Source organism: Lysobacter sp. (genome assembly GCF_035655815.1).
Taxonomy (GTDB): domain Bacteria; phylum Pseudomonadota; class Gammaproteobacteria; order Xanthomonadales; family Xanthomonadaceae; genus Lysobacter_J.
In genome coordinates this window covers 1-42018 of record NZ_DASRTS010000016.1, presented here as the reverse complement: position 1 = coordinate 42018, position 42018 = coordinate 1, and the positions used below count along the sequence as shown (strand labels likewise).

At 67.3% G+C, this 42018-nt stretch carries 37 protein-coding genes and 1 pseudogene; 14 read left to right on the top strand and 24 right to left on the bottom strand.

The genetic code is table 11. From position 1 onward, the window contains the following. On the bottom strand, positions 1 to 312 hold a 312-nt coding region (locus tag VFE83_RS04225), incomplete at its 3' end, for an ATP phosphoribosyltransferase regulatory subunit (protein WP_324903632.1). Positions 313 to 455: 143 nt separating this feature from the next. After that, positions 456 to 1727, bottom strand: a complete 1272-nt coding sequence (gene ispG / locus VFE83_RS04220) for a flavodoxin-dependent (E)-4-hydroxy-3-methylbut-2-enyl-diphosphate synthase (RefSeq protein ID WP_324903631.1) — start codon at positions 1725 to 1727, stop codon at positions 456 to 458. A 166-nt stretch (positions 1728 to 1893) separates the two neighbouring features. Here ispG and xseA point away from each other — a divergent pair, with 166 nt between their 5' ends. Beyond that, entirely contained in the window at positions 1894 to 3243 is a 1350-nt protein-coding gene (gene xseA, locus VFE83_RS04215) for an exodeoxyribonuclease VII large subunit (RefSeq protein WP_324903630.1), read from the top strand. Positions 3244 to 3363: 120 nt separating this feature from the next. Beyond that, entirely contained in the window at positions 3364 to 4833 is a 1470-nt protein-coding gene (locus VFE83_RS04210) for an aldehyde dehydrogenase family protein (protein WP_324903629.1), read from the top strand. Between the two features lie 67 nt (positions 4834 to 4900). Here the strand turns inward: VFE83_RS04210 and VFE83_RS04205 are convergent, their stop codons facing one another. Further along, positions 4901 to 5539 (bottom strand): hypothetical protein, encoded by a 639-nt coding sequence (locus VFE83_RS04205; RefSeq protein ID WP_324903628.1) that lies wholly within the window; start codon positions 5537 to 5539, stop codon positions 4901 to 4903. A 265-nt stretch (positions 5540 to 5804) separates the two neighbouring features. On the opposite strand from VFE83_RS04205, the gene VFE83_RS04200 reads away from it, so the two are divergent. Beyond that, complete coding sequence (locus VFE83_RS04200; RefSeq protein WP_324903627.1) at positions 5805 to 7523, top strand: VWA domain-containing protein; 1719 nt, start codon at positions 5805 to 5807, stop codon at positions 7521 to 7523. Between the two features lie 54 nt (positions 7524 to 7577). On the opposite strand, the gene VFE83_RS04195 is transcribed toward VFE83_RS04200, so the two are convergent. The 4 genes from VFE83_RS04195 to VFE83_RS04180 all read right to left on the bottom strand — a co-directional run bounded on the left by VFE83_RS04195 (position 7578) and on the right by VFE83_RS04180 (position 17262). Next, complete coding sequence (locus tag VFE83_RS04195) at positions 7578 to 9149, bottom strand: tetratricopeptide repeat-containing sulfotransferase family protein (protein WP_324903626.1); 1572 nt, start codon at positions 9147 to 9149, stop codon at positions 7578 to 7580. After that, positions 9146 to 10705: a tetratricopeptide repeat-containing sulfotransferase family protein gene (locus VFE83_RS04190; RefSeq protein ID WP_324903625.1), complete on the bottom strand. Its 1560-nt coding sequence runs from the start codon at positions 10703 to 10705 to the stop codon at positions 9146 to 9148. Before VFE83_RS04190 ends, VFE83_RS04195 begins: the two co-directional genes overlap by 4 nt. A gap of 147 nt (positions 10706 to 10852) precedes the next feature. Then, complete coding sequence (locus VFE83_RS04185) at positions 10853 to 13945, bottom strand: TonB-dependent receptor (protein ID WP_324903624.1); 3093 nt, start codon at positions 13943 to 13945, stop codon at positions 10853 to 10855. 431 nt (positions 13946 to 14376) lie between these two features. After that, complete coding sequence (locus tag VFE83_RS04180; RefSeq protein WP_324903623.1) at positions 14377 to 17262, bottom strand: sensor domain-containing phosphodiesterase; 2886 nt, start codon at positions 17260 to 17262, stop codon at positions 14377 to 14379. Positions 17263 to 17466: 204 nt separating this feature from the next. On the opposite strand from VFE83_RS04180, the gene VFE83_RS04175 reads away from it, so the two are divergent. The 10 genes from VFE83_RS04175 to VFE83_RS04130 all read left to right on the top strand — a co-directional run bounded on the left by VFE83_RS04175 (position 17467) and on the right by VFE83_RS04130 (position 24805). Beyond that, positions 17467 to 18021: an RNA polymerase sigma factor gene (locus VFE83_RS04175; protein WP_324903622.1), complete on the top strand. Its 555-nt coding sequence runs from the start codon at positions 17467 to 17469 to the stop codon at positions 18019 to 18021. After that, positions 18018 to 19013, top strand: a complete 996-nt coding sequence (locus VFE83_RS04170) for a hypothetical protein (RefSeq protein ID WP_324903621.1) — start codon at positions 18018 to 18020, stop codon at positions 19011 to 19013. The genes VFE83_RS04175 and VFE83_RS04170 overlap by 4 nt, the downstream gene beginning before the upstream one ends. After that, complete coding sequence (locus VFE83_RS04165; protein WP_324903620.1) at positions 19010 to 19591, top strand: YigZ family protein; 582 nt, start codon at positions 19010 to 19012, stop codon at positions 19589 to 19591. The genes VFE83_RS04170 and VFE83_RS04165 overlap by 4 nt, the downstream gene beginning before the upstream one ends. Before the next feature lie 68 nt (positions 19592 to 19659). After that, complete coding sequence (locus tag VFE83_RS04160) at positions 19660 to 21432, top strand: ABC transporter transmembrane domain-containing protein (RefSeq protein WP_324903619.1); 1773 nt, start codon at positions 19660 to 19662, stop codon at positions 21430 to 21432. 374 nt (positions 21433 to 21806) lie between these two features. After that, positions 21807 to 22247, top strand: coding sequence for a hypothetical protein (locus VFE83_RS04155; protein ID WP_324903618.1), 441 nt, complete (start codon positions 21807 to 21809; stop codon positions 22245 to 22247). A gap of 61 nt (positions 22248 to 22308) precedes the next feature. After that, a complete protein-coding gene (locus VFE83_RS04150) occupies positions 22309 to 22755 on the top strand; it encodes a DUF4262 domain-containing protein (RefSeq protein ID WP_324903617.1) in 447 nt (148 codons plus the stop codon). A gap of 65 nt (positions 22756 to 22820) precedes the next feature. Beyond that, a complete protein-coding gene (locus VFE83_RS04145; RefSeq protein WP_324903616.1) occupies positions 22821 to 23138 on the top strand; it encodes a hypothetical protein in 318 nt (105 codons plus the stop codon). 583 nt (positions 23139 to 23721) lie between these two features. Next, positions 23722 to 24078 (top strand): hypothetical protein, encoded by a 357-nt coding sequence (locus tag VFE83_RS04140; protein ID WP_324903615.1) that lies wholly within the window; start codon positions 23722 to 23724, stop codon positions 24076 to 24078. Positions 24079 to 24147: 69 nt separating this feature from the next. Beyond that, on the top strand, positions 24148 to 24453 hold the full coding sequence (locus VFE83_RS04135) for a hypothetical protein (protein WP_324903614.1): 306 nt from the start codon (positions 24148 to 24150) through the stop codon (positions 24451 to 24453). Between the two features lie 40 nt (positions 24454 to 24493). Continuing rightward, positions 24494 to 24805 carry a hypothetical protein gene (locus VFE83_RS04130; RefSeq protein WP_324903613.1) on the top strand — a complete coding sequence of 104 codons (312 nt, stop codon included), beginning with the start codon at positions 24494 to 24496 and terminating at the stop codon, positions 24803 to 24805. Positions 24806 to 24809: 4 nt separating this feature from the next. On the opposite strand, the gene VFE83_RS04125 is transcribed toward VFE83_RS04130, so the two are convergent. The 11 genes and pseudogenes from VFE83_RS04125 to VFE83_RS04075 all read right to left on the bottom strand — a co-directional run bounded on the left by VFE83_RS04125 (position 24810) and on the right by VFE83_RS04075 (position 36182). Beyond that, positions 24810 to 26453, bottom strand: coding sequence for an acyl-CoA dehydrogenase family protein (locus tag VFE83_RS04125; RefSeq protein WP_324903612.1), 1644 nt, complete (start codon positions 26451 to 26453; stop codon positions 24810 to 24812). A gap of 51 nt (positions 26454 to 26504) precedes the next feature. Beyond that, positions 26505 to 27759: pseudogene (locus VFE83_RS04120) on the bottom strand (FAD-dependent oxidoreductase). Between the two features lie 91 nt (positions 27760 to 27850). Next, positions 27851 to 28057: a cold-shock protein gene (locus VFE83_RS04115; protein ID WP_158733706.1), complete on the bottom strand. Its 207-nt coding sequence runs from the start codon at positions 28055 to 28057 to the stop codon at positions 27851 to 27853. 102 nt (positions 28058 to 28159) lie between these two features. Then, the gene (locus VFE83_RS04110; protein ID WP_324903611.1) at positions 28160 to 28915 is read right to left on the bottom strand and encodes an S-methyl-5'-thioinosine phosphorylase; all 756 of its coding nucleotides are present in this window, start codon (positions 28913 to 28915) and stop codon (positions 28160 to 28162) included. 7 nt (positions 28916 to 28922) lie between these two features. After that, positions 28923 to 29492, bottom strand: coding sequence for a hypoxanthine-guanine phosphoribosyltransferase (locus VFE83_RS04105; protein ID WP_324903610.1), 570 nt, complete (start codon positions 29490 to 29492; stop codon positions 28923 to 28925). Then, positions 29492 to 30487 carry a beta-N-acetylhexosaminidase gene (nagZ, locus tag VFE83_RS04100; RefSeq protein ID WP_324903609.1) on the bottom strand — a complete coding sequence of 332 codons (996 nt, stop codon included), beginning with the start codon at positions 30485 to 30487 and terminating at the stop codon, positions 29492 to 29494. Before nagZ ends, VFE83_RS04105 begins: the two co-directional genes overlap by 1 nt. Before the next feature lie 85 nt (positions 30488 to 30572). Continuing rightward, complete coding sequence (locus VFE83_RS04095) at positions 30573 to 31256, bottom strand: DsbA family oxidoreductase (protein ID WP_324903633.1); 684 nt, start codon at positions 31254 to 31256, stop codon at positions 30573 to 30575. A 42-nt stretch (positions 31257 to 31298) separates the two neighbouring features. Beyond that, complete coding sequence (locus tag VFE83_RS04090; RefSeq protein WP_324903608.1) at positions 31299 to 31814, bottom strand: CYTH domain-containing protein; 516 nt, start codon at positions 31812 to 31814, stop codon at positions 31299 to 31301. 199 nt (positions 31815 to 32013) lie between these two features. Then, on the bottom strand, positions 32014 to 33357 hold the full coding sequence (gene rlmD, locus VFE83_RS04085) for a 23S rRNA (uracil(1939)-C(5))-methyltransferase RlmD (RefSeq protein ID WP_324903607.1): 1344 nt from the start codon (positions 33355 to 33357) through the stop codon (positions 32014 to 32016). 131 nt (positions 33358 to 33488) lie between these two features. Beyond that, on the bottom strand, positions 33489 to 34112 hold the full coding sequence (locus VFE83_RS04080) for a YdbL family protein (RefSeq protein ID WP_324903606.1): 624 nt from the start codon (positions 34110 to 34112) through the stop codon (positions 33489 to 33491). Positions 34113 to 34145: 33 nt separating this feature from the next. Beyond that, positions 34146 to 36182: a hypothetical protein gene (locus tag VFE83_RS04075; RefSeq protein ID WP_324903605.1), complete on the bottom strand. Its 2037-nt coding sequence runs from the start codon at positions 36180 to 36182 to the stop codon at positions 34146 to 34148. Between the two features lie 27 nt (positions 36183 to 36209). Between VFE83_RS04075 and VFE83_RS04070 the strand changes: the two genes are divergently transcribed. Beyond that, a complete protein-coding gene (locus VFE83_RS04070; RefSeq protein ID WP_324903604.1) occupies positions 36210 to 36971 on the top strand; it encodes a response regulator in 762 nt (253 codons plus the stop codon). Here VFE83_RS04070 and recO read toward each other — a convergent pair. The 6 genes from recO to lepA form a co-directional block, all read right to left on the bottom strand. Beyond that, entirely contained in the window at positions 36950 to 37705 is a 756-nt protein-coding gene (gene recO, locus VFE83_RS04065; RefSeq protein WP_324903603.1) for a DNA repair protein RecO, read from the bottom strand. The two genes, VFE83_RS04070 and recO, sit on opposite strands and share 22 nt — an antisense overlap. Before the next feature lie 105 nt (positions 37706 to 37810). Further along, positions 37811 to 38707, bottom strand: a complete 897-nt coding sequence (era, locus tag VFE83_RS04060; RefSeq protein WP_324903602.1) for a GTPase Era — start codon at positions 38705 to 38707, stop codon at positions 37811 to 37813. 79 nt (positions 38708 to 38786) lie between these two features. Then, complete coding sequence (gene rnc / locus VFE83_RS04055; protein ID WP_324903601.1) at positions 38787 to 39470, bottom strand: ribonuclease III; 684 nt, start codon at positions 39468 to 39470, stop codon at positions 38787 to 38789. Beyond that, a complete protein-coding gene (locus tag VFE83_RS04050) occupies positions 39467 to 39841 on the bottom strand; it encodes a DUF4845 domain-containing protein (protein WP_324903600.1) in 375 nt (124 codons plus the stop codon). Before VFE83_RS04050 ends, rnc begins: the two co-directional genes overlap by 4 nt. Positions 39842 to 39895: 54 nt before the next feature. Continuing rightward, complete coding sequence (gene lepB, locus VFE83_RS04045; protein WP_324903599.1) at positions 39896 to 40681, bottom strand: signal peptidase I; 786 nt, start codon at positions 40679 to 40681, stop codon at positions 39896 to 39898. Between the two features lie 238 nt (positions 40682 to 40919). Further along, the coding region (lepA, locus tag VFE83_RS04040) for a translation elongation factor 4 (protein ID WP_324903598.1) at positions 40920 to 42018 on the bottom strand (1099 nt) is incomplete at its 5' end.

Sequence of the window (42018 nt, the reverse complement as noted above, 5' to 3'; positions counted from 1 at the left end):
GCCGTCGTACACGAGGTTGTGCTCGATCACGGCGCGCACGGCGCCGGCGGTGCCTTCAGGACGCAGGGTCAGCTGGTCGCCGTTCATCGAGTCTTCAAAAGAGTACATCTCCTTCTCGACGATGTCGGTGACGGCGCCGATGGCGCGTGCGAACAGGGAGGTATCCTCGACGATCGGGGTGACGATCTTCTGGTAGCCGTAGCTCTTCAGGATGGTTTCGGCGGTGTTCTCGAACAGCTCCCACATCGGCGCATCGGCCGGGAGGATGTCGTTCATGCCTTTGACGGCGACGATTTTTTCTGGTTTGGACATATTGTTAGCTCTCTTTTCGTAGGGCGGACGGCTTCGCCGTCCGCGCGTTCAACTCACGGATGCGCAGTGGCAGAGCGTGAGGAATTTGAACGCGCGGACGGGAGACCGTGCCCCAGTCCACTGGACTGGAGCACCCCTACGTGTTACACCGTATTCGCCTCGCGGCTGTAGTTCTTCTGCACGTAATTCAGCACGATGGTCTTGAACTCATCCACGATGCGCTCGCCGCGCAGCGTGGCCACCTTCTGCCCGTCCACGAACACCGGCGCCGCCGGCGATTCGCCGGTGCCCGGCAGGCTGATGCCGATGTTGGCGTGCTTCGATTCGCCCGGACCGTTCACGATGCAGCCCATCACGGCCACGTTCATCGCTTCCACGCCCGGATAGGTCTTCTTCCATTCCGGCATCTGCTCGCGCAGGAAGGTCTGGATGTTGTCCGCCAGTTCCTGGAACACGGTCGAGGTCGTGCGGCCGCAGCCCGGGCAGGCGATCACCATCGGGGTGAACTTGCGCAGGCCCATGGTCTGCAGGATCTCCTGGCCGACCACGACCTCCTTGGTGCGGTCGCCGCCCGGTTCCGGGGTCAGCGAAATGCGGATGGTGTCGCCGATGCCTTCCTGCAGCAGCACGCCGAGCGCCGCGCTGGACGCGACGATGCCCTTGCTGCCGATGCCGGCCTCGGTCAGACCCAGGTGCAGCGCGTAATCGCCGCGGCGCGCGAGTTCGCGATACACGGCGATGAGCTCCTGCACGCCACTGACCTTGGCGCTGAGCACGATGCGCTCGGCCGGCAGGCCCAGCTCCACCGCGCGCGCAGCCGAATCCAGCGCTGAGCGGATCAGTGCCTCGCGCAGGACTTCCGCGGCTTCCTTCGGCTCGGCGAGCTTGTGGTTCTCGTCCATCAGCTGCGCGGCCAAAGCCTGGTCGAGCGAACCCCAGTTCGCGCCGATGCGCACGGGCTTGCCGTACCTGATGGCCAGTTCGATCAGCGTGGCGAACTGGCTGTCCTTCTTCTTGCCGAAACCGACGTTGCCCGGGTTGATGCGGTACTTGGCCAGGGCTTCCGCGCACGCCGGCTCGGCCGTGAGCAACTGATGACCGTTGTAGTGGAAGTCGCCGATGATCGGGACGCTCACGCCCATCATCGCCAGCTTGTCCACGATGCGTGGCACCGCTGCGGCGGCCTCGGGCGTGTTGACGGTGACGCGTACCATCTCGGAGCCGGCACGCCACAGTTCGGCGACCTGCTTCGTCGTCGAGGCGATATCCGCCGTGTCGGTGTTGGTCATCGACTGCACGACGACCGGATGGCCGCCACCCACGTCGACGCCGCCGATGCGCACCGCGCGGGTCAGGCGGCGCGGAAGGGGGCCGAACGAGGATTGGGCGCAGGGGGGAACGGCTTCGGAGTTCATGCCGGTATTGTAGCCGGGGCCGGTTTTTCGACACCGCGCCGGGCGTGAACGCCAGCGCGTGAATGCACCGCGGGCGTTCCCGGGTATGCTGCCGCTTCCCCCGCTCCCGTCGCACCGGACCGCGCTCCCGGTCGCGGCCGCGTTCCACCGGATCACCCGCCCCGCAATGCCCCCGAGCAATCCCGACGACGTCCTGACCCCCAGCCAGCTGAACACGTTGGCGCGCGACCTGCTGGAGGGATCGTTTCCCTCCATCTGGATCGAAGGCGAGCTGGGCAACGTGTCGCGTCCGTCGTCGGGCCACCTGTATTTCACGTTGAAGGACGCGCGCGCGCAGATCCGTTGCGCGATGTTCCGGCCCAAGAGCAGCTGGCTGCGCTTCACTCCCCGCGAGGGCCTGCACGTGCTCGGGCGCGGCCGGCTGACGCTCTACGAAGCGCGCGGCGAGTACCAGCTGGTGCTGGACCACATGGAGGAAGCCGGCGAAGGCGCCTTGCGTCGGGCGTTCGACGAGATGAAGGCCCGGCTCGCCGCCGAGGGCCTGTTCGACCAGGCGCGCAAGCGTCCGCTGCCCCGCTTCGCCCGCCGCATCGGCGTGATCACCTCGCCCACCGGCGCCGCCGTGCGCGACGTGCTGAGCGTACTGTCGCGCCGCTTCCCGCTGGTCGACGTCGACGTGCTGCCGGTTCCGGTGCAGGGCGACGGTGCCGCTGCGCAGATCGTATCGATGCTGCAACGCGCGATCTCCGCGCAACGCTACGACGTGATCGTGCTGGCGCGCGGCGGCGGCTCGCTGGAGGACCTGTGGGCCTTCAACGATGAGCGACTGGCGCGCACCATCGCCGACTCGCCCGTGCCCGTGGTGTCCGCGGTTGGGCATGAGACCGACTTCAGCCTCAGCGATTTCGCCGCCGATGTACGCGCGCCGACGCCGTCGGTAGCCGCGGAACTGCTGGTGCCCAATCGCGACGACCTGCTGCACCGGCTGCGCGTGGTGGGCTCGCGCATGCGCAATCTGCAGCAGCAACGCCTGCGACAGGCGATGCAGCGTGCCGACCGCGCGGGCCTGCGGCTCAACGCGCAGCGGCCGCGCGCGCGCATCGACCTGCTTTGCCGCCGCCAGGCCGACGCGCTGCGCCGCCTCGACATGGCGTGGAAGCGGCGGCTCGAACGCGAGCGCGCACGGCTGCGCCATGCCGATGCCGTGCTGCGTGCCGCGCATCCGCATCGCCGCATTGCACGACTGCGCGAGCGCCTGGCCGCGCTGGCTCCGCGTCCGCAAGCCGCCATCGCGCGACGCCTGGGCAAGGACGCACTGCATTTGCGCGGCCTGGCGCGTTCGCTGGAAGCGGTGAGCCCGCTGGCCACCGTTGCGCGCGGCTACTCGATCCTGCTGCATCCGGACGGGCGCGTCGTGCGCAGCGTGCTGGACGCAGCTCCGGGGGACAGGCTGTCGGCTCGCGTGATGGACGGCGAACTGGCGGTGCGGGTCGAGGCCCACGAAAGCGAATCGTGAACTCCGCGGACCGCGCGATGACTCACGTACCCACGAGCGCGCCGCATCGCTTGCGACGCGATATGACCGCTCGCTAACGTCCCTTCCCCTACCCTCGTCGTCATCTCCGGGAGCCGAACCATGCCCAAGGACAAGAAGAAGCGCGCCGACAAGGGACTCAAATCGAGCTACCCGTACTACCTGGCCAACCGCCCGGTCGCGGCCAATACCGACCTGGACGTTTTGGACAAGTACAGCGGCAAGCGCGCCACGCGCGTTGCGCTGGCCGACGGTGCCGCCGTGCGCAAGGCGATCGTCGCCGGCCACCAGGCGCGCGAAGCGATGTCGGCCGTCACGCCCGACGCGCGCCGCGACGTGCTGGAGCATTGCGTGCGCCGCTTCACCGAACGCTTCGAGGAACTCGCGCTGGCGCTGTGCATCGAAGCCGGCAAGCCGATCCGCGACGCACGCGGCGAGGTCACGCGCCTGATCGACACGTTCCGTATCGCCGCGGGCGAAGCCACGCGCATCGGTGGCGACGTCGTCGAGCTGCAGATCTCGCCACGCACGCGCGGCTACCGCGGCATGACACGGCGCGTGCCCGTGGGCCTGTGCAGCTTCATCACGCCATTCAATTTCCCGCTCAACCTGGTCGCACACAAGGTTGCGCCGGCGATCGCGGCAGGTTGCCCGTTCGTGCTGAAGCCGTCGGAAAAGACACCGATCGGCGCGCTGATCATCGGCGAAGTGCTGGCCGAGACCGACCTGCCCAAGGGCGCCTTCTCGGTCCTGCCCTGCTCCAACGACGATGCCGCGCAACTGGTCGAGGACGAGCGCATCGCGCTGCTCAGTTTCACCGGCGGACTCGTCGGCTGGGACCTGAAGGCGCGTGCGGGCCGCAAGAAGGTCACGCTGGAGCTGGGCGGCAACGCGGCTTGCATCGTAGATGCCGACCCCGGCGCGCCGCTGGACGAGGTGGTCGAACGCGTGGTCTTCGGCGCGTATTACCAGAGCGGACAGAGCTGCATCAGCGTGCAGCGCATCTACGCCCACTCGGACATCTACGACCGGTTGCGCAAGAAGCTGCGGGCCGCGGTGGCGAAACTGCACATGGGCGATCCGCGCGACGAAGCCACCTTCATCGGGCCGATGATCGACGAGGCCGCGGCCAAGCGCGTCGAAGCTTGGATCGATGCCGCGCGCAAGGGCGGCGCGAAACGGCTGGCCGGCGGCGAGCGCAACGGCAACATGGTGCCCGCCACGCTGCTGGAGAACGTGCCGCACGACAGCGACCTCTATCGCAAGGAGGCATTCGCGCCGGTGGCGCTGATGGAACCGTTCGACGATTTCGAGCAGGCCATCGACCTGGTCAACGACAGCGACTTCGGTCTGCAGGCCGGCGTGTTCACCGGCAGCCTGGACCATGCGATGCGTGCGTGGGACCGGCTGGAAGTGGGCGGCGTGATCGTCGGCGACGTGCCGAGTTTCCGCGTCGACAACATGCCTTATGGCGGCGTGAAGCAGTCGGGCCTGGGACGCGAGGGCGTGCGCTACGCGATCGAGGACATGACTGAGCAACGCCTGCTGGTCATTCGCGATCGCGCTCGCTGAAGACTGTCCCGAGCGAGTGCGGACAGACGCGCCGGAGGCAGGGCGCGTCCATCCGATGGTGCGGTGGTCAGTTGTCCCGCGGACGCGGCTCGACCTGCGAGACGCGCGCGCCCTCGCCCACGGTGACGCGACCGCCGCCGCTCCATTGCACCAGTGGGGCCATCCACTGCTCGCGTGGCGCATGGAACAGCGTCGCGCTGTAACCGCTGTGCAGCACGAGTTCCTGCCGGTCGCTGACCTTCGAGGATTCGCTCCACAGCGGGCGACACGAGTGCGACGCGCTGTCCGCAGCGTCATGGATGCCCAGCACGCGGCCGCTCATGCGGAAGCGGTACTCCGATTTCAGGATCGGATCGCACTGGCCGAGCAGCACGTAATTGACGCCCGGATCGCCAACACGTGCCGATACCAGCGTCGCCACGGCAGAACCGCTACCGGCGCCGACGACGCTGATCTCTCCGGCGGGAACGCCCTGCGCCATCAACCCGCGAACCTCTTTGGCCACGCGCCTGGCGTACGTCAGGCGGTCCTGTCCTTCGCTGTCGACGGTGGCGACCTGGAAGCCCTGGGCACCCAGGGCCCGGACGATGGCGCCGTGATCCACGCCGGATTCGCTGGAAGGCAGATAGATGAGTCGCGGCGATTCTGCCGCCGCGGCAACGGACACCGCCATCAGCACACTGGCCAGCAGGACGCGGGACGGCATCGGAACACGGGCGTGCGACTTCATGAACCACATGACAGAACCTCCACGATCGTTGGGGGAGAGGCGTGGACTGCCGGAAGCGCGACCATGCTCTGCTCGCCGGGCGACGCCGCCCAGTTCGAAAGGTCACACCCACTTCCGGGATACGCGCTTTTGGGATGAACCCGCGCGCCGCGGCGTTTACGTGACTTTCGACATGGATGCGGCCTCAACCCCGTTCCCTGCATCGGCGCGTTCATCGGGACGACCCACCTGGAGTCCACCCATGAAGCGCACCCGATCCACCCGCATGCCGCTCGCGTCGCTGCTGATGCTCGCCGTCCTGGCCGCCTGCGGTACGCAGACCACGGCCGTGAAGCTCGAATCCATCGAAACCACCGGCGCGAGGCAGCAGGAGCTGGCCGAAGAGCATTCCCTGGCACAGGCGCGGATGCTCGCGCCGCCGCCGCCGCCACCGCCGGCCGAGGCGAGTCAGGCGTTCGATTCCGCCGCCGTGAAGGTCCTCGCGTCGCCCTCGCCCGTGATGTACGCACCCGCGCCGGCGAACACGGAGAAATACGCGCAACGCGTCGACAATCCGGTGCAGCGCGCCGCCGAACAGCCAATCTCCACGTTCTCGATCGACGTGGACACCGGCAGCTACACCAACGTGCGTCGCATGTTGAACGACGGCGTGCGCCCGCCAGCGGATGCTGTACGCGCCGAGGAATTCCTCAACTATTTCGACTATCGCCATCCCGCGCCAGCCTCGCGTGAGGTTCCGTTCCGCGTTACCACCGAGCTGGCATCCGCACCATGGAACCAGCAGCGCCAGTTGCTGATGATCGGCATCCGCGGCTACGACGTGCCCAGGGCGACACTCGCACCGGCGAACCTGGTGTTCCTGATCGACACCTCGGGTTCGATGAACTCGCCCGACAAGCTGCCGCTGGTCAAGGAATCGCTGCGCCAGCTGGTGCCGCAGTTGCGAGCGCAGGATCGCGTGTCGATGGTGGTCTATGCGGGCAGCGCCGGACTGGTGCTTCCGCCCACGCCGGGCGATCGCCACGGCGAGATCCTCGCCGCGCTCGACCGCCTGGAAGCCGGTGGCAGCACGAATGGCGGCGACGGCATCCGCCTGGCGTACGCGATGGCGAAGCAAGCCTTCATGCGTGACGGCGTGAACCGCGTGATCCTCGCCACCGATGGCGACTTCAACGTCGGCACCGTCGACCAGAACGCACTGGAAACCCTGGTGGCCGACCAGCGCAAGACCGGCATCGCGCTCACCACGCTCGGCTTCGGCACGGGCAACTACAACGACCACCTGGCCGAGCGGCTGGCCGACGTGGGCGACGGCAATCATGCGTACATCGACAGCCTGCTCGAAGCACGCAAAGTGCTGGTCCAGCAGATGGGAGGCACGCTGATGACCATCGCCCGCGACGTGAAGATCCAGGTCGAGTTCAACCCGGCGCTGGTCGCCGAATACCGCCTGATCGGCTACGAGAATCGCGTGCTGCAGCGCGAGGACTTCGCCAACGACCGGGTGGACGCGGGCGACATCGGCGCAGGACACCAGGTCACGGCGTTGTACGAGATCACGCCCGCCGGTTCGGCTGCGCAACGCGTCGCGCCGCTGCGTTATGCGACGGTGCCGGCGACACAGGCGGCCGCCCAGGGCGAAATCGCGCACCTGCGCCTGCGCTACAAGCGCCCGGGCGAGGATCGCAGCCAACTGATCGAGACACCTGTGCAGGCCTCGCAGCTCACCGCCAAGCCTAGTGAGTCGTTGCGTTTCGCCAGCGCGGTGGCGGGGTTTGCCGACACGCTGCGCGGTGGCGCACGCATGGACGGCTGGGGATGGGATGCGATTCTGCAGACTGCGCGTGGCGCGCAAGGCCAGGACCCGAATGGCGAGCGCGCCGAGTTTATCCGGCTGATGCAAGCCGCACGCTCGCTGACGCAGGCCGACAGCGACACGCGGATCGGCGTGCAGGAGTGAGTGGCAACGGCCCGGCGCATGCGCGCCGGGCTTCGACTTACGGCATGAGCGACATCAGGGCGCCTGCAGCCGCTCGATCATCGGCTGCAGGCAGGGTTCGTACGGCGCCCACTTGGGACGTTCGCGGACCTGTATGCCGTCGCGAACCTGCACCGCGCTGGCGGTGACGACGGCGCGGTTCGCATTCGGCTTGAGCATGGCCACGCCGAACGCGATTCCGCAGAAATCGGCGATGCGGCGCATCTCGCCTTCCGGATCACGCGTGAGGCGGTCGTAGCGAACCTCATGGATGCGTCCGGGGAACCGATCGCGCCAGTGCCGCATCAGGGCATCGTGCATGCGGTGGTAGTCGGCCAGCTCGATGGGGTCGTAGCTGTACGCGTTGGCTTCGGAGAACAGCTCGCGCAGGTTGGAAAAGCAGGTCTCGACCGGGTCGCGCACCATGTGCAGGATCTTCGCCTGCGGCAGCGCATGCGCGATGAAACCGACGTTGAGGAAATTGGACGGCAACTTGTCGGTGAAGCACCGTTGCGGCCCCAGCCGCCAGGCGACGCTGTCGAGGTAATGGCGCCCTGCGGCGCGCAAATCAGCGGTGCGCGCGCGCTCCACGATGGTGCGGTCGATCACGCCCCGGCAATGGTGATCGGTGACATGACGCATGGCGCTAGTGAAGTCGTACAGCTCACCCAGCCCCTGCAGATCCGGATGTCCGTCCAGCAGTTGTTCCAGCAGCGTGGTTCCGGAACGATGCATGCCGACGATGAACACTGGCGTGGGCCCCGAGCCTTCATGTGGCTGGACGGGCACCGATGCGGGTTCGAATTGTGCAAGTGCCCGGAACAATGCAGCCGTCTGCGTCGTGTCGTAGGCAAGCCGCGAACGCTTCGCCCGGCAGCCGATCATCAGCGCCTGCCAAGCTTCATCGTGGCGCCCCAGGTCGTCGAGTTCCTTGTGCAGCGCGAAGCCCAGCAACGCGATGTCCTCGGGCCTGCGTCCGGGTCGTGCCAGTTCGCGACGGATCGCATCGACGTGATGGTTGTCCGGCGTCTGCCTGCGCACCCAGGCCTGCAACCAGTAGCCCTGCGCGATCTCCGGTGCGCGGCGCAACGCGCGCATGACGTCCTGCTCGGCCTCAGCGAACCGACCCAGATACGTCAGCACCTGCGCCCGCGACAGCAGCGTCGGAGGAAAATCCGGATCGGCATTGCGGGCCTCGTCGAGGAACCTGATGGCCTGGTCCGGCAGGTTCACGTAACTCAGCTGCGCGGCCACCGCGAGCAACAGCGGGATCGGCATGCGCGACATCGGCAGCAGACGCTCGATGCACGCCTGCATCGCCTGCACCTGGTTGAACGTGCGCAGCCGGGGCAACAGCTCCATCAGCAGCTTCGGATCGGTCACGCCGCTACGCGCAGCGGCCAGCGCATGCTCCTGCGCGGCGCGGTAGTGACCGGCCAGCGAATGGACATACGACAACTGGATCTGTGTGTAGGCGTCGCCGGGCACCTGCGTCAGCGCCTGCGTATAAGCGGCGATGGCGCCGTCGAAATCCTGTCGCGACGCATGTTCTTCCGCCGCGGCCAGCATCGGCCATATGGCGCGTGGCGCGGGAAAGGCCGTCGTCATGCCAGCGCCTCCAGCCTCTCACGCAGAGGCTGCAGTTGCGCCTCGTAACGCTTCCACGCGCCGATGCCGCGGCGATGCATGCCCTCGCGCACCTGGCTGCTGCTGGCGGTGGACACCGGCGCCTGGTTACGGGTGATGTCGTGCATGCCCGCCTGAGCAGGCAGCCCGAGAAATTCGAGCAACGATGCTGTAACGGCCTCGGGTCGTTCGATCAGGGACTCGTAGTCGACTACGCGCACGCGACCTGGCGCGATCTGCTGCCAGTACTCCATCCACCGGCGCGCAAGAAGGCAATGGTCGGCGACGTCTTCCATCGAATAGCTGTACGGATACGCGTCACCCTGGAACAACTCCTTTAGGTTGGAAAAGCAGGCGTCCATCGGATCGCGTCGCAGGCAGACGATGCGCGCCTGCGGCAACGCCTGCAGGATCATCGGAATGCTGAAAAGGTTGCGCGGATTCTTGTCGGTCACGCGTCCCACCGGTGGCGCAACAAGACGGATACGCTGCTGATACAGGTGGCCGACGCGGGCGTGGTCGAGCAACTGCATCAGCGCCATTGGATCGCCGTGCAACATCGACTGGAAGAATCGGTCGGATGTCTCGCTGACCGCCGCGGAGAAATCGTTGCGCTCACCCAGCGAATACACCCAGCCGTGATTGCCGAGGATGCGGTCGAGCAATGTGGTTCCGGTGCGCGGCATGCCGACCACGAAGATCGGCCATGGGCCCTCCGGTTCCTGCCTGGGCATGGCCGGCAACGCGAACGGCGCCTGCATCAGCGTCTGGAGGCGTGCGGCTTCGTCCGCCGCATCGTGGCGGACGCGCGTGCGCATCAGTGCCATGCCGTGCGACAGCGATTCCCATGCCTGTGCCGTTTCGCCGGCTGCATCGAACTCGCGGAACAGCGCATACCGAAGATGCGCCAGCGCGAGCGGATCGTTCTGGCGCTCGATGGCCGCTTTCAGACGCGATACTCGCGACAACGCCGGCTGCGCACGCGAATGGGTCGACAACGCCCAATGCGCGTCCGCAAGGTCCGGTGCCATGCCCAAGCAGGCCTCGTACTCGCGCTCCGCGCCGGCCATGTCGCCCAGATAGCGCAGCACGTTGGCATGGGTTAAGGCCAGCAGTGGATGGCGCGCGTGCTGCGCGATCGCATCGAGGAAGCGCAACGCGTCCTCGTAACGTCCTGCCAGCCACAGGTGTTGCGCCAGCGACGGCGACTGGCGGATCACGTCCTGGTCGTTCCAGTCGGCAGACAGGATCACCGAAGCGGCCTCCGCCTCGTCGGCAAACTCCATCAACCGCGCAGTGACGAAACCGATGTGGCGTGTGCTGCCCTTCAGTCGCACGGCGTCGGCGGCGCGCAATGCATGCTGTCGCGATTGCGCGTAACGCCCGGCCAGTTGTTCCAGCCGCGACATGCGCAAACGCGCGGGCACATGGTCCGGTTCGGCGGCGAGGATCGATTCGTAACTCGAACGGGCCTGATCCCACGCGCCGGCGACTTCGTACTGCTGTGCCTGCTGCCAGGATCCAGGGACCGATTGCATGCGCGAACCATCGCTGCGGGAAAGCCCAAGCATATCGTCACGTCCTGCTCCGCGGGAGCGTCGACACCTTGTTTCGCGCATAAAAAACGGCCGCCTTGCGGCGGCCGTGGAGAGAGAAGTCACGCAAAAGTACTACGTTGGCTCTTCTTAGAAGTCGTACTGGATCATGAAGCGGACCGCACGCGGCGCCTGATAGGTGCGAGCAAGCAGGTACGTGTCCAGCGGGTTGCCGGTCACGCCGTCTTCCGCCACTTCGCTCACCGACGTGACCTTCTGGTTGTTGAACACGTTGAACACGTCGACCTTGAACTGCAGACCTTCCGCCCAGTTCGGGAAGTAGGCGATGTTCAGGTCGATCGAGTTGGTCCACGGCAGTCGGCCAGCCGTACCACGCGGGTAGGCCTGCGCCGGGTTCAGGCCGATGTTGGTGCCTTCGGAGTCGGTGATGAAACCACCGCCGGCACTGGTGGTGCCGCAGCGGAAGAACGAGGCACCGTAGCCGTGCAGCCCCTGGTCTTCCACGGGTGCGTCCGTCGGGTACGGCAGCACGCCGAAGCAGTTGATCGGGCGACCAGACTGCACCAGCAGGTTGGCGCCGACGGACCACTCATCGTTGAACGAGTAGTTGCCGAACACCTTCAAGCTGTGGCGGCGGTCGTTGGGCAGATAGCCGTACGAGTCGATCGCCAGTTCCTTGTAGTCGAAGTCCTGCGTGACGTTGGTGTCGGCCTGGCCGATGTCCGACTTCACGCCGCCTTCGGTGTTGCCCTTGTTGTAGGCCAGCGTGTACGACGCCTGGAAGAACCACTTGTCCCAGCTGCCGTCCCAGAACAGTTCCAGCGCCTTGTAGCTGCGCTTGGCTTCGGGAGAGAGCAGATCGGCGGCGATGGTGTACTCGGTGAGCACGCCATTGTTCTCGACGTCCGTCACGAACACCGCGTCCTTGCCCGGGTTGAACATGCGGCAGTACGGGAAGCCGCTGCTCGGCAGCACCGGATCGAGGCCATCGGCCAACGCCTGGTCCACGATCGGGTTGTAGTCGCAGTTGTCGTCGATGGCCGCCTTCAGCTTGCGGTAGATGCCGCGCGCGCCGACATTCTGGTGCTCCGTCAGCTGGTACTGGAAGCCGAGGATGAACTCGTCCTGGTACATCGGATCGAGGTTCTTCGCGGCGATCGTCGCGGCATTCTTCGGCTCGCCGAACTCACCGTTGACGTAAGTCAGCGCGCCGCGCGGCGTGATCCCGGTAGGAGCGCCGGTGACCGGATCGACGCCGGTGAAGTTGAAGTTCTGGCGCGTGAACAGCGAGGCGCTGGCGCCGCGTACCGCAACGCTGGACGTCAGCGGAAGCGCATAGCGACCCGCGTTGCCGTAGAACTTGAAGCTCGAATCGCCAAACACGTCCCACGAGAAACCAAGTCGCGGGGCAAACTGGTTTTCGATCTCGACGTACTTCTCGCCTTCGCCATTGAAGTTCTCGAACGTGTCCCAGCGCGCGCCGAGGTAGGCCAGAAACGTGTCGGTGATGCTCCAGTAGTCCTCGAGGTAATAGGCCGACGACTTGACCTTCACCGTGGAGCCCTGATTCACGATCTGTTCGCGCACGATGTCGAACTCGTCGCCATTGCCGGTGCCGTCGGGGTTCAGTTCACCATCGGGGTTCACGGTCGAATAGCGCCACACGCGGCCGCCTTCGTTCGAATTGCCGGCCACCGACTCGTACTCGTCCCAATCGATACCGCCGCGCAGACGGTGATCGCCCAGCTGCCATTCGACGTCCATGCGGAACATGTCGCGCGTATCGCCGGAGTCCGAACGCGGAATCGCGCCACCGGTGATGTTGCAGGTACTCACATACCGGCCGCCGGTGAGGTTCCGCCGGTAAGCCGGGCGGATGTCGGTGATGATCGGGCAACCCGACGCCGGCTGGTTCAGGTCGCCGCCGTACTCCACGCGCTCGCCGCTGGCCGTGACCAGGTGACGCGAACGCGAGTACTCGCCGTAGCCGTACAACGCAGACAGGGTGAACGTGTCGGTGAGGTAGCCGGTGTACTTGGCGACGTAGTTGTCGCCGCCCGATTCTTCGAACGACGTACCGACCAGGCCGCCGCGGGTCAGGTCCGGACCGTTCAGATAGGTCTGGCGGGTCGTCTCGCGCTTGTCGGAAAACGACGTGAACTCCAACAGGTTGCTGTCGTTGATGTTCCAGTCCAGCTTGACCAGCCAGGTCGGATTGCCCTTTTCCTTCTCGTGGAAATTGTTGTTGGCGAAGTACGTGTTGCCCTGGGTGTTCCAGAAGTCCTGCTCACGCTCGCTGTAGGACAGCAGGCCGTATGCGAACAGCGTGTCCTTGATGAGCGCACCGCTGGCCCAGACCGACGTGTTCCATGCCTCCTCGGTGTCTTCGGAATTGTCCTCGCGCAGCGAACCGACCGGATTGGTAGGGTTGTCCGCCAGTGGGTTCGAGTAGTACGTGTTCTCCACTTCCGAGCGCAGGGACTTGGGCGACCAGAACACGTTGCCGCCCGCGTGGAACTCGTTGGTGCCGCGCTTGGTGATCATGTTGACCACGCCACCCAGCGAACGGCCGAACTCGGCGCCGTAACCGCCGGTCTTGACCTGCTGCTCGGCGATCGCTTCGTACGGCACCTGCGCGAAGTTCAGGCCGCGGAACGAGTTGGTGATGTTGAAGCCGTTGAGGTAGTACTGGTTTTCGGCAACCGAGGAGCCGCCGAACGAAGCCAGGTTGCCGAACGCGTTGTCGCCGCGCACGGTACCCGGGGCGAGCAGCGCGACCGAGGTGGCGTCGCGGGCCACCGGGATCTTCGCGATCTGCGCGGCGGTCAGGATGGTGGTGGACTCCACCGACGAGACGTCGATCGGGTTCACGACCTGGGCGCTGGTCACGACCACGCTCTCCAGCGTGGTGGCGGAGCCGGCGGCCGCAGCGAAAGTCACCGGCGTGCCGGTACCCAGGCTGACGGCCACGCCATCGCGTACGGTGGTGGTGCCGTCGGCACGCTGCAGGGTCACCCGGTAGTTGCCCGGCGAAAGGGCCGGGACGCGGAACACGCCGTCGGATCCCACCGATACCTCGCGACGGAAGCCGGTGGCCGGATTCTCGATGACGACGGTCTCCCCTGCCGTCGCCTGGCCAAACACGGAGCCGCCGGTCTGCTGGGCTTGGACGCCCGACGAAAAGCACAGGCCCAGTGCCACAGCCAAGGCACTGCGCCGCATGTTGCGGTTCAGAGATGAACGCTTCACTTTTCCCCCAAATTCAGCAAATTGAATGGCCCAAACGGGCACATCGACCCTGACTTCCGGCCTACCCGCAGGTCAACAGTTACCCGCCATTCACGTTAATTTTTTGCTGTAAATGTGACTCAAGTCACAAATAATCTGGGATATTCACTTATCGGTCATCTTCCTGAAGCACACACGTGACGCGGGTTTGCGTGACGTAGCGCGTCAGGTCGGGAAGGCTTCAAACAAAGGTGGGCCATGGCGCGACTCGTGTCGGGCACCCCGCATCACAACTTGAGGTCCGCCCTCTCCCGCCCTTCGACACCTTCTCCCACAGGGACGCAGGGACAAGTACCGCCAAACCAGCGTGATGCGGACCTGCGATGCGCGCACCGGGCACGCCCAGACGTTTGGTGAACTGCCGCTCAGCCGGTCACGGCCAGGCGCAGGGGCATCACGTGGGTGCGTTCGGCGGGCCGGCCGAACAAATAGCCCTGGCCGAAGGTGCAGCCCAGTTCACGCAGCGTGGCGCGCTGGGCCTCGGTCTCGACGCCCTCGCCGATGGTCTCGATGCCGAGCGTGCCGGCCAAGGCCTGGATGGCGCGGACCACGGCCACGCTCTCGGGCTGGGTGTCGCCGACGAGGCCCGCGACGAAGCTCTGGTCGATCTTCAGGCACTCGATCGGGAAGCGGTGCAGGTACGACAGCGCCGAGAAGCCGGTGCCGAAGTCGTCCAGCTGCGCGAGTACGCCGTGGCTGCGCAGCGTACGCAGCATGCGCAGCGCGCGCGGCACGTCGTCGAGCAACGCGACTTCGGTGATCTCGATGCGCAGGCGGTGCGGGTCCGCGCCGGCCTGGTCGATCATGCGCAGCAGGCGGTCGGCGAAGTCGCCGGAGCGGAAATGGCGCGGCGAAACGTTGACCGAGATGTAGCCCTCGCCGCCGCGCGCCAGTTCGTCCATCACCTGGCGGTACAGGATCCAGTCCACCTCTTCGATCAGGCCGCTGTCCTCGCCCACGCCGATGAACTCGCTGGGGGTCAGCAGGCCGCGGCGCTCGTGGCGCCAGCGCAGCAGCGCCTCGTGGCCGATCACGCGGTGGTCGTCCAGGCGCACGATCGGCTGGTAGAAGGCCACGAAACCATCGCCGTTGATGGCGCGGCGCAGGTCGGCTTCCAGGTCGAGGATGCGCACGGCCTCCTCGCGCATCGCCTCGTCGAATACCGCCCAGCGATCGCGCCCTGCCGACTTGGCGCGGTACATCGCCGCGTCGGCGTCGCGCAGCAGTTCGGCGCCGTTGCGATAGCGCGGATGCCACAGCGCGATGCCCAGGCTGGCCGACGGGAACACCTCGCGGCCGGCGATCCAGCACGGTTCGCCCAGCGCGCGCAGTACCCGCTGGGCGAGTTCCTCGGCCACCTGCGGGCCTTCGATGTCCTCGATGAGGATCGCGTATTCGTCGCCGCCCAGGCGCGCGACGGTATCGTCGCTGCGCACCGCGTCGACGATGCGGCGCCCCGTCTCGATCAGCAGTTCGTCGCCGGCGGAATGACCCACGCTGTCGTTGACCAGCTTGAAGCGGTCCAGGTCGAGGAACAGCACTGCGAAGGTGCGATTCGGCTCGGCCTGCGCGCGTTCGATCGCCTGCGCCAGGCGCTCCAGCAACTGGCTGCGATTGGGCAGCCCGGTGAGCGCGTCGTGCGTGGCCTGGTGGGTCAGCTGCTGCTCCACGCGCAGGCGCTCGCCGATCTGCGACAGCAGCTCCGCGTTGGCCTGGGCCAGTTCGCGCGTGCGTGAATCCACGCGCTGCTCCAGCTCCGCGTGCGCGGCGACCAGACGGTCCTGCGCCTGCTTGCGCGCCAGGCCGATCGAGATGTGGTGCGCGACGAAGGTCAGCAGCTCCTGGTCGCGCACGCTGAAGTTGATCGCCGGCGAATAGCTCTGCACGGTGATCACGCCGACCACCGACTCGTTGCGGAACAGCGGCACGCCCAGCCAGCAGTGCGCGAGCGAACCGCGGCTGCGCACCAGTCCCTGCGCTTCGAGCGCGGCGATGCGCTTGCGGTCCGCCAGCAGCGGACGGCCGCGCGCGATCACGTACTCGGTCAGGCCCGAGGCGAGCTTGCGGGCCTCGCGCTGGGTGTCGCGCTCGTCGATCGAGTACGGGAACTCCAGCCGCTCGCCGTCTTCGGTCAGCAGCGCGATGTAGAAGTTGCGCGCGTACAGCAGGTCGCTTACGACGTCGTGCACCTGCGTGTAGAAGCGCTCCAGTGTCTCGGAGGTGATCGACAGCTCGGCGATGCGGAACAGCGCACGCTGCAGGCGCTCGGCGCGCTGGCGCTCGATGATCTCGGCCTGCAGGTCGCGGTTGCTCAGCTGCAGCGCCTGGGTGCGCTCCTCGACGCGGCGCTCGAGTTCCTCGCGCGCATGGAAGCGGTCCAGCGCGGTGAGGATGTGCTGGGCCACGAAGGCCAGCAGCGCACGCTCCTCCTCGCCGTACACATCAGGGCGGTCGTAGCTCTGCACGACGATGGCGCCGCAGATGCGGTCGTCGCGGCGCATGGGCACGCCCAGCCAGTCCTCGCTGTCGGGGCCGTGGCGGATGTCGCGCGCCACGCACAGGCGTTCGCGGATCGCCGCGGACGGCCCCTGCAGCGGCTCGCCGTGGCGCAGCAGCGCAACCGTCACGCTGTTGGGCATCTCCTCCACGGGAATGTCGCGCTCGGGTTCGGCGACGTAGGTGTCGCGCTGGTCGGCGAAGTACAGGAACCGCATGGTGTCGCGTACGTCGTCGTACAGCACGATGTACAGGTTGGCCGCGTACATCAGGCCGGCGACGACGGTGTGCAGCCGGCGCAGCATGTCGGCCAGTTCCAGGTCGGAACCGGCCAGGTCGGCGATCTCGTACAGCGCCTGCTGCAGGCGTTCGGATTTTTCCAGCGATTCGGCGCGCGCCAGCGTGCGCAGCGCCACCAGATGGTGCCCGATGACCTGCCGCGCCAGCGCCACCCACATGGCGCGGATTTCCGGCGCCAGCGGTCCGGGCAACTGCGCAGCCAGCGCCACGCGCACGCCTTCGGCGGTGGTCCAGCCCGCTTCGACGCGGTGCGAATGCTGGGCCAGCGGCTCTCGCGAGAGCAGCGAGTCGGCACGGTTGGCCAGTGCCGTCGTCGCCCCCGGCGAGGCGGATCCCGCAACGGTGGTGCCATGCGGGTCGCGCCACAGGATGGCCACTTCCGACCCGGCCGGCAGAGCTTCCTGCAGGGTGTCCGCGAGGGTGTCGCGCCCGGCCCGGGCATCGACGATTCTCACGGCCTTTGGCCTGGTGCGGTTGGACACTGCGGACGAGCCCCTGGGTTGACGGGGCAGGATAGCGCGGCTTTCCGACGTCGTGATCAACCCCGTCACGAACTGCGATCCGTTCGTCAGGACATGCACCTGGCTTCGACTCGTCCGGACGCCACCGGACCGGCGACCGGCTTCACGGCGACCGCCCCACCCCGTACCCTGCCGCGGATGAACGCGGGCGCGGACACCAACGACGACGTGCTGATGCTGGCCTGGACGGGCGGCGACGCGGCGGCGTTCGAGATGCTGTATGCGCGCCACCGCGGCCCGCTGTACCGCTTCCTGCTGCGCCAGTTGCGCGATCCGGCGCTGGCGGACGAGTTCTTCCAGGACGTCTGGCAGCGCGTGATCGCCGCGCGCCACGGCTGGAAGCCCGAAGCCGCGTTCAGGACCTGGCTGTTCCGCATCGCCCACAATCGGCTGGGCGACCACTGGCGCGGCCTGAAGCATCGGCCGCCCGCCCCGGAGGACGGCGACGAGCGCGCCGCACGCATCCCGGATCCGAGCAGCCCGGAGCACGAACTGTCGGAATTCGAACAGCGCCGGCGGCTGCAACTGGCCATCGAGGACCTCCCGGACGAACAGCGCGAAGTGGTGCTGCTGCGCCTGGAGCAGGAACTGAGCCTGGAGGAGATCGGCGAGATCACCGGCGTCGGCCGGGAAACCGTCAAGTCGCGGCTTCGCTACGCGATGGACAAGCTGCGCGCGAGATTGAACGAATGAACCGTCCCCACGACGAACCGCTGAGCCCGGAAGAACGCGCGCTGGCCGAGCGCCTCTCGCGGCTGGGTCCGCACGACGGTCCATCGCCGGCGCTTGACGCGAAGATCCTGGCCGCCGCGCACGCGGCCGTCGCCGCTTCACCCAGCCGGCGTCGCCGCTGGCTGGGCTTGAGTGCCATCCCCGGCAGCGTCATCACCGGCGTCGGCATGGCCGCCGCGTTGGTACTGGTGGTGGGCGTGGTCTGGCAGTTGCGGCCGTCCGATCCGGCACCCAAGCCCGCTCGCGAGGAAGGCGCGAACATGGGCTACGTGAGCGCGGAACTCCTGCGCCGTCCCCAGGCCCAGATCGCACCGCCCCCGCCGCCTCCCGCCGAGCCCGCGCGCGAGCTGCGTCCCGCCCTTGCGCGGCGCGCCACGCCACCGGCTGAAGCGGCACCGGCACCGCCGTCCGCAGTCGACGACACGCACTACATGGACGAAGCCGTCGCGACCCACGCGCCTGCGCCGGCTGCCCAAGCCGCCGACGCGTCCGCGGTAGCGGCTGCGCCTGCCTCGCCGGCACCACCTCCGCCGTCCGCATTCTCCGGGACCGGCGAGCCCGAACGATTCTCCGCCGCAAGCGCCGAGGCCGAGCGCCGCGAGGCAGCCCCCATCCGGCAACAAGCACAGGCCAAGGCACGCGCGAGCCGACGCGAAGACATGGCAGTCGCCCAGGCTCCCCAGGAGCTCCTGGACGAAGTGGAGGTGACGGGCGCCCCCATCCAGGAAGCGCCGCCGGCTGAAACGGTTACCGCAGACGCAGCGCCCATCGCCAGCCTGCCCGTGAGCGAGGACGCACGCCTACCGCCATCGCAGTGGCTGCAGCGCATCCGCGAACGTCGCGATGCGGGCGACCTCGATGGAGCGCGCGCGAGCCTGGCACGCTTCAGGCAGGACCACCCACGCGAGCGTGTGCCGCGCGATCTGCGCAAGCTCGCCACGCCGACTCGATGAGCAGCACGCTGGCCGGTCCGACCTCGCACCTGCTCGAGGTCAAGCACAGCCGTTTCCTGGTGAATGCCGCGCCGGCTACGACACCGGAGGCGGCGCTCGCATTCGTCGCGCAGGTGGGCGACCCTGCGGCCACGCACAACTGCTGGGCGTACCGGATCGGCATCGAATACCGCTTCAACGACGACGGTGAACCGGCCGGCACCGCGGGACGGCCGATCCTCGCGGCCATCGACGGCCAGGGCCTGGACCAGGTGGTCGTGGTGGTCACGCGCTGGTTTGGCGGCATCAAGCTCGGCGCGGGCGGACTGGTACGCGCCTACGGCGGCAGTGCGGCGGAGTGCCTGCGCACCGCCGCGCGCCGCGAGTTGGTGGTGCATGCGGAACTGCACCTCACCTACCCATTCGACCAGACGGGAGCAGTGCACGCGGCCCTCGCGCAGTTCGATGCCGACAAGCTGGACGAGCGTTTCGATGCGGACGGTGCATCCCTGCACCTGCGCCTGCCTGCCGACCGGATCGCCGCATTGAAGACGCATCTGCGCGATGCCACGCGCGACCGGGTGCGCTACGCCGACTGACCCGGCCGCTTCCGCGGCAGCCAACCTCGGCACGGGCACGCGGCTCCACACACCGCATACTGCGCGCCATGACCGAAGCTTCCTCGAGCAAAGCCCCCATTGGTAGCCTGCGCACACTGTGGCCATTCGTGCGGGGCCATCGTCCCCTGTTCGTCGCCTGGCTGGTCGCACTGGCCGTATCGAGCACGGCAACGCTGAGCCTGCCGGTGGCGTTCCGCACGGTGATCGACCAGGCCTTCGTGCACGCCGCGCCGGGTGCGAGCGCTGGCGCCGTGGACCGCGCGTTCCTGCTGATGTTCGCGGTGACGGTGGCACTGGCGTTGGCGACCGCCGCGCGATTCTTCTTCGTGTCGCTGCTGGGCGAACGCGTGGTGGCGGACCTGCGTGCGCGGCTCTACGCGCACCTCATTTCGCTGCATGCGGATTTCCACGACCGCAACCGCAGCGGCGAACTCATCTCGCGCCTCACCGCGGACGCGGAACTGCTGCGCAGCGTCGTCGGCTCCAGCATGTCGGTCGCGCTGCGCAGTTCGGTGACGGTGATCGGCGGCCTGGTGATGCTGTTCGTGACCAGCCCGCGACTGGCTTCGTACGCGCTGATCGGCATCCCTCTGGCGGTACTGCCGATCGTCGCGGGCGGCAGGCGTCTGCGGAAGATCTCGCGCGCCAGCCAGGATCGCGTCGCCGACGCGAACGCGCTGGCCAGCGAAACCCTCGGCGCGGTGCGCACCGTGCAGGCGCACGCGCGCGAGCCCTACGAACGTGGCCGTTTCGGCGAGGCGCTGAACGTCGCCGTGAACACCGCTCGCCGTCGCATCCAGGCACAAGCCTGGGTCACCGCCATCGCCATCGTGCTGGTGTTCGGCGCCATCATGCTGGTGCTGTGGTCGGGCGCACACGACGTGCTGGCGGGCCGCATGACCGCCGGCACGCTCGCGCAGTTCGTGCTGTACGCGCTGCTGGTGGGCGGTTCGGTCGGTTCGCTGGCCGAGGTGTGGAACGAACTCCAGCGCGCCGCGGCCGGCATGGGCCGCATCAGCGAACTGCTGGAAGAAACGCCGGAAATCCGCTCGCCGGATCGCCCTCAGGCCCTGCCGCAACCGGTACGCGGCGAGATCGTCTTCGACAGTGTGGCCTTCCACTACCCGCTACGCCCGGACGCGCCCGCGCTTGAGGACTTCCACCTGCACGTGCGTCCCGGCGAGACCGTCGCGCTGGTCGGCCCTTCGGGTGCAGGCAAGAGCACGGTGTTCTCGCTGCTGCTGCGCTTCCACGATCCGCAGTCGGGCGCGATCCGCATCGATGGCAACGACATCCGCCAGATCGACCTGGCCGCATTGCGCGAAGCCATCGCGCTGGTGCCGCAGGCGCCGACTATCTTCGCGGCCAGCGCCCGCGACAACATCCGCTACGGCCGCCTGGACGCCACCGACGCCGAGGTCGAGCGCGCCGTAGAGGCCGCGCACGCCGCGGACTTCGTCGCCGCGCTGCCGCAGGGGCTGGACACCGAACTCGGCGAACGCGGCGCGCGCCTGTCGGGCGGTCAGCAGCAGCGCATCGCCATCGCCCGCGCCCTGCTGAAGGACGCGCCGATCCTGCTGCTGGACGAAGCCACCAGTGCGCTGGACGCACAGAGCGAACGAGCCGTGCAACAGGCACTGGAAACGCTGATGCGCGGCCGCACCACGCTGGTGGTCGCGCATCGCCTGGCGACGGTGCTCAAGGCCGACCGCATCCTGGTGATGGACCGCGGCCGCATCATCGCCGAGGGCACGCACCAGCAGTTGCTGGAACAGGGCGGGTTGTACTCGGAGCTGGCGAAGCTGCAGTTCCTGGACTGAGGATTGCCGGCACGCTGCGTTAGAGCCCGCTGCGTGTTTCGCACCGAACCAGCTGACTTACCCTGCGCTCGCCACACGATCGGGCGCATGCGTGCAGATCTACGTGGCCGTCACATCCGCCCAGCAGTTCCTTCATCGCCGGAGGTCTTACCCGGCTTCAATGATGTGTCGGGAACGCCGGCTACAGCCCTATTAGTCTGTAGGAAACCGACTTGACAGACACAGCGCCCCTCATGAACATCCGGCGCCATACCCCGCATGAGGGCCAACAAATTGTTAGCCCCTATGACAGACCTCGTCGACGAGTTGCTCGAATTCGCTCACGCCCGAAGCCGCTTCCTTAATTCATGTGCCAAGCCCGCTTGGAGGGTTTGATGGCAGTCGAAAAGCTCACAGTGGCTTGCGAGTTTCTTGAGCAGGCGTTGCGCTTGTACTACGAGAGCTACCACTTTTCCGCCATCCACTTGGCTGGCGCTGCAGAAGAGTTGCTTGGCGCGCACCTCACCCTCCTTGGCCAATCCTCAACCTTCCACAGCTACCGGACTGCCGGAGTTGAATTGGCAAACGCACTTGGGAGTGGCTCTCCCGTCACGCGCAAAGACATGGAAGGCCTGCTCAATCATGCCAAAAACCGCTCCAAGCACATGGACTTGGCAGAGGACAATTTCATCACCTTTGACCCTGCGGAGGAGGCTCGTGAGTTACTCGATCGGGCCGTGTCTGACTACTACCACCTAATGCAATATTGCCAACTGCCCGAGACACCATTGGTTGCACGTTTCAACCGCGAGGTTCTGGGCGCGCGGGGTGCCTAATAGTTCATTCAAGCGAAAAGCCGCTTCGCGGTGCGGCTTGACTTCCGGCGTTGGCGGGCTAATGGACGAGTACGAACGCAACATCCTCCGACACATCCAGGAGCACGGGTGCAGCGTCACTTCTGTGTTCGACCCGGATGAAAAGGAACCGCCATTCTCCTATTCCATCGGCATCGCCAAGTCGTCTGGCGCGCCAGAAATCATCATCGTCGGGCTCAGCTCCAAGCAGTCGCACCGGATGGTCAACGAGTACAACCGCCGGTGCCAGGCTGGAGAGCGGTTCCAGCCAGGCGTGCTGTATCTAGGCTTTCTCGATGATTTCGCTGTTCAGTTCGGCCCGGTTACCCGCGAGCAGCGGGCTGAGTACATGCGGTCTGCGTGCTGCGGTCCCGAGTTTGAGGCTGTCCAGCTGATCTGGCCCAACGCGTCAGGCGTATGGCCGTGGGATCCAGAGGCTTCGGAGTGGTTCCGTGCCAACCAGCCATTGCTCTCGGGGGAGATCGTGTGAAGCCTGCCGACAGTTCGTGCAAGCCGACGCCGCTTCGCGGCGCCACTTAGTTCAGGCGTTAGGCCATGCAGATAGCAGTCAGGCATTTGCAGATCGCGAGGGCACTTGCCCTTTGCCTTGCTGCGGCATCGGTGGTCGTGCTCTTTATGTATGGAATGGCGCCAGACAAATACGAGGTGGTCCTGCTCGCAGCCGGCGCCAGCATGATGGCCGGCTTGACCACATTCTGTGCGACCTTTGTTTTCGGACCGCTCGCGTATTCGCGCGGTTCCACTGAGTTATGGTTGTCGCGCGCCCTGTTCTTGTTCCTCTTGGTTGGTCTTGTAGTTGTTGGTAGCGCGGCAGTGCGAAGAGTGGTTGCATGGGCCGCAGGCGCGGCCTAACAGATCGCCCAGGCCGACACTGCTCAGCGGCGCGGCTTCAATACAGGTGTTAGAACGCATGTCAGACCCATGGGTAGAGTTGGTAAAGCTCGGCTTTCTTTTTGCCTTCTCCATTGCGGTAGCCGTGGGCTGGGTAATTGTCAAAGGTCCTTTCCCTGGCGAGGGTTGGCTCCCCAGGATCTCTTGGCAGAGAACCTTTGCTCTACTCAGCGCGTTGGCCGTGGCTGCACTGGTCTTTGTGTACTTCACGGTTCTCGTCTAGGCTGCGGTCGAACTCTTGCCTAACAAGTGTTCAAGGCAGGTCGCTTCGCGGTTCGGCCTGATTCCGGGTGTTACGGGCAAAGGGACAAGTACGAAACCACCCTAGCCGTCCGGCATCGCCTGGCGACGGTGCTCAAGGAAGACCGCATCCTCGTCATTGGACCGCGGTCGAATCATCGACCAAGGCACGCACCGGCAATTGCTGGAACGGGGCGGGCTCTACCCCGGGGTCGCAAACTGCAGTTCCTGGATTGAGCCCGGCACTGGGTCGGCGGCGAGCCGCATGGCAGCATGCGTGCCTGTCGGCCGACCTGAGGCGCACGTGGGCACCATCTCGAATCTTTCGGACTGGTCGCAGCGCAGGCGCGACGTCGTCGGACTCGCTCCCATCGCCGTGTCGCTGCACGGGTTCGCGACGGGTGACATGCACGTGGCATGGCAAGCGGTCAGCGAAATCCGCGCGGCGAGGACCGATCCGGCGTCAGGTGGCGAGTCGCTGGTCGAATTCGTCGCCGCCGGCACATGCGTCGTCGTCAGCGACAGGCAGCCCGGCTTCGACAAGCTGGAGAAGGCCATGAGCGCCGTGTTTCCTGCGACGGCATCATGGCGGGAGATGCTGCAACGAGGATTGCCACTTGGCGAGCGCGCAACTCTGTATAGCCGCGCGAACCAGACATGAGCTGAGCGCTTCGCACAACGGCGAACAGAGGGAACGATGGATCGACCCAGCATTGCACAGAGATTGCTCATGGGGCTGCTGGTCGCAGCCATTTCCCTGTCGGTGGGCATCATCGTGGTGGCCGTTCCGGCCAGCCCAGGCCGCAACGCGTTGATGGCCCTGAACTGGTTCCTGTGGTTGCTGTTTGTCGTGCTCTACCCGTTCGTTGTCGTGTGGACGGGAAAGGTCAGCGGCACGGAGCCAGGTTCCGTCAGCTACCGTGCGTTCTCCCCGGCGCGTTACTGGGTCGGCTTTGTCGCCACCACGCTGTTCTGGATTGCAATGCTCATGCTCGTGTCCCTGTACTCGTTCATGGCCTGGGATCGAGGCACTTGATCATCACCGCAGGACAAGTCAGATGCGGAAAGGGGACGTCATGCAGCTTTTCGAAGTCATCCGTTGGGGCAACGATTCGGACGATCCGGTGACCGGCGGTCCCAACGGGCCGGACACGTGTTTTCTGGTGCGTGCGGAGTCTGTCCAGCAGGCCGCGCAACTGGTGGACCGCCTCGCGGCGGGTCACGGCGAACGCACCACGGCCGATGCGGTGTACCTGCTGGAAACCGACCAGTCGGCGCAAACGGAGCCGCGCGTACTGCGTGGACCGTACATCCAGCACGCCTATCGGCATGGGTGGCGACACTGGTATCGCGACGACGCGGATGCGCCGTGGATCGAACGCGACTGACGGCTCAGTCCGATGGCCACGCCCGGCTGATCAACTGCGCGAAGTCGAAATCCCGCGACATCGTCCCGTAGGCATTGCCGTGATCGCCGGCGATGCGGCTGGTGCAGAACGCCTCGGCCACGGGGCTGCCACTGCGCAGCAGCAGGCTGGCCTGCAGCGACAACGCGAACGCCTCCACCCAGCGCCTGGCCTCCACTTCCGCCATTTCGGCCGTGCCTTCCAGCACGCGGCGCAGTGAGTTGAGCTCGGCATCGAAATCCGGATCCAGGTGCTGCGCGAGTTCCAGTTCGGCCAGCAGCGCCTGACCGCACTGCGGTTCGCGCTGCAGCGCGCGCATCACGTCCAGGCACTGGATGTTGCCGCTGCCTTCCCAGATGGAGTTGAGGGGCGCCTGCCGGTACAGGCGCGGCAGCAGCGATTCCTCGATGTATCCGGCCCCACCCAGGCATTCCTGCGCTTCGTTGACGAAGGCGGGAGCCCGACGACACACCCAGTACTTGCCGATGGCCGTGGCCACGCGGGCAAACGCCGCCTCCTGCGCGTCGTAGGGCGCACGGTCGACTGCGCGCGCGACGCGCATCGCCAGCGCGATGGCCGCTTCCGATTCGATCGCCAGGTCAGCCAGGACGTTGCGCATCAGCGCGTGATCGACCAGCCGCTTGCCGAAGGTGCGGCGATGGTGCGTGTGGTGCATCGCCTGCGCCAGGGCCATGCGCATTTCCGCCGCCGCGCCCAGCATGCAGTCCAGGCGCGTGAGCATCACCATCTCGATGATGGTGGGTACGCCACGGCCTTCGTCTCCGATGCGGTATGCCCACGCGTCCATGAACTCCACTTCGGACGAGGCGTTGGACCAGTCGCCGAGCTTGTCCTTCAGGCGCATCAGCGCGAATGCGTTCTTGCTGCCGTCCGGTCGCCAGCGCGGCAGCAGGAAGCAGCTCAGTCCACCCGGCGCCTGCGCGAGCACCAGGAAGGCGTCGGACATCGGCGCGGAGAAGAACCACTTGTGACCGACTAGCCGGTACTCGCCTTCCGCGCCCAGCGGCATCGCGACGGTGGTGTTGGCGCGCACGTCGCTGCCACCCTGCTTTTCGGTCATGCCCATGCCCAGCGTCACGCCGAGCTTGTGCTCGCACGCGATGTCGCGCGGGTCGTAGTACGGCGAGATCGCCTTGCCTTCCCAGCCCGCCAGCGCAGGCGCGTGGCGCAGCACCGGGATGGCCGCGTGCGTCATCGTCAGCGGACAGCTGGTGCCCGGTTCGACCTGGTGATGCAGGTAGCTGAGCACCGCGCGCGCGACGTGGGCGCCCGGCCGCGGCTGCGACCACGACAGCCCGGCCACGCCATGCTCGATGGCCGCCTGCATGATGCGGTGGTAGTTGGGGTGGAACTCGACCAGGTCGATGCGCTGGCCGAAGCGGTCGTGGGTGCGCAGACGCGGACGGTCGCGGTGCGCGTCGAAGCTGAGCCGGTACAGCTCGTCGCCGGCAAGCGCGCCATAGGTCGCCAGTGCGTCGGCGAAGTCGGCGCCGCCTTCGCGGGCCACGGCCTCGCGCAGCGCCATGTCGTCACGCCAGAGGTCGCGCGGTGCGAACTCCGGCGGCTGGTTCTCGACGCGGTGCGTGGCGAACGGCGGCAGCGGTTCCATCTGCAACTCCGGCGTGGGATCGGGCCGATTCTAGGCTCCCCTGTGCAGCGGCTACGCGATTTCGCCGGCCAGCCGGCCGGGCACGTTCGTGCTGCTTTCAGACAAGGCGTCCATGAAGGCCGGCGGCAACGCGAACGTGCCCCACCAGCCGCGTGCCGGTCAGCACCCGCAGCATCTGGCCGCGGCCGCCCGGTACGCGCGACAACGGGTGGAACACGCGGTCGCGCACGGCGGCCAGGCGGTCGCGGTCGGACTGGAACAGCGGCGTCAGCCAGCGGCTCCAGAAGTGGTACATGCGCAAATGCGCGGCGCGCCGGCGCTGGTAAGCGCCCAATGCGGAGGCCAGGTCGTCCTGTGCACGCAGGGCATCGCGCAGCGCCAGCGCGTCCACCAGGGCCATGTTCACGCCCTGCCCGAGCTGCGGGCTCATCGCGTGCGCCGCATCCCCCATCAGCACCGCGCGCCCGCAATGCCACTGGCGCAGCACGGTGTCGCGGTAACGCGCCTGCGCCAGCCCGCCGGGCACCACGGTATCGCGTAACAGCTCGCCCGCCTCGGGCCAGACCGCGTGCACGTCGCGCCGCCAGGCCTCGGCATCGTGGCCCGCGTCCGCGAGTGCGGCCGTCGGCAGGCTCCAGAAGAAGCTCAGGCGCGGCGTCGGATCGTCCGGTCGTGTCCCGACCGGGAGCAGCCCGGCCATGCGCCGCGCTCCGAGATAACGCTGGCGCAGTTCGTCCGCCCACCGCCACTCGCGCTGCTCGACCAAGCACCACTGCGCGCCCCAGGGATACGGCCGGTCGAGCGCCGGCGCGCCGACGGCAGCCCGCAACGTGGACGCGGCACCGTCGGCAACGATCAGCAGGTCGAAGCCGCCGTGCTCGTCGCCGTGTTCGTCGCGCAGCAGGCCATGCGCGTGGTCGATCGCGACGATGCGGCGTCCGCAGTGCACGCGGCGATCGGTTGTCCACGCCGCATCCAGCAGCGCGAACAGCGCGCCGCGCTGCATGCCCAGACCGAACAGACGGCGGTCGAGCTCCCCATAGCGCATGTCCATCACTGCGCGCCCCCGCACGGTCTCGCCGAACAGACGGCCGATGCGCGCACCATGCGCGAGCGCCGAGTCCAGCAGCCCGAGTTCCCACAGCACCGAAAGACCGGTCGGCTGCAGCAGGAAGCCGGCGCCCACGGGCCCCAGTTGTGCCGCCCGCTCGAAGACCTCGACGCGGTGGCCGTCGCGTCCGAGCAGCAGCGCCGCGGCCTGTCCCGCCGTGCCGTAACCGACGATGCCGATGCGCAACGGGTTCACTGTCGGCCCTCGGGACGTTTCACTTCGCGCATGAAAAAAGGCCCCGCGATGCGGGGCCTTCCAAACGGTGTCGCGGGGCTTGCGCCTTCAATCACGCCACGGGCGTGATGTTGGACGCTTGCGCACCCTTCGGACCCTGGGTCAGCTCGTAGCTGACGCGCTGGCCTTCCTGCAGGCTGCGGAAGCCCTTGGCGTTGATCGCAGAGAAGTGCGCGAACACATCTGCGCTGCCGTCCTCGGGCGAAATGAAACCGAAGCCCTTGGCGTCGTTGAACCATTTCACGGTGCCGTACTGCATGTCCTTATCAACCTCATGCTGGATGCGAGTCGCGCACGGCCGATGCAGGCCCGGGCGCCGGTCGAGTATGCAAACTGAACCACAGCTTGACAATCACCCCGCTCAACGGCGGGCGAGCAAGGCACCCAGCAGCGCCGGCAGACCGGCCGAGGCCGCGGCGACATTGTCCAGCACGTCCTGGAGGGTGATCACCTCGTCCGGGTCCGGTCCGGCCCCTGCCGCCCAGTTGGCGACGATGGCCAGGCAGGCGTAGTCCAGGCCCATCTCGCGCGCCAGGCCGGCCTCCGGCATGCCGGTCATGCCGACCAGGTCGCAGCCGTCGCGACGCAGCCGGGCGATCTCGGCCCGGGTCTCCAGGCGCGGTCCCTGGGTCGCCCCGTAGCAGCCGTCCGGCACGAGGGCCACGCCCGCACTGGCGGCCGCGGCGATCACCGACTCGCGCAACGAACGGGTATAGGGCTCGCCGAAGTCGACGTGCAGCACCTCGGTGCCGGGTTCCTCGCAGATCGTCGAGATGCGGCCCCAGGTGTAGTCGATCAGCTGTTCCGGGCAGGCCAGCACGCGCGGGCCGAAACGCTCGGTGATGCCGCCGACGGTGTTCATCGCCAGCACGCGCTGCGCGCCCAGCGCCTGCAACGCGGCGAGGTTGGCGCGGTAGTTGATCTTGTGCGGCGGCAGCGAATGGCCTTCGCCATGCCGGGCCAGGAAGGCGACGCGATGGCCGTCCAGCGTGCCGATCCGCACCGGACCGGAAGGAGCGCCGTAGCGCGTGACCGGCTGGTGCGATTCGACGTCCTGCAGGTCGGCCAGCTTGTACAGGCCGGTGCCGCCGATGACGGCCAGGGATATCTCGCTCATGGGCGCGTCAGTCCTTCAGCGCGTAGATCGCCGGCAGGTTGCGGCCCTGCTCGTGGTAATCCATGCCGTAGCCGAACACGTAGCGGTCCGGTACCTCGACGCCGACGTAATCCGCGCAGACGCCTTCGACGCAGCGGTCGTGCTTCTTCACTGCCAGCGCCGCGATGCGCACGTCGCGCGCGCCCTGCTCCACGCACCACTGCCGGATGGCCGCGAGCGTGTGCCCCTCGTCGAGGATGTCGTCGGCCAGCAGCACGCGACGGCCCTTCAGCGCGGTGGCCGGACGATGCTTCCACACCAGTTCGCCGCCCGAGGTCTCGCCGCGGTAGCGCGTGGCGTGCAGGTAGTCGAATTCCAAGTCCAGGCCCAGCGCACCCAGCTCCATCGCCAGTTGCGCGGCGAACGGCAGACCGCCGTGCATGATGGTCAGGTAAACCGGCACGTCGCTGTTGTCGTAATCGGCCCGGATCGATCCGGCCATGCGCGCGATGGCCTGCTCCAGAGGGCGGCGGTCGAAGATCAGGTCCGAATTGGCCAGCGCGGCGGCCAGGTCGTGGGTGTTTGCAACGGTTTCCATCAAGCCAATCCTTCCAGTCGGCTGCGCGCGGCGCCGTAACGGGCGTCGGCCAGCAATCCATCCCATCCCATCGCGCCGCGGCCGATCAGCCCGGCCAGCGCCATCGTGTTGAGCTTGCGGCCTTCCACCGCCGCCAGCGCTTCTTCGACCAGCTGCGGGTGGCAGGCCAGCACCACGTCGCAGCCCGCGTCGTAGTGCGCCGTCACGCGCGCCTTCACCCCACCGGCAGAGGACGCTGCCTTCATGCCGATGTCGTCGCTGAAGACCACGCCGCGGAAGCCGATCTCGCCGCGCAGGATCTCCTCGATCCAGTAGCGCGAGTAGCCGGCCGGCTCCGGCGCGATCGCCGGATAACGCACGTGCGCCATCATCACCGCGTCGGCCTTGGCCTCGATGCCGGCGACGAAGGGAATCAGGTCGGCCGCGCGCAGTTCTTCGAGCGAGCGCGGATCGACCGCTTCGTCCAGGTGCGTATCCGCCTGCACCGAACCATGCCCCGGGAAGTGCTTCAGCGTGGCGGCCATGCCCGCGGCGTGCATGCCGCGGATGTAGGCGCGGGTGAACTCGGCCACGACCTGCGGATCGTCCGAGAAGGCGCGGTTGCCGATGGCCAGGTTGCCGCGGCCCAGATCGACCACCGGCGCGAAGCTGAGGTCCACGCCGCTGGCGCGCACTTCGTTGGCCATCAGCCAGGCGTGTTCTTCGGCCAGTTTGAGAGCGCCCTGCGGATCGGCGGCATAGCGCTTGCCGAAACCGTCCAGCGGCGGCAGCGCGCTGTAGCCCTCACGAAAGCGCTGCACGCGACCGCCTTCCTGGTCCACGCAGACCAGCTGCGGCCGGCCGGCGGCTTCGCGGATCGCCGCGGCAAGCTCGGCGACCTGGGCCTTCGATGCAAAGTTGCGGCTGAACAGGACCACGCCGGCACAGGCATCGTGCCGCAGCCAGTCGCGCTCCTGCGCGGTGAGTTCGGTACTGGCGACGCCGATCACGAGCATGGACGGACTCCTGAAAAGAAGGGTCGCGACTGGGCGCGGCCGGTCATTGTGGCGCAGACGCCGGACGGCGGCATCCGCGCGGCGATCACGTCTCGCAGCCGTCCGGCCCGCATGCGTCGCCCGAAGCCGGTGCGGCCGAGGCGATGCCCAGGCGCGAGAATGCATCGCGGAATGTTTCCGGCGACTGCGCACCCTGCACCGCCAGGCGACCGTCGAGCACGAACGTGGGCACCGCGCGGATACCCAGCGCGTGCGCCTGTGCAAGCTGCGCGCGCACTTCGGCCAGGCCTTCATCGGATTCGAGCATCGCGCGCACGCGCGCTTCGGCCAGTCCACCTTCGGCGCCCGCGTCGACCAGCGTCTGCGTGTCGGCCAGATTGCGACCGTGGGAGAAGTGCGCGCGGAACAGCGCCTCGCCCACCTTGTCGGCGTCGCCTTCGCGGCTTGCCAGCCAGATCAGCCGGTGCGCCCTGAGCGTGTTGACGCGGACCTGGCCCTGGTCGAAATCGAACGGCAAGCCTTCGGCGCGACCGGTGGCCTGCGTCTGCGCCAGGATCTGCTCGGTGCGTTCACGACCGCCGAACTTCTGTTCGTACGCCTCGCGCAATGGCACCGGCGTGTCGTCCGACTCCGGGTCGAGCTGGAAGGCGTGCCAGTGGATGTCGACCTTGCGGTCGGCCTCGCCGAGCTGTTCAAGCGCGGTCGCCAGGCGGTGCTTGCCGATCCAGCACCACGGGCAGACCACGTCGGACCAGATGTCGATGCGCAGGGGTTTGTCGTTCATGGGTCCGAGATGGGGTCTGGCAGGGGCTCAGGCAACCGTACCGGCGCGCTCATCGGCGCTCCACTCCAGGTACGGCCGCGTAGCCAGGGCCAGGTTGTAGTAGCGCGGCTCGTCGGTCACCTCGGCGCCGATCCAGTCCGGACGCGCGAACGGCTCGTCCGCCGAGGCCAGTTCGATTTCCGCGACCACCAACCCCGCGTTGTCGCCCAGGAACTCGTCCACCTCCCACAGGTGGCCCTCGTGCTTCACATAGTGGCGGCGTTTGTCGACCAGCCCGCCGACGCACAGCGCCAGCAAGGCGCGCGCGTCGTCCTCCGGGATGGGATAGTCGAACTCCTGACGCGTATGACCCAGCTCACGCGACTTCAGGTTGAGGTAGGCCTCGTCACCGGCGATGCGCACGCGCACCGAGGCCTTCATCGCACCGCTGTCCATCGCTACCTGGTCGTTGATGTAGCCCTGCGCCATCGGCATCACCTTGTGCGCGGCACTGCGCCAGCCGTTGCCGATGACGAGAAACTTGCGTTCGATTTCGATGGCCATTGGAGGTGTCGTGATTCTTGATTCTTGATTCGTGATTGCGACGAGCCTGCGTGGTTCGCTCTTCTGCCGTCACTCCCGCGAAGGCGGGAATCCATGTATCCGGCGCCATTCCGGCATTCTTCCACGGTGATGCTTCCGTGGGTGGATCCCCGCCTTCGCGGGGATGACAGCTCAAGGTCGGCAGCGTTGGCGGGGCAGACTACCGCTCAAACAACGCGATGGACTCCACGTGCGCCGTGTGCGGGAACATGTCCATCACGCCGGCGGCCTTGAGCTTCCAGCCGCGCTCGTTGACGAGGAAACCCGCGTCGCGCGCCAGCGATGCCGGATGGCAGCTCACGTACACGATGCGGTCGAACTGCTTTAGCGGCAGCTGCGCCAGCACGACGTCGGCGCCGGAACGCGGCGGGTCGAGCAGCAGCTTGTCGAAGGGTTGCTTCATCCAGTATTCGCCGGCGAGGTCCTTGGCCAGGTCGGCCGCGTGGAACTCCGCATTGGCGATGTCGTTGTGCGCGGCGTTGTCGCGCGCGCGACGCACCAAGCCGGCCTCGCCCTCCACGCCGACCACCTCGCGCACGCGCCGCGCCAATGGCAGGGTGAAGTTACCCAGGCCCGCGAACAGGTCGAGCACGCGGTCCTCCGGTTTGGGATCCAGCAGGTCCAGCGCCAGTTGGATCATCTTGCCGTTGAGCCCCGCATTGACCTGGATGAAGTCGAGCGGACGGAACAGGAATTCCAGGTTCCATTGCGGCAGCGAGAACGCCAGCTTCGGCGATGCGGGCCACAGCGCATGCACGCTGTCCACGCCACCGGGCTGCAGGAAGATCGCGAAACCGTGCTCGCGGCCGAATGCGACCAACGCATCCTGGTCCGCCTGCGACAGCGGCACCAGGTGCCGGATCGTCAGTGCGACGCCGCTGAAGCCGTTGCCATCCGTGTCCGGCTGTGCATCGCCGACGATGAACTCGATCTGCGGGATCTCGCGACGCGCCTGCAGCCCGTCGACCAGCGCGGAGAGCGCCGGCAGGCGGCTGGCCACCAGCGGGATCACGGTGTGGCATTCGCCGATGTCGGCGACGAAGCGTGGATCAGTCTCGCGGAAGCCGACCAGCGTCTTGTCCTTCTTCTCGACGCGCCGCACCGAGAACCGCCCCTTGCGGCGATAGCCCCACGATGCATCCGTCAGTGGTTCAAGGATGCGCTCGGGCGTGATGTGGCCGATGCGCTCGAAGTTCTCCATCAGCACGCGCTGCTTGGCGAGGATCTGCTTTGCCTCGTCGTAATGCTGCAGCGCGCAGCCGCTGCAGGTGCCGAAATGCACGCAGCGTGGCGCGACGCGCTCGGGGGCGCCGTGCAGCACTTCGACCGTGCGCGCCTCGTCGAAGCTGCGATGGCGGCCGGTCTGCGTGGCCATCACGCGCTCGCCGGGCAAGGCGCCGGCCACGAACACGGCCTTGCCGTCGGGGCGCCGGGCCACGCCGCGGCCGTCATGGGTCAGATCGGTGATTTCGACTTCGAAGGGGGTTTGATCGATGCGGGCCACAGGGCTGGCGGGCGACGTGCGCGAAAAACAGGGCCGCGTATTGTCGCAGATCGGGCCGGTCTGCCGCGGAGGCCGAAAAACGAAGGGCCCGCGTTGCGGGCCCTCGTTCATGCGCGACGCTGGACGTGCGCTTACTTCTGGCGCCAGCCGCCACCGGCGTCCTGCACCCACCAGCCCGGGCGGGCGCTGTCGATCCACTGGCGCGCGAACACGGCGCGGATCTGCTGCTCCCATTCGGGATGGTTGTTAGCCACCGCGATTTCGCGGTACACGGCCTTGGCATCGCGGCCCTGTTCGGCCACCGCCTGGTTCACCGCCACGCGCTGCGGCAGCGGGATCTTGGAGGCATCGCGCACCGAGATCGTGCCGTCGTTGGCGAAGCCCAGCGCGCCCGAATCGAAGTGCGCGCGCAGCTGGCTGTCGAAACGCGAGCTCATGCGCGACTGGATAGCTTGGATGGCAGGCGTCTTGATCGTGATGTCGGGCTGGCCCTGCGCATGCGCGCTGCCAATGCCGACCAGCGCCAGCCAGTCGATGCGCGAGGCCAGCGAGCGCTGCGGCGCCGTCAGCGACGCGCTCTGTCCGCCCGGCTTGTCCTGCGGCCTGGGTGCCTGCTCGGGCGCTTCTTCACCGATCACCTTCTCGACGAATTCGCGCGCCGCTTCCTTGGCCTCCGCGGCCGGGAAATACACGTTGATCGTCACGCACGCGGTCAACATCACCGCCGCGACCGGAATTCCCATCCAACGACGCATACGACCTCCCGAACCTGTGGAAACCGCGACAACTTACTCGAAGACCGGTTTCAAGTCGCCCGTGCTCGCGGCCTTCAGGCGCTCCACCAGCGTCGGCCAGTCGACGCGACGGTTGAACCCGACCACGCTGAGCCGGGGCAGCCCGGAACCTTCGACGATAATGAAGCCGTTGCCGGCTGAACCCAGCCCGTCCATTTCGCACACCTCCTCGGCAAGCCGGCACGAAATGCCGATGCGGCGATAGCCGAAGTCGTCGAACAGCCCGATCAGCTGCGACTGCAGGCTGCTCATGAACGAGGCGTCCGACACGCTCGACAGGTCCTGCACCGCGCGCTGGCTGACGCGCTGGCGCACGTCGTCGCGGCGTGCGGCTTCGCGATCCGTGTCCAGTCGCGCATCGAACGCGACCGGCTGCCAGTCGACCAGTCGCAGCCGCTCGATGCGGCCGTCGAGCTTGCCGGTGATGGTGCCGAAGCCAAGCACGCCGGTCAGCGCTTCCAGATCGATGTCGTCGAAGGCGATGTCGGACGACAGCGTCGGCGCCACACCGAACGGCCGTTCCATCGCCAGCGACGAAACCTGCACCGCTCCGCCGAACAGTTCGACCGACAGGCCGCCCTGGAAATCGAGCCGCTCGTTGGAATAGCGTGCTTCCGGAATGCGGCCGGTAAGCTCGCCGGTGAATGCCGGCCAGCCCAGCGCCTGCGAGAGCTGGGCGATGTCCAGGCGCTGCAGGTCCAGTCCGAAACGGATGTCCAGCGGTTCCCCATCCGATGGCGGACGCACACGCAGCGGATCGATCGTGACCTGGCCGCCCAGCATCGGCATCGTGGCCGCGCCGCGCATCAGCAGTTCGTCCTTTTCGCTGACGAACGGCAGGCTGGCCGCACCGAACTGCAGGCCATGGAGGCGGCCGCCGTCCCAGCGGAGTTCGCTCGCAACCGGTTTGGCGGAAGAGAACCGCACGTCACCATCCAGCCCGGTGAAATCGAATCGCCCCTGCGGGTCGTCGATGGCCACGCCTCGCGGCACGAATTCCGCCTCATGCAGCGTGCCGTCTTCAAGGCGCAGGCGCACGTCGGCCGCGCCGCGCAGTTGCAATTCGGCCAGTCCGGCCAGCCCGAGGAAACCGGTGAGGTAACCGTTGCGCAACGGGGCCAGGTCCGCGCTGCGGGCGCGCAGATCGAGCGAGCGGACGATGCCGTCCGCGGCCAGCGCGGCGCTGCCCTCGGCGACCAGGATGCCCGGATCGTCCCAACGCAGCCGCGGCAACTGCCAGCCTTCGCTGCCCTGCTGTGTCGCGACCACCTGCACGCCCACGCGACGCTGCTGCAGCGCCAGATAGGCGTTGCCGAACAGCAGATCGCCGCCATGCAGCGCGCCGTCCACCTGCACGCGCGTGATGTCGCCGAAGTCCGCCTGGATCTGCGCCTGCGCACCGACCTTCTCGCCGGCGATGGTGCCGTCGGCGGTATCGAACGCCACGCCTTTCAGCCGCAGCGGACCGGCGACGCGCAGGGGTCCCTGCTCGGGTGCCATCACGGCCAGTTGCCCGTCCAGCGTCCCGGCCTGGATGCGAGCGGCCTCCCATGCCTTGGACAGCAACGCCTGTGTCCAGGCCAATGGCACGTGGGTGAGGTCGATGCGCGTGAGGGCGGGCATGGTGGAGGTTCGATCGACTGCAACTGCGCCACGGCCGTCGGTCAGGCGCGCATGGGTCCGCACATCGTCCAGATCGACCGCCAGTCGCAACGCAGGACCTCGTCCGGAGCGCACCGGACCTTCACAGCGCCATCGGTCGCCGTCGTGCAACAGTGGGCACTGCCATTCGAGATCGCGGAACCGATAGCCAAGCTCCGGCGCGTCGATGCGCGCGGCGCGCAACTGCAGCACGCCCTGGCTCGCCTCCGCCGGCCAGTGCAGGCTCACCTGCACGCCCTGCAGCGTCGCCACCGGCGTGTGCACCCTGGCGATGCGAGCCTGCGCTGAACGCGCCCATGCCGCGGCCGGCGTCACCCAGGACGCGACCAGCAGACAGGCCAGCAGCAGGCGTAAGATCGGACGCGACATCGAATCAGCATACCGACAGGACGCGAAATGCCGATGATGCCCAATGACCTCCCCCGAATCCTGCTGGTCGAAGACGATCCCACCAGCCGGAGCTTCCTGGCCGCGGCGCTGCGCGCAACACCCGCCGAGGTGGACGCCGCCGACAGCCTGGCGGCGGCGCTCGCCCTCGCCTCCACGCAGAACTACGCCGCGTGGCTGATCGACGCACGCCTGCCCGATGGCAGCGGCGCGGAGTTGCTGGCGCGGCTGCGCGAGCGTCACCCCGACACGCCTGCCATCGCCCACACGGCCGCGCACGAGGACACTCTGCTCGACGCCCTGGTCGGTGCCGGCTTCCTTGAGGCACTGGTCAAGCCGATGCCGGCTGCGACCGTGCAGGGCGCGGTGCGTCGCGCGCTCGGCATCGCCCCGGTGCTGCCCTCGCTGCAGGCACTGGCAGGAACCGACGGCAAGCTCCCGCTGTGGGACGACGATGCCGCGGTGTTGGCGCTCAACGGCAACCGAACCCACGTGGACACACTGCGCGATCTGTTCGTGCAGGAACTCTCCAAGTCGGTCTACGCCATCTCCACCGCAGCCGAGCGCGGCGACGTGGACTCGGTGCGCAACGATCTGCACCGCCTGCGCGCAAGTTGCGGCTTCGTCGGCGCGCAACGGCTGGCCGCCGCAGTGCAGGCGATGCAGCAGGATCCTTCCTCGACCGCGCTGCTGCTGACGCTCGAACAGGTTGCACAGGACACGCTGGCGCACGCGCCCGACGCGCGCGCTCAGTCGCCCGCGCCCGCCTGATCCGCACGCGGCGCGGTGACGCGTCCGAGTTCGGCCAGCATTTCCCACGACTTCAGGCCACGCGGCCCGAGGTGATGCGCGAGCACCTCCCGTATCGCGCGACGCAAGCCCGGCAGATCGTCGGCGACCGGTGTGCGATCGTCCGCCAGCGAAAGCAGGCCGCGACCGGTCGCGGCGCTGCTGCGGTCGCCATGACCGCGATCGCTCAGCACCCGGCGCGGCCCATGTTCCGGATCGAGCCGGTAGCGCGCGGCCGGGTCGATCGGTGCGCCGTCGCCGTCGTGATGCCAGTCGAATCCGAAGCCCAGCGCATCGAGCAGATCACGCTCGAAGCGTCGCAGCGTCCAGCCCAGCGCCTCGCCCGCGGCCATGCGTGAGCGGGCGCGACCATAGGCTTCGTAAAGTTCCGGCACCGGGTCCTGGCGCGGCGCCAGTCGCAGCGTGAGCTCGTTGAGGTAGAACCCCGACAGCATCGCCTCGCCGGTCAATCGCGGCGCGACGTCCAGCGCTTCGGCTGAATTCAGGCGCGCCAGTTCGCCGACCTGCACCGCATCGAAGCGGATCCACTGCAGCGGCTGCAACGCAGCCCGCAACGCGTGGCGCTTCGGGCCCTGCACGCCACGGGCCACCATGCCCAGCCGGCCGTGATGCTCGCTCAGCACTTCAACCAGCAGGCTCGTTTCGCGCCAGGGACGCGCGTGCAGGACGAACGCAGGCTCGGCGGTCAGGCGCATGGGAAAGTAGAGAGTGGAGGAGAGGAAGAAGTGAGTCGTGCGAGCGAACAGGCACGGAAATCACCCGGCTTCACTCGCTCCTCATTCCTCTCCACTCTCCCCTCGCTAGTCGTGGTACCCGAACGCCCGCAGCGCGGCTTCGTCGTCCGACCAGCCCTCGCGCACGCGCACCCAGGTCTGCAGGAACACCTTGGCGCCGAACAGCTTCTCCATCTGCTGGCGGGCCTTGGCGCCGATCTCGCGCAGGCGTTCGCCGCCCTTGCCGATCACGATGGCCTTCTGGCCATCGCGCTCCACCCAGATCACCGCGCCGATGCGCAGCATGGTGCCGTCGACTTCGAACTTCTCGATCTCGACGGTGGTGGCGTACGGCAGTTCCTCGCCCAGCTGGCGCATCAACTGCTCACGCACCATCTCGCCGGCAAGGAAGCGCTGGCTCTTGTCGGTGATCTCATCCTCGCCGTACAGGGCCGGCTGCTCCGGGACCAGCGCGAGCACGTCCTTGACCAGCGCTTCCAGGCCCTTGCGCTTGAGCGCGGAAATCGGGTGGACGGCCGCGAACTCGCGGCCTTCGCTGATCTTCGCCAGGAACGGCAGCAACGCGGCCTTGTCCTTCACCCGGTCGACCTGGTTCACCACCAGCACCACCGGCAGGCCCCCCTTGCGCAGCGCGTCGAACGCGAGCGAATCCTCGTCGTCCCACTGCCCGGCGCGGATGACCAGCATCGCCGCGTCGACGCCATCGAGCGCACCGCGCGCGGCACGGTTCATCCAGCGATTCATCGCACGCTTCTGCTCGCGATGGATGCCGGGCGTGTCGACCAGCAGCAGTTGGCCTTCCGGGAACGTGGCGATGCCCAGCAACTGGTGACGGGTGGTCTGCGGGCGGTTGGAGGTGATGCTGACCTTGGCGCCGACCAGCGCGTTGACCAGGGTGGACTTGCCGACGTTCGGACGGCCGATGACGGCGACGTGGCCGGCGCGATGGGCGGGGGTATTCATGTGGGAATTGTCCGACTCCCGGGCCCGGGAATGCAAAGCCGCGCGGGAAGAATGTGGCCGGCGTGAACGCGCGCGGGCGCTATTCCCGCTCGTCTTCGGCGTTTCGCGGGCCCGGCAGGGCGTCCAGCGCGGCCTCGGCGGCCACCTGCTCGGCCGCACGACGCGAATGGCCGATGCCTTCAGTGGTCATCGGCGGCTGCGCCAGCGTGCAGGTGACGTGGAAGCTCTTGGCATGGTCTTCGCCGGTCTCGGCAACCAACGCATACACCGGCAGCGGCTTCTGCCGGGCCTGCAGCCACTCCTGCAGGCGCGTCTTCGCGTCCTTGCCCACCTTGTGCGGCGGCGGCAGCGCGGCGATGGCTTCCTCGAACCACGGCAGCACGGCCGCGCGGCACGTGACGAAGTCGGAATCTAGATAGATCGCGGCGACCAGCGCTTCGAGCGCATCGGCGAGGATGGAATCGCGACGATGCCCGCCCGACTTCATCTCGCCCGGTCCCAACGTCAGTTGCGTTCCCAGGTCGAGCGCGCGGGCGATCGGCGCTAGCGCGGACTCGCGCACCAGTTCGGCACGCGCGCGGGTCAGCGCACCTTCATCGGCCCGCGGCCAGTGCGCGTACAGGGCCTCGGCCACGATCAGGTTGACCAGTGCGTCGCCCAGGAATTCCAGGCGCTCGTTGTGCGGAGCGCCGGCGCTACGGTGCGTCAGCGCCTGCTGCAGCAGTTCCGGATGCGTGAAGCGATGGCGAATCAGGCCGCTCATTCCATTCGACGGCTGAGCACCTGCTCGGCCTTGAAATGTCCAACGACGTCGATGTTTGCGATCAGCGGACGGCGCACTTCGTAGTCGACCGTCATGATGTAGCCGGCATCGCGACGGGCGATCTTGACGTCCTCCGACTTCACGTTCTCCGCATAGCTGATGTACAAGCGACGGAAAAAGAGGTCCTTGATCTTCGCCGGGTCCTCTTGGCTGACGTCCGATTCGTTCGCCACGTCGCGCAGGGCGGTCTTCACCGCGTAATACTCCGAGTACATGGGGATCAGCTTCATGCCCATGTAGATGAACACGCCGACCACCGCCAGCACCAAGATGAACCCGATCAGGGTCATGCCGCTCTGAGTACGCTTCATTTCACCATCCCCACGTGGTTTGTCGATTGCGCCGCCCGGGCCCCTGGCGGCGTACTACTTGATGGAATTGCCGATGCGCGAGGTGTCCACCCCGCCATCGAAGTTCATCCAGATCAGGAACGCCCTGCCACGCAGGTTCTGCTCCGGAAGGAAGCCCCAGTATCGGCTGTCCTCGCTGTTGTCGCGGTTGTCACCCATCACGAAATAGTGACTCGGCGGAACGACCCAGTCGCCCTCGCCCTGGTCCAGGAAGGGCAGGTTCGTGCGCTCCAGGACGCTGTGCTCGCGGCCCAGCAGGTTTTCCCGGAACTCTTCGGCGCCGGTCATCTCGGTGCCGTTGCCCTTGCCCTGGTACACGCCGACCGTCGAATAATCCAGCGCCTTGCCGTTCACCGTCACCTGGTTGTCGTGGTATCCGATGCGGTCGCCCGGCAGGCCGATGACGCGCTTGATCCAGTCCTGGTCCGGATGGTGCGGCGGGCGGAACACCACCACGTCGCCGCGCGAGGGCTCGCCGATCGCGACGAACTTCTGGTTGGTGATCGGGAGGCGCAGGCCGTAGGCGAACTTGTTGACCAGGATGAAGTCGCCGGTGAGCAGCGTGGGCATCATCGAATTGGACGGGATGCGGAACGGCTCGGCCACGAAGCTGCGCAGGATCAGCACCACCGCCAGCACCGGGAAGAACGCCTTGGAGTAGTCGACGACCACCGGCTCGCGGCCATCGTCCAGCAGCCCTTCCCGCGCCTGCCGCCGCTTGGCGAGCACCAGCTTGTCGAGCAGCCAGACCAGGCCGGTGAACAGCGTCAGGACGACGAGGGCGATTTCAAACCAACGCATGCGCGCTCCTCTGGAGCCGGAATGGGGGAATCGGGATCAGGCGGGTACGCCGCAGAGCAGGACGCTCCCCGGCGACGCTGCCAGCCTCAGCATAGCGGGGGATATGCGGTTCGTCATGGACGAAGGTTCCGGATGGACTGCTCCGCCAAGGCAGGCAATACGCCCCGGGCAGGCCGGCACGGCGGGACCTCGCGGCAGGCGGCGTAAGCGCCTCCCGAGCCGCGAAGCCCAGGCGAGGTCACTTGCTGTCCACCTGCAACACGGCCAGGAAGGCCTCCTGCGGGATCTCCACGCGGCCGACCTGCTTCATCCGCTTCTTGCCCTCTTTCTGCTTCTCGAGGAGCTTCTTCTTGCGGGTGATGTCGCCGCCGTAGCACTTGGCCAGCACGTTCTTGCGCAGTGCCTTGACCGTGGTGCGCGCGATGATCTGCGAACCGATGGCCGCCTGGATCGCGACGTCGAACATCTGCCGCGGGATCAGGTCCTTCATCTTCTCGCACAGTTCGCGACCGCGGCGGTCGGCGTGGCTGCGATGGCAGATGATGCTCAGCGCGTCGACCTTGTCGCCGTTGATCAGCGTGTCCACGCGCACGAACGGACCGGCGTCGAAGCGCAGGAAGTGGTAGTCCAGCGACGCGTAGCCGCGGCTGACCGACTTGAGCTTGTCGAAGAAGTCGAGCACCACCTCGGCCATCGGCAGTTCGTAGCTGATCTGCACCTGGCTGGCCAGGTACTGGATGCCGATCTGCACGCCGCGCTTTTCCTCGCACAGCTTGATGATGCTGCCGATGTACGCCTCGGGCGTGAGGATGTTCGCGCGGATGATCGGCTCGCGGACCTCCTGCACCATGTTCACCGGCGGCAGTTTCGCCGGATTGTCCATCGGCAGGATCTCGCCATCGGTCTTGAGCACCTCGTAGATCACCGTAGGTGCGGTGGTGATCAGGTTGAGGTTGTACTCGCGCTCCAGGCGTTCCTGCACGATCTCCATGTGCAGCATGCCGAGGAAGCCGCAGCGGAAACCGAAGCCCATCGCCTCCGAGCTCTCGGGCTCGAAGCGCAGCGCGGCGTCGTTGAGGCGCAGCTTGTCCAGCGCCTCGCGCAGGTCCGGATAGTCCTCGGCGTCGACCGGGAACAGGCCGGCGAACACGCGCGGCTGCATTTCCTGGAAGCCGGGCAGCGGACGCGGCGCGGGATCGCCTGCGAGGGTGAGCGTGTCGCCCACCGGGGCACCGTGCACGTCCTTGATCGAGGCGTTGATCCAGCCAACCTCGCCCGCGCCCAGCTTCGGCAGCGCCTTGCGCTTGGGCGTGAACACGCCGACCTGATCGACCAGA

What these genes read in the sequence shown, in the direction of transcription:
- VFE83_RS04185 (WP_324903624.1), bottom strand. Translation starts at nt 13,945, where the DNA reads ATGCGGCGCAGTGCCTTGGCTGTGGCACTGGGCCTGTGCTTTTCGTCG.
- xseA (WP_324903630.1), top strand. Translation starts at nt 1,894, where the DNA reads ATGCCCCCGAGCAATCCCGACGACGTCCTGACCCCCAGCCAGCTGAAC.
- VFE83_RS04130 (WP_324903613.1), top strand. Translation starts at nt 24,494, where the DNA reads ATGCAGCTTTTCGAAGTCATCCGTTGGGGCAACGATTCGGACGATCCG.
- VFE83_RS04135 (WP_324903614.1), top strand. Translation starts at nt 24,148, where the DNA reads ATGGGGCTGCTGGTCGCAGCCATTTCCCTGTCGGTGGGCATCATCGTG.
- VFE83_RS04160 (WP_324903619.1), top strand. Translation starts at nt 19,660, where the DNA reads ATGACCGAAGCTTCCTCGAGCAAAGCCCCCATTGGTAGCCTGCGCACA.
- VFE83_RS04150 (WP_324903617.1), top strand. Translation starts at nt 22,309, where the DNA reads ATGGACGAGTACGAACGCAACATCCTCCGACACATCCAGGAGCACGGG.
- lepB (WP_324903599.1), bottom strand. Translation starts at nt 40,681, where the DNA reads ATGCGTTGGTTTGAAATCGCCCTCGTCGTCCTGACGCTGTTCACCGGC.
- VFE83_RS04070 (WP_324903604.1), top strand. Translation starts at nt 36,210, where the DNA reads ATGCCGATGATGCCCAATGACCTCCCCCGAATCCTGCTGGTCGAAGAC.
- VFE83_RS04205 (WP_324903628.1), bottom strand. Translation starts at nt 5,539, where the DNA reads ATGCCGTCCCGCGTCCTGCTGGCCAGTGTGCTGATGGCGGTGTCCGTT.
- VFE83_RS04080 (WP_324903606.1), bottom strand. Translation starts at nt 34,112, where the DNA reads ATGCGTCGTTGGATGGGAATTCCGGTCGCGGCGGTGATGTTGACCGCG.
- VFE83_RS04190 (WP_324903625.1), bottom strand. Translation starts at nt 10,705, where the DNA reads ATGCAATCGGTCCCTGGATCCTGGCAGCAGGCACAGCAGTACGAAGTC.
- rnc (WP_324903601.1), bottom strand. Translation starts at nt 39,470, where the DNA reads ATGAGCGGCCTGATTCGCCATCGCTTCACGCATCCGGAACTGCTGCAG.
- VFE83_RS04210 (WP_324903629.1), top strand. Translation starts at nt 3,364, where the DNA reads ATGCCCAAGGACAAGAAGAAGCGCGCCGACAAGGGACTCAAATCGAGC.
- VFE83_RS04175 (WP_324903622.1), top strand. Translation starts at nt 17,467, where the DNA reads ATGAACGCGGGCGCGGACACCAACGACGACGTGCTGATGCTGGCCTGG.
- VFE83_RS04125 (WP_324903612.1), bottom strand. Translation starts at nt 26,453, where the DNA reads ATGGAACCGCTGCCGCCGTTCGCCACGCACCGCGTCGAGAACCAGCCG.
- VFE83_RS04195 (WP_324903626.1), bottom strand. Translation starts at nt 9,149, where the DNA reads ATGACGACGGCCTTTCCCGCGCCACGCGCCATATGGCCGATGCTGGCC.
- nagZ (WP_324903609.1), bottom strand. Translation starts at nt 30,487, where the DNA reads ATGCTCGTGATCGGCGTCGCCAGTACCGAACTCACCGCGCAGGAGCGC.
- VFE83_RS04155 (WP_324903618.1), top strand. Translation starts at nt 21,807, where the DNA reads ATGGCAGTCGAAAAGCTCACAGTGGCTTGCGAGTTTCTTGAGCAGGCG.
- ispG (WP_324903631.1), bottom strand. Translation starts at nt 1,727, where the DNA reads ATGAACTCCGAAGCCGTTCCCCCCTGCGCCCAATCCTCGTTCGGCCCC.
- recO (WP_324903603.1), bottom strand. Translation starts at nt 37,705, where the DNA reads ATGCGCCTGACCGCCGAGCCTGCGTTCGTCCTGCACGCGCGTCCCTGG.
- VFE83_RS04170 (WP_324903621.1), top strand. Translation starts at nt 18,018, where the DNA reads ATGAACCGTCCCCACGACGAACCGCTGAGCCCGGAAGAACGCGCGCTG.
- era (WP_324903602.1), bottom strand. Translation starts at nt 38,707, where the DNA reads ATGAATACCCCCGCCCATCGCGCCGGCCACGTCGCCGTCATCGGCCGT.
- VFE83_RS04115 (WP_158733706.1), bottom strand. Translation starts at nt 28,057, where the DNA reads ATGCAGTACGGCACCGTGAAATGGTTCAACGACGCCAAGGGCTTCGGT.
- VFE83_RS04090 (WP_324903608.1), bottom strand. Translation starts at nt 31,814, where the DNA reads ATGGCCATCGAAATCGAACGCAAGTTTCTCGTCATCGGCAACGGCTGG.
- VFE83_RS04110 (WP_324903611.1), bottom strand. Translation starts at nt 28,915, where the DNA reads ATGAGCGAGATATCCCTGGCCGTCATCGGCGGCACCGGCCTGTACAAG.
- VFE83_RS04105 (WP_324903610.1), bottom strand. Translation starts at nt 29,492, where the DNA reads ATGGAAACCGTTGCAAACACCCACGACCTGGCCGCCGCGCTGGCCAAT.
- VFE83_RS04145 (WP_324903616.1), top strand. Translation starts at nt 22,821, where the DNA reads ATGCAGATAGCAGTCAGGCATTTGCAGATCGCGAGGGCACTTGCCCTT.
- VFE83_RS04200 (WP_324903627.1), top strand. Translation starts at nt 5,805, where the DNA reads ATGAAGCGCACCCGATCCACCCGCATGCCGCTCGCGTCGCTGCTGATG.
- VFE83_RS04075 (WP_324903605.1), bottom strand. Translation starts at nt 36,182, where the DNA reads ATGTCGCGTCCGATCTTACGCCTGCTGCTGGCCTGTCTGCTGGTCGCG.
- VFE83_RS04050 (WP_324903600.1), bottom strand. Translation starts at nt 39,841, where the DNA reads ATGAAGCGTACTCAGAGCGGCATGACCCTGATCGGGTTCATCTTGGTG.
- VFE83_RS04165 (WP_324903620.1), top strand. Translation starts at nt 19,010, where the DNA reads ATGAGCAGCACGCTGGCCGGTCCGACCTCGCACCTGCTCGAGGTCAAG.